Genomic DNA, 52530 nt, shown 5'->3' with positions numbered 1-52530 from the left:
CCGGGTCCGGCTCTGCCTTGTAGTTCCAGTTGACGTCAGGATCGAAGAAGGTCTTGCCGTAGCCGAGCGGCATCTGCACGTAGAAGCGGCGGTCGGTGCCGCCGGCCTCCAGCACCAGCACCGAGAAGCGCCCCGAGGCCGAGAGTTTTTCGGCTAGGACCGAGCCGGCCGAGCCGGAGCCGACGATGATGAAATCATAGGTCTGCATGATGATGCGGGCGGCTCCGGAAAATTGGCTGCAGCCTAGACGCGGCGGCGCTCCCAAGTCGCCGCGCCTTCCGGCATCAGTTGTGAAAAAAGCGACCGCCGAACCGGTCGGGTTTGCGGGGATTCCCGACAATCGCGCTTGATATCTACCTTCCCGACAGCCTATGCGATGACACTATCTCAGCGCATAATTTTTCGGAACTATGCTCTGGCCACTCTGCGGAAGGCAGGAAATCATATGCGGACTCTTCCTGACGCGTTCATTCCCGAACTGCCGGGCCACTACAGCGGCAAGGTTCGCGAAAACTACGATCTGGCGGATGGCCGGCGCATCATTATCGCCACCGACCGGCTCAGTGCCTTCGACACCATCCTGACCTCGATTCCCTACAAGGGCGAGATCCTCACCCAGACGGCGCGCTACTGGTTCGAGGAAACCGCCGACATCTGCCCGAACCATGTTCTCGAATATCCCGACCCGAACGTCGTCGTCGGCACAAGGCTCGACATCCTGCCGGTCGAGATTGTCGTGCGCGGCTATCTGGCGGGCACCACCAGCACCTCGATTCTGACCCGCTACAAGCGCGGTGACCGCGACATGTACGGCATCCGCCTGCCGGATGGCCTGCGCGACAATGAAAGACTGGCGGAGCCGATCATCACGCCGACCAGCAAGGCCGCGCATGGCGGCCATGACGAACCGCTGTCCAAAGCGGAGATTCTCGAGCAGGGCCTGCTTACGCCAGCGCAGTGGGACACCGTGTCGGACTACGCCTTGCGGCTGTTCGGCCGCGGCCAGCAGCGTGCCGCGGAACGCGGCCTGATCCTCGCCGACACGAAGTACGAATTCGGCACCGACAAGGATGGGACCATCATTCTTGCCGATGAAATCCACACCCCGGACAGCAGCCGATATTGGATCGCATCGAGTTACGAACAGGCGCTCGCCAGCGGCAGCCGGCCGGAGAGTTTCGACAAGGATTTCATCCGCTCGTGGGTCTCGGCGCGCTGCGATCCCTATAGCGACCCGATTCCAGAGATACCCGACGAGATCGTCGAACAGGCTTCCGGGGTCTACGCGCAGGCCTATGAGGCGATCACGGGCAAGGAATTCTCGCCGGATCTTTCCGGGGATAGCGTGCTCGATCGCATCCGCACGAACCTAAGGCGCTATTTCTGATCAACCTTCGCCGGGCGTTGGCTGACGGTGCATCAAACGAAAAACCCGCCGGTGCGGGCGGGTCACTGGCGCAAATCAGCACCATAGGCAAAAATGTACCATAGCTGAGGGCACCGAGTCAAGAAAAAATTCCTATCGCGAAAAGCTCTTTGGAGCCTCGTGCCCATGGCGTGGCGCGTTGACCTTCGGGCGCCGTGACGATACGGGATCGAGGGCAGCCGGTCTCGAAGGATTTCTCGCATGGTGCACTACGCTGAAGGACGGCCGCTTGGCGATCTGACGCTGCGCACCCTGGCCATGCCTTCGGATGCCAATGCGGCCGGCGACATTTTCGGCGGCTGGGTGATGGCGCAGATGGATCTGGCCTGCGGCATCCGCGCCGCCGAACGCGCCAAGGGCCGCGTGGTGACGGCTGCGGTGAAAGAGATGTCGTTCGCCAAGGCGATGAAGATCGGCGACACGCTGTGCATCTACACTCATGTCGAGCGCGTCGGCCGCACTTCGATGACGCTCAAGGTCGAGGCCTGGGCGCAACGCTACCTTTCCGACCTGATGGAGAAGGTCACCCATGCCGATTTCGTCATGGTGGCGCTGGATGGCGAGGGCAAGCCGAAAGCGGTTCCCGCCGAAGGCTGAGGCAAGCCGTTTCTCCCAGGCTTGGTCATTTGTAACAGCGCCCGTGCGGGAGGCGCTTTTCGCGACATCCAACGGTTGCCTCCATGCCCGATCCTGCTGCAATCGGAGGAGTGACAATGCGTCAACATCTGCTGAACGGTTGGCTCGTGGCAGCCTTGGTCGCGACGACCTGCCTGCTCGGCGTGACCGCTTACGCGGAGGTGAAGGAAGACATCTCGCGCGTCGCCTGCACGCATGATGACAAGGCTCCCGGCGAGCGGGGCGCACGGTGTGATACCTGTGCCGCCGCGCGATGCGATAGCAGCACATCAGGAGCCTGAGCGGCAGCCGTCAGAGGACCGCATGAGCGGCAATCCGCCAGCCAACACGGCGCGTGCGTCCGGGCAACGATCCGCGCAGCCAAGATGGACTTTCCGATCAGACAAGCCGGGTGTTGCGTGCGTGCTTAATCCCTTGCAGCGCAAGGGTTTCAGATGCGGGCGTCGTCGAATTTTTCGCGCGCCGCCTTGACGCGCATGGTGTTCGCGCGCGCCCATTCGCTCAATGCGCTGACGGGGATCAGCAGCTCGTGGCCGAGCTCGGTCAGCTCATAATCGACGCGCGGCGGAATGGTTGGAAACACGGTGCGGGTGACGAAGCCGTCACGCTCCAGCCCGCGCAAGGTGGTGGTCAGCATCTTCTGCGAGATGCCGCCGACGGCTGCGCGCAATTCGTTGAAACGCAGCGGTCCGTCGCCCAGCTTGCCGACGACCAGAACGGTCCATTTGTCGCCGACGCGCTGCAGGATTTCCGAGATGGCGCGGCAGTCTTCGGAGCGGTGTGGGTGCCTCGGTAACAAAAAAGTGCCTTCTTGTGCATCGCGTTTACAGTATCTCATATAGCGCAGGTATCCAAATGATACCAGTACTTCGTGCAAGGAGAGCCCCTTATGTCCAAACCCAAAATTGCCATCGTCGTCGGATCGACGCGCGCCGCTCGTTTCGCCGATGTGCCAACCCAGTGGATCGCCAAGATCGCCAAGTCGCATGCCGACATCGATGTCGAGATCGTCGACCTGCGCGACTTCCCGCTGCCGTTCTTCGACGAGGTCGCATCCTCCGCCTGGGCGCCGTCGCAGAACGAAGTGGCACAGCGCTGGCAGAAGAAGGTCGCCGAATTCGACGGCTTCATCTTCACCGCCGCCGAATACAATCACGGCCCGACGGCCGTGCTGAAGAACGCCATCGACTACGCCGCCAATGAATGGAACAAGAAGCCGGCCGGCTTCGTCGGTTATGGCAGCGTCGGCGGCTCGCGTGCCGTCGAACAGCTTAGACTGTATGCCGTCGAATTGCAGATGGCGCCGGTCAAGTCGGCCGTCCATATCGCCTGGGGCGATTTCCTCGCCGTCCGCCAGGGCGAAAAGAAGCTGGAAGACCTCGAGCATCTGAACCAGGCCGCCACGGCGCTGGTCAACGATGTTGCGTGGTGGGCCAAGGTGCTCAAGGCAGCGCGTCAGGCCGATGCCGTCGCCGAGGAAGTCAAGGCGGCCTGACCGCCGGTTCGAATTATCCTCCCAAGGATATGGGGCGGCGCTTGCGCCGCCCTTTTCAATTATAGCGGCTCGAATCGAAAGCTGGCGCCGGATCGGACGACGCGGCCGATGCCGGGCGAATCCAGATGCGCGCCGGCAACGAAACAATGTTCGTCGGCTGCAAGCGCCAGCAACCGCAACCGGCTTTCGCGCGCCTGGTCCTGATCGGCATCGAATTCCCACGTCACCTCAGGTCGATCGAACTGAAGCGATGGGACGTGAACGGTGTCGCCCCAAATCAAAAGGCGTTCGCCGCCGCCAGAAACACGAAAGCAGCTGTGTCCCGCTTCATGGCCATGAGCGTCGACAATGTCGACATGTGTCCCGATACGGTCTCCGGCTTCGAAGGGTTCCGCCATGCCGTGAAATCGTTCGAGCCGCGCTTCGGCGCGAAAAAAGCCGAGTTCTTCCGCGGGAACGAGCAAGCGCGTCAGGCGCGGGAAAGCGTCGCGGCCGTCGGCAAGCACAAGACCATGGATGTGGTCGAGATGCGTGTGGGTGAAGCAGACGGTACGGACTCGTCCGGCATCGATGTCAGCTTCGTCCAGTGCCTCGGGAAGTCGGCCCATGGTCGGATGCCAGGCGTTCGAGGCGCCGGTATCGATCAGGATGATCCCGTTTCCATCGTCGATCGCGAAGGCATTGACGGAAAGCCTGAGTTGACCATCAACCAACGTGACTTGTTGCGGCAATTCATCGCCAAATGGCTTGTCGCCGCGTTGCCGAAGCCGTCCGATCGGCATGTCGACATAGCCATCGCGCAAGGAGATGATGCGCAAGTCACCAAGATTGTAGGTCTGATAAAGGCCGCCTGAAGCTATGCGGTGCATTTTTTCCGATCCGTCTGTAAACAATCGACAACATGCGACGGGCCAGCCGCGTCGGCAACCTGCCCCGTCAATTCGGTCTATGCCACGTGTGCATGCGTCGCCTGCCGTGGCCGGATAATGCAGTCGGCGAGGCGGTCCGCCTCGTTCAACGCGTCGGCGTGGTGCTGATACCCTGATATCGCGATAGCCGCGGACACGACGCCAATCGGGGTTGGACTGCTACATCGACGGGACTGCCATCTGGTCGCGCCCATTGCCCTGATATATCCGGCTGCCATCCGTCATATGAGTGAAGCCGTGAAGACATCCAGCCTGACCGGCGCCGTTTCCCCGATGATCCCGGTGCTCGTATGCGCGCTTGCGATCTTCCTGCTGTCCGGGATGGATGCCGCGATGAAGATACTGGTCATCGCGGTCGGCGTCTACAACACCTTGCTGTGGCGCAGCATGGTCGCGGCCGTGGTCGCGGGTGCGGCCTGGTTGGCGGGACCACGCTTAAAGCCAACCATTCCGGTGCTGAGGCTGCATGCGCTGCGTGCCGCGGTTGTCGGCATCGTCCTGATATCCTTCTTCTGGGGCTTGGCCAGGCTGCCGCTCGCGGAGGCGATCGGGCTCAGCTTCGTGGCGCCCTTGTTTGCGCTCTTCCTCGCCGCGCTGCTGCTGGGCGAACGGATCCGGCGCCAGGCCGTCTGGGCATCGCTGGCCGGCATCGCCGGCGTCGCGATCATCATGGCCGGCCAGTTCGGGCAGGCAGACTATTCGCAAGACGCCATGCTCGGCACGGCAGCGGTGCTCGTATCGACGGTGTTCTACGGCTACAATCTGATCCTCGCCCGGCAACAGGCGCAGTTGGCCAAGCCGATCGAGATCATGCTGTTCCAGAACCTTTGCGTTGCCATCCTGCTCGGCCTCGCGGCACCCTGGCTCGCCGTCGCCCTGCCGAGCAATCTGTGGCTTCCTTTGGCCGGGGTGACGGTGCTGTCGCTCGCCGGGCAATTCCTGATGAGCTGGTCCTACGCCCGCGCTGAAGCGCAATATCTGATCCCGACGGAATACTCGGCCTTCATCTGGGCGGTCGCGCTCGGCTGGTTCTTCTTCGGCGAGGAGGCGACCTGGACCACCTTGACCGGAGCATGCCTGATCGTCGCCGGCTGCCTGATCGCCGCACGGGCCAATCCCAGGCTTGCCGAGCCCATCGAAGTGGCGGTTTGAGCGGCGACGTTCAGCGTCCTGCAGGATCGCGAAAGACCCCAGTCTCCACCTCGTGGATGAAGTGAGCGATGAGAGCCGCGCATTGGCGATGATGCGTTTCGAGAAGCATGTGTCCGCTCTCAAAGACATGGATTTCGACTGCGTCGAGGTCGCGGCTGTAGGCCATGATCTCGTCCAGCGCGAAGAAGGCGTCATGCCGTCCCCACAGCACGAGGCATGCTGGCTGTTGGTCGCGGAGATAGGCCTGGATGGCCGGGAAGCGGGCGATGTGCGAGCCATAATCGGTGAAGAGTTCGAACTGAATGTCGGTGTTGCCGGGCCTCGCCAGGCGCTCCGTATCGAGATACCAACCCTCGGGCGGAAACAACACCTTCAGACGCTCGGGGAGACCGCCGATATATTGATTTCGGGTCCCCTCGAAATTCATCCAGTCCGGCAGTTTGGCGCGGTTTTCTTCAGTCGGTTCGGCGAAGAACGCCTTCGGCGCGTCCCATTCCGGTCCCAGCCCCTCGTCATGAGCGTTGCTGTCCTGGGCGATCAGGCCGAGGATGCGATCCGGCCGCCGTGTGGCGAGATGATAGCCGACGGGCGTGCCGAAATCAGTGATGTAGAGGAAGAATCGCTGGATGCCGAGGGCCTCGACGAAGGCTTCGATCGTGTTGGCCAGGTTCTCGAACGTGTAGTCATAGGCATCGATGGAAGGGGCGGACGAAAAGCCGAAACCGGGCAGGTCCGGCGCCACCACATAGGCTGTTTCCGCCAGCGGTTCGATGACATTGCGATAGACGTGCGACGAAGTCGGATATCCGTGCAGCAGCAGGATTGCCGGTCTGCCCAGGTCGCCGGCATGGCGGTAGAAGATGTCGAGGCCGTCGACATTGATGGTTTCGTGGCGGGTCTTGTAACGATTGCTGCACATCCTCTCTCTCCCAGTGGTCCGCGCCGACCTGACGGTGCTATGGGTTTGACACCACATATCCCTGTGATAGTGGTTACATCGTGTAACCGTATAATGCGGTTAATGAGGTTATGTTCCATGGGCGATGCATACACCGAATGGGTGCCGGATCACTTCATAGGCGGGCATCCCGCCTTGGACCTGTCGAATGCCGTGTTCGACCGGCGGGCGCCGGCAGCAGACAATGAACTCTTCAAGTCCGTCCGGGATGTTGCGAACTGGTTCAGCGCCTCAGGGCTTGCCGACGATCGCCAGGCGCAGGCAGTCGCCGAGATAGCGGATGGACGGTTCGTGGAAGGGGTCCGCGAAATGCGGGAGGCGTCATTTCAGGTTTTCGAGCCAATCGCCGCGGGCAAACCGTCTGCGGCCGAACCGCTCGGCGTATTGTTCTCGCGCACGGCAAGCTCGCTTGCCGCCGGGTCTATCGAGCTGGATCGCACCAGGCCGGAGCTTGCCCTTGCCCGGTGGCGGGACCCGGACGCCGTCACCGCGTTGCTGGCCATGCTGTCCATCGAAGCGTTCTTCACCCTGCCGCGCGACAGGCTGCATTCCTGCCCTCGCTGTGGCTGGCTTTTCCTCGATACGTCGCGAGGCGGGAAGCGGCGCTGGTGCAGCATGCGCACTTGCGGCAACCGCGAGAAGGTCTCGCGCCACCGGGATCATGCCGACGCCTAGACGTTGGTTAGTGCACCACGTCGCCTTTGCTGCGGGCAGGCCGGATGCCGGCACGTCACTCCGGAAGACCGGCCTTGCGAAAACCATCGACGAAATGCTCGAGCGTAGCGGCGTCGCGGAATGGCTCGGTCGTCGCCCAGTGATGGGTTGTGAAATGCGGGTTGCCGACGAGGAACAGCTCAGCCTCCGCGCGCGCCTCGTCCAGCCGGCCGAGTTGGGCCAAGCTGGCGGCCAGGAAACGGCGTGAGCTTGTGCGATAGGTCTCGTCACGGCGCAACGTCTCGATAGCGGCTTGGTAGTCGCGCGCCGCATATTGCGCCTGGCCGAGCGTCAGATAGTACCAGCTCGCCGGAAACGGGTTCAGCCGGAACGCCTTGCCGATGTGCTCGAGGCCCTCTTCGACCCGCCCGGCCAGGACCGCGATGTCGGACAATGCCGCCCAGGTGTCGGCCTCGTTCGGGTCGAGTTCGATCGCCTTGGCGAATTCCGCATCCGCTTCAGTGAAGCTGCGCTCATAGGCAAGCAGGTAAGCCAGGATCCAGCGACAGCCGGCATCGTTGGGATCGATCGCCACGGCCTTACGCGCCAGTTCCAGGGCAACGCTGCGGGCAGCCTCGGTTGGTCCGCCCCAATGCACCTGTCCCATCCAGTGGTTCATGGCAAGCCAGCGATAGGGCTCGGCGTATCCGGGATCGAGCGACACCGCGCGCGTCAGCATCAGATGCGCTTCCTGCGCCATCTGCGGCGAATCATCGATCAGCTTGCGCGCCCGCACGCAGAGGTCATAGGCCTCCAGATTTCGCGGCCGATTGCGCGGTGGCGGCGCGCGCAGCCGGCCAAGCAGCGCTTCCACGATCTTGGCCGTCACCTCGTCTTGAACGGCAAAGATATCCTCCAGGCCGCGATCGAAGCGTTCCGCCCACAGATGATCGCCGCTCACCGCATCGACCAGCTGTGCGTTGATGCGCACGCGCCCCGCGGCGCGTCTTGCGCTGCCCTCCAACAGGTAGCGCACGCCAAGATCGCCAGCGATCTCGCGCACGTCCATCGCTTTTCCCTTGTAGGCAAAGGTCGAGTTGCGGGCGATGACGAACAGGCCGGAGATTCTGGACAGGTCGGTGATCAGGTCTTCCGTCAACCCATCCACGAAGGAATCCTGCTCGGGATCGTTGCTGAAATTGACGAAGGGCAACACGGCTATCGATGGTTTGTCGGGCAGCGGCAAGGGTTTTCGCCTGGCCTCGCCGAGCTGTTCGACGGCGCCCGCGAAACGGTAGCCGACGCGCGGAACGGTGGATATCCATTCGCCGTTCTCGCCGACAGGACCAAGCAGCTTGCGCAACTGCGCGATCTGGACGGTGAGGTTGCCTTCCTCCACGGCCGTGCCCGGCCATGCAGCGTCCATCAACTCGGCCTTCCCCAAGATTTCACCGGGCCGCCCGACGAGTGCTGCAAGCAGGCTCAGCCCGCGATAGCCAACGGCAACGGGGACGTCGTTCCGAAGCAGCGTTCCCGCACCCGGATCAAGCACGAACGGACCAAAGGCAAAACGCGATCCCTGCATAGGCGCATCTATAGAGCAATTTCAGGAAAAGTGTGAAGCGGTTTTCTGTTCGGAATTGCGTCAAAACAAAGGGTTAGAGTAGTTTGCCGGTTCCGTGAGCCGGTGAACTGCTCTGGCTCGTTTGGAAGTTTTGAGAACTATTTGGGAGGGCTTAATTACGGCGCCGTCCGTATCGCGCAGAATTCAACCTCATCGAGAGCCCTAGGCCCTCAAACCATATGGAGGTTGCCATGACCAATACACTTGCATCAGCCCAGCGTTGTGCAGCGCGACGGGGAACGCCCGTGCGGCCGGCATCGCGCCGGCTCCTGAAGACCCTGCGAAGCATCATAGCGAGCTGGCACGATCGGACCTGGCGCGAACGGATACGCTTTCGCTGGCAACTCAGGCAGATATCGAAGGACAATCCGCATCTGATCGACGATATCGGCCTGACGATACAGCAGGTCGAGGGAGAGATCGCCAAGCCCTTCTGGGAACGATAGAGCGAATGCTGCAACTCGCGTCAGCGCACCGCCTCACGGTGGACGCCGGGCAGGCGGGTGGCGATCAGCTTGTCGATGCGGCGGCCGTCGAGATCGACCACCTCGAAGCGCCAGCCCTGCGCGTCGACGCATTCGCCAGTCGCCGGCAGATGGTGCATGTGCGACAGCACATAACCGGCGACGGTTTCGTAATCGCGGTTTTCCGGCAGGTCGATGCCGAGAATGTCGGCCATCTCGTCGGCCTGCATGTAGCCGGCGAGCAGCCACGAGCCGTCCTCGCGCTTGACCGCGTTCTCCTCGTCGCCGGCGTCTGTGTCCGCGCGGAACACGCCGGTGATGGCTTCCAGAATGTCGGCCGGGGTGACGATGCCTTCGAAATGGCCGTATTCGTCATGCACCAGCGCCATCGGCACGTCGGATTCCTTCAGCTTCTGCAGCACATCGAGCGCGTCGGCCTGGTCGTAGACGATGGGGGCTGCGCGCACATGCCTGCGCGGGTCGAGCACGCGGCCGGCAAGCAGTGCGGCCAGCACGTCACGCGTCTGGACGACGCCGACCATGACGTCGACGCCGCCGTCACCTGCCGGCAGGCGCGAATGCTGGGTTTCCATGAGCAGCTTGCGGATGGCCGCCTCGTCGGATTGCAGATTGATCCAGTCGACTTCGGTGCGCGGCGTCATCACCGCGCGCACGGCGCGGTCGCCAAGCCGCATGACGCCGGCGATCATGCGCCGCTCGTCGGATTCGATGGTGCCGTGATGCTCGGCCTCGGCGACCAGCATCTTAATCTCCTCATCGGTGACCTTCTCCTCGCTTTCGCCGCGCTGGCCGAGAAGCCACAGGATGGTGCGGCCGGAGAAGTCGAGCAGGAAGACCAGCGGCGCCGAGACGGTGGCGAGGATGGTCATTGCAGGAGCGACCCTGGCGGCGACCCGCTCGGGGTCACGCAAGGCGATCTGCTTGGGCACCAGCTCGCCGACGATCAGCGAGAAATAGGTGATGATGGCGACGACGATGCCGACGCCGAGCGGATCGGCGACGGTCTCGCGGATGCCGGTCGAGGCCAGGAACTGCGCCAGCCGTTCGCCGAGCGTGGCGCCGGAAAAGGCGCCGGAGAGGACGCCGACCAGGGTGATGCCGATCTGCACCGAGGACAGGAACTTGCCGGGATTGGATCCCAGCTCGAGCGCGCGACCGGCGCCATTGATGCCGCGGTCGATCATCGCTTTCAGGCGGGCCGGTCGCGACGAGACGATGGCAAGTTCGGACATCGACAGAAGGCCGTTCACACAGATGAGGACGACCACGATAGCGATTTCTACGTATAACATGAGCGGTCAATAGCATTGCGGCGCGGTCTTCGAAAATAGTCCGGCGTGATTTTTGAGAAATGACTGGTATTTCGGTCATGCGGCATCCCAGGGCGGTGAGGAACCGTCAGGGATTTGGCATTGCTCTGAAGGGTCCGAAAAAGCCGACGACCAGCGACAGTTTTCCCTCCTTGGAAACGCGGCACATATCCATGCTGTCGGTGCCCCGAAATCCGTTTTCGCCTCTCTGCACCCAGCCAAAACGCAAGAAGTCATGATGAACATCGACCAAGGTCGTCCGTTCGAGCCAGAAGCCCGGACGGGCTTTCAGCACCTGATCAATGTGTTGGAGCAGCGCCTCGGCTCCGGAGATATGCACCGTCGGATCAATGTATGTGCCTTGCGGTTCGAATGAGGTGAACAACAGCCGGCGACGCTCCTCAGCTTCCGGGTCGAACCAGGCCCTGCAGTAGCTAGTCACCACACTTTCCGCGTCAAACATCAAAACCTCCTTTTGAAACCGCCGGACTGTTTCAGCCTGCAAGGCCCGTACGACCTACTGTTTAAGTACGCCGACAATTGCCTCGCCGTCCGTGAAATAGGGATCGCCGCCGCCATTGCGACCCGTACTGGTGGCGCCGACGCCCGATATGTCGCTGGTCGAGATCAGCGTGCCGGCGGTGGCCAAGTCGCGCATCAGGAAATCGCGCTCGGCGTCGATGTCGGGGCCGATATGGTGGGTGACAGCGCCGGTGTCGTGGCTGAGGCCGACGCCGCGATCGAAGCTGGCCGAGCCCAGCCACAGCGGCCGGCCGTCATCGTCGGCAGCATCGGTCTGCCAGAAGCGGACATGATGCCGGCGGTCGGCGCTGAGGCCCTCCGGCTTTTCGAAGGCGAGATCCTGGGCGCGGCCATCGAACAGCAGCCTGCTGACCGGCGCATCGGGATAGGGGTGGTCGAACAGCACGCTTTCACCGATCTCGATAGCGGTCTTCAGGGTGACGGCGTCGGCGGTGTCCCAGCCGGCGACGGCGAAGGCATGGACCACCTCCTTCTGCGTGCCGACAAGGCCGACATTGATCGGGTCGCCCGGAATGCCTTGCGGCGTGTGCGTCAGCATCTCGAAGCGCTGCGTGCGAAAACCGCGATCGCGGAACGTCCAGAATTCCGGTGCGGCGAAATAGGCGAGCACCAGATAGGCAGCCAGCAAGGTCGCCACCCAGATTGCAACGCGTCGCCGAAAACTTCGCTGGCTCATGAACGCCGCCCGATCCGTGCGATATCTGTTGCCTGACGGACCCTGGAAATCAATGGCCAGCGGCGCGCTGCCGGTCTATCGTGGGCCATCGTTTCTTCGCGGGGGCAGCAATGGAGCGGAAGCTGGCAGGCCGCAAGCCCATGGCGTTGACCGCCGAGCTTGTCGCGCAAGTTGAGCGTGTCGAGCCTGATCCCGGGCCAGAGCCCGGAACCAGCGAGCACACCGATGCGGAGTTCGATGGCCTGGTGGAGCAACTGCTTTCGCAGTATCGGCCCGACACGCTTTGGGTCTTCGCCTATGGGTCGTTGATCTGGAATCCCGAATTCGCCCATGTCGAGCAGCGTCCCGCAACGGCGACGGGATGGCACCGCTCGTTCTGCCTGAAGCTGACGCGCTGGCGCGGAACACGCGAATTGCCGGCCTTGATGCTGGCCCTCGACCGTGGTGGCAGTTGCAACGGGATCGTCTACCGATTGCCCGCGGAAGACCATTTCGGGCAACTCGGCCAGCTCATGCGCCGCGAGATCGACGCCAACCCGCCCACCAACGTGCCATGCTGGATCAAGGTCAAGACCAGGGACGGGCCGCTTCGTGCCTTGGCCTTCGTCGCCGCGCCGAACGGCAGCGCCTATGCCGGCCGGTTGCCATTGGAGCAGGTTGCCGACACGCTGGCGCGGGCTGCCGGTCATTGGGGCTCTTCGGCGCAGTATTTGTTCAGGACCGTGAGCAAGCTTGAAGAGAGCGGCATCCGCGACCGCAATCTCTGGCGCATCCAGGACTTGGTCGCACGGCAAATCGCCGCTTCAACCGGTGGCGCCGATTAGGCTGATCTCTTCCTAACGGCAGGCGCGATAACCGTTCTTGCGGTTCTTGATGTCGAAATGGAAATGGTTGCGGTGGTCGTAATTGTAGCCGGGGCCGAGCACGGTGGTGAAATACTGGCAGCCGTCGGCGCGCACATTGTTGAGGAAGCCGCGGGTGCGGAAAGCGAACAGGCCGGGCTTGCGCACGTCGATGTCGTCGCCATTGTTGAGCTCGATGCTCATGACGTCGAGCGCATTGCCCTTGCCGTGCTCTGACAGCACACCTTCGCCGGCAATCCTGCGGCAGGAATAGCTGGAGCCTTGGTGGATGGTCTTAACGCCTGAGAAATAACGCCAGCGGGCGGAGGGGACGAGCTCGTTCTTGGTCCAGCCGGCGAAGGTAGCGGCCATGTCGCAGGTCAGGGTCGCTGCGGGCTTCATCTGGATGTTGCCGATGGCCGAAACCTTGACCGGATAATCGATGCCGCACTGGCCTTCATGGATCGGCGCCAGGTCGGTGTAGGCGACACCGAGGCGCTTCAATTGCTGCCGGCAGTCGGTTTCGCTGGCCGGCATCTGCTCGACGGGCGACATCGGCTCGTCCATGCGCGGATAAGCGGCCTGCGTCATATATGGATTGGAAGGGACAAGCTTCTGCATGCCGGCATATTGCGGCACCGCAGCTGTCTGCGCGCCGACGTCGACGGCCGGCTGCAGCGACAGCACACTGCCGGTGTTGCAGGCGGAGAGCGCCGCCAGCGCCAGGCCGGCGGTCAGCATTGCTGCATATTTTGACAGGCGCGCGGTGGAAAACACGGCCCGAAATTTGCCGGCCATTGGCGGAATCCCGTTGATGGATATCCGGCATTTTAACGATCAAGGGTAAAGGAAAACTCAGCGCCCGCGTTCATGCCTGCGGCCGAATTGCGGCACGCGGCCTGGATCAGCCATGCTCACTGGCAGAACGTGCCGCCATGCCGGCGCGGTTCGAGATCGAGATGGAAATGCAGGGAGTGATCGGCATCGGCGCCCGGACCGAGCACTGTCTTGAAGGGACCACAGGCCGCCTTGCGCACGGCGTTGAGGAATTTGGCGTCCTTCTCGGGCGGCGCCGGGCCGACCTCGATCTTCTTGCCGTCCGACAGCGTGAAGCTGGCGATGTCGAGCGCGTTGCCGAACGCATGCTCCGACAGTTTTCGGGTGCCGTTGCGTGGCCGGCAGACAAAGGCCGATGCCTGGCCGATTGATTTCAGGTCGGCGCCGAATTCGGCCTTCGCCGCCGGCTGGATCACATCGGTGGCAAAACGCGCTGCCGCCTCGGCCATCTTGCAATTGAGTTCGGTTCCGGGGGCAATCGCGATCGACTTTCCAAGCGTCTTCAGCACCAGGGGATAGGGGATCGAGCAGCCGATTTCGGGGTTGCTTTCCGCTTTGTGCTCCTCGAATTCGACGCCGAGCGTCTTCAGCCGCTCGCGGCAGGCGACCTCTTCGGTGGGCATCTTCCCCTCGGGCTGGTCGGCCGAGCGCGGGTCGGGCAGCATTTTTTTGTCGCTTGTATCGGCCGGCTTTTGCGGCGGCTGAGGTGCGACGACCGGCGGCCCAGCCTCGGGCTCCGCGATGTCGGGTTTTGGCGTCGGCGTCGGTGCAATGGCCGGCGGCTCCGGCTCGCTTTCCCCGGCTGACGGCTCCTGAGCGGACGGCTCGGGACGTGTCTGCTTTTCCTGGTGGGATTTTTCTTGCTTGAACCGGTCGGGCGCTCCGGCGCTCTTCGGAGCTTCCGGCTTTTGCTCCTCGGTCTTTGCAGCGTCAGCCTTTGGAGCGTCCGCCGGGCGTGGCTCGGGCACTGGAATGCCGGGCTTGGGTGCTGGAATACCGGCCTCGGGCATGGGAACATCGGCGGGCGAGGGCAGCGGAGCCTGCGTTTTCTGCTGTGTCCGGTTCGGTGTGACCTGCCGGTGGCGCCGTGGTTTCAGGCTTTTTCCGCGCCGGTGTTTCAGGGGTTGGTCGGCCCGCTGTGTCAGCGGCTGCTCCATTCGCGGCGTCAGCGGCTGGTGATGGCGGTGGCGATGTTTGGCGTCAGCCGGTGTCACCAGCAGAGCCGTGACGGCCATGACCAATGCGATCCTGAATGTTCGGGAAAAGACAAGCGACCCCATCGCCGTCAACGGCGCCGACGCAAGGTGGTTGCCTCGGCCGCATCACGAACGGTAACCGCTCCGTTACGCACCGATCGCTTCCAGCCCTTCCTCCAGCCAGTCGGCGAGCAACGGCATGCCGAGCAGGTATTTCGCGGTGCGCTTGTTGGCGCGTTCGCGCGCGGCCGCCAGCGCGTCCGCCCATTCGGTGGCGTCGTAGTCGCCGCGACCGACCCAGGCCAGCGCGATCAGCTCGGCTGCTTCATCGACATTGAGGTCGTTGATCAGCTCGCGCAGCTCTTCTTCGGTCAGATTCTCCGAGCTTTCCTCGGCAAGGCCGTCATGGTGATGGTTGACATGGGACTCGCCGTCGAGCTCGACCTCGTGCTCGGCGCCATCGGCATAGTCTTCATTGACGGCCGCACTCAGCGCCTTGGCCTTGAGGATGAACAGGCGCACCGTGTCGGGGCCGATCGAAAGCTCCCAGTCCTTTTCAAGCCGCCGCTGCAAGGGCCGTCTCCCTCAGGTCGTTTGCAGGATGATAGCGGATTTGCGGCATCCGTCACCTGATGTTCTCCCGCACGCAATTTTCCGGGATGAAACGCAAGCCGACCGGCGTTAGTGTTGCATTCTCACCCTCCAGGAGGTTTCGATGCATAAGAGAGTGCTGATCCAGGCTGCGACCGCGCTACTCGCGCTGCAGTTCCTCGCCGTTCCCGTATACGCCGCCGGCAGCGATGGCGGCGGCGGTGACGAAACCGTCACCCAATGCAAGAAGGGCGAGGTCTGGGACAAGAAGAAGAAAAAGTGCGTCGCACCTCAGGAAGGCATGCTCGACGACGACAGCATCTATGATGCTGGCCACGCGCTGGCGCTGGCCGGGCGCTATGACGAGGCGATCGCCGTGCTCAGCCTCGCCGCCAACAAGCAGGATCCGCGCATCCTCAACTATCTCGGCTATTCGCACCGCCATTCTGGCCGCGTCACCGTCGGCCTCGGCTATTACGCGGAAGCGCTGCGCATCGATCCGAACTACACGCTGGTGCGCGAATATCTCGGCGAAGCGCATCTGCAGATCGGCGATCTGGCCGGCGCCCAGCAGCAGTTGATGGAAATCGAGAAGCGGACCGGCAAGGGTTCGCGTGAATATGGCATGCTGGCCGAGCAGATCGACCATTTCATGAGAAGCTGAAAGATCCCAGGCTCTTTCAAGCGGCCGCGAGCGATCGCGGCCGCTTTTTTGTTGCCCCCAGTCTCATTCACCGCCCGCGGCTGATGAAAACGGGGATGATTTTAGCAAAACCGATTTTTAGGCGTGAAAAACCCGCTGACATTGCTATATTCAGGGAAATTGCGGTGAAACGGTTCCGTTAGCCCGAGGCTGCCGGACCCGTTTTCTTTTTGTACCCATCGACAAGGCTTTCCCCGAAACGCGGGGGTGGCAGCAGGAAAGGTCAGGCATCATGAACAAGGTCCCGATGACAGGCGAGGGGTTCGCGTCATTGAAGGAAGAACTGCGCTGGCGCCAGCAGGAAGAGCGGCCGCGCATCATCGAGGCGATCTCCGAGGCGCGCTCGCATGGCGACCTTTCCGAAAATGCCGAGTATCATGCCGCCAAGGAGTCGCAGAGCCTCAACGAGGGCCGCGTCAACGAGCTTGAGGATTATATCGCGCGCGCCGAGGTGATCGACGTCAGCAAGCTCAGCGGCGACAAGATCAAGTTCGGCGCCACCGTGGTGCTGGTTGACGAGGACACCGAGGAAAAGAAGACCTACCGGATCGTCGGCGACCAGGAGGCGGACGTGAAGTCCGGCCGCATCTCGATCTCCTCGCCGATCGCGCGTGCGCTCATCGGCAAGGAAGTCGGCGACGCCATCGAGGTCAATGCGCCCGGCGGTGCCAGGGGGTATGAGATCGTCCAGGTGCAGTTCATCTAGGGAATTTGAGGGGGGCGCGGCTGCGATTTTTAAGCTGAGGTTTGCGCTGCCCCTCATTGCCCTGCCGGGCATTTCTCCCCGTATAGTGACGGGGAGAAAGATGCTCTCATCGACGATTTCGCCAATTTTCAACGTAGCAGAATAGGCGCTGGCCTTGCGTTCAGCTCTCTTCTCCCCGTCGTTATACGGGGAGAAGGTGCCGGCAGGCGGATGAGGGGCAGCGCCAGCCTTTCCGATTGACTTCAGTTCTTGCCAGCGTTGGCCTTGCCAAGGACCCGGAGTCCCGCCAGCCTCTCTGCCTCCGCCACCACCTCCGCCGGCATCACACGCTCCCCAGGCGCGGCCAAAAGCGTTGACGCATATTGCCCGCGCGGACCCGTCAACCCGGGCTCGGTCGCCAGGAACACCGCAACCGTTGGCAGGCCGAAGGCGCTGGCGAGATGGGTCAGCCCGGTGTCGGCGCCGATGACCAGTTCCGAGCAGCCGATGAACGCAGCGATGTCGGCCAGCGGTGACTTTGGCACCACAACTGTCGATGGCACTGCCTTGGCAATGGCTTCGGCCACGGCCTTCTCGCGCTCGTTCGACCATGTGGTGACCGGCGTCATCCCCCGTTCAGCCAGCAGGCGCGCGGTTCCGATCCAGGCTTCGGCCGGCCATTTCTTGTCTTCGCGGCTGGTGCCGTGCAGCAGGAAGGCGGTTTTTCCAGAAGTGCCCGCCAGTGTGCCGGTGGGCGGCACGATGCCGGAGTCCAAGGTCGAAAGATCGGGCTGATAGCCGAGCGCCAGCCCGAACAGCCGCCGTGTCCGTTCGATGGCGTGCAGGTCGCGCGACACGGGATAGGTGGCATCGTAGAACAGCGTCGCAGACGGTTCGCGCGCGCTGGAGCGGTCGAAGCCGGCAATGGGGGCGCCGGCCTGTCTTGCAACCAGAGCCGATTTCAAGAGGCCTTGCGCATCGATGACCAGGTCGTAGCGGCAATCTCGCAAGGTGCGGCGCAGGGCGGCCGCCTCGCGCCAGGTGGCGCCATCGAGCAGCGCCTTGCGCCAACGCCGGATCGCCACCGTGTGGATACCGTCGATCGCCGGGTGCAGCGCGGCGATGCCGGCGAATGCCTCTTCGACGCACCAGTCGAAGGTCAGGTCCGGGCGGTGGCGACGGGCATCCTCGACCGCCGGAAAGGTGTGGATGACATCGCCCATCGACGACGTCTTGACGATCAGCACCTTCATGCCGCGGCCGGGATTTCCAGCAGCCGGTCCGCAGCTGCCGCGACCTGGCCGACTTCAAGCGTCATCAGGCAGTTGAGGTGGCCGAGCGGGCAGACCTTCCGGTGGCAGGGCGAGCACGACAGGCCGAGCCAGACCAGTTCGCGGCGCTCCGCCAGCGGGGGCGTGTTCTCGGGCGAGGTCGAGCCGTAGACGGCAACGATCGGCGTGCCGACGGCGGCCGCGACATGCATCAGCCCGCTGTCGTTGGACACCGCCAGCCTTGCGGCGGATATCAGGTCGATGGCGTCCTCCAGCCGCGTCTGTCCGGCGAGATCGACGACGCCGGGGGCCAGGGCTGCGATCTCCGCCGTCACGTCGCGGTCGTTCTTCGAGCCGAACAGCGCAACCTTCAAGCCTTTACCCATGAAATTGCGGGCAAGCCCGGCATAGCTTTCGCTGGGCCAGCGCTTGGCCGGGCCAAATTCGGCGCCGGGCATCAGGGCCACGAATTTCCGAGGCGCCAGCCCGAAACGGCCGAGCAGGTCGACCTGGTTTTTCGTGTCCACGTCAAGCCGTGGCGCCCGGAAACTACCGCCCTGGGCAAGGCCGAAATAGGCCTGCGCGGTGCGTCGTTTGATGCTGTCGGGCAATGGCACGATGTCGGTCAACAGGCCATAGCGCATCTCGCGCAAATGACCGACACGGCGCGGAATACGGGCAAAGAACGGAATCAGCGCCGACTTCCAGCTGCCGGGCAGGATATAGGCCATGTCGTAGCGGCCGCGCAGCAGGCGGCCGAAGCGGCGGCGATGGGTGAACTCGAGCGCGCCGGGTTTGAGCGGAAAGTCGATCTGCTGGCGGATTTCGGGCATGCGCTTGACCAGGGGTGCTGCCCAGGCCGGCGCCAGCACATCGATGGCGGCGTTGGGATGCAACTCCTTCAGCGCCGAAAACAGGCACTGCGCCATCACCATGTCGCCCACCCAGCGTGGGCCGATCACGAGGATCGTTGGGCTTTCAGCCATTCGACATAGTCTCTGACACCGGTTTCCACTGTCCGGAATTGGCCATTGTAACCGGCCGCGCGCAAACGGGACATATCAGCTTGCGTAAAGCTCTGGTAGCTGCCCTTGAGATGGTCGGGAAAGGGGATGAATTCAATCTCCCCTTTACCCAACGTGTCGATCACCGTTTCGGCGATGGCGCGGAAGGGCTGGGCACGGCCGGTGCCGCAATTGAAGATGCCGCTTGAGCCCTGTTTCCACAGCCACAGATTGACGTCGGCTACATCGCCGACATGGATGAAGTCGCGGCTTTGTTCGCCGGGTCCGAACCCGTCATAGGCGCCGAACAGTTTCGGGTTCTCGCCTCGCTCGACCTGGTTGAACAGATGGAAGGCGACGGAGGCCATGGCGCCCTTGTGCGCTTCGCGCGGGCCGTAGACGTTGAAGTAGCGCAGGCCCACGACCTGTGAATGGTCGGCCTGCCCGGCGAACACGGTTCGCCTGACGTAGTCGTCGAACAGTTTTTTCGAATAGGCGTAGACATTGAGCGGCCGCTCCAGCGCGGGATCCTCGCGGAACTCCGAGCCGCCGCCATAGACGGAAGCCGAGGAGGCATAAAGGAAAGGCACGCGCAACGCCTGGCTTGCATGCAGCAGCCGTTTCGAGAAGGCGTAATTCACCTCCATCATGAATTTGCCGTTCCACTCGGTGGTGGTCGAGCAGGCGCCCTGGTGGAACACGGCCTCGATGCGGCCGAGCGAGCCGGCCTCCATGCGGGGCAGGAAATCGTCCTTGTCGAGATAGTCGGCGATCTTGAGATCGGCAAGATTGGCGATCTTGTGACCGTCGGTGAGGTCGTCGACGACGAGGATGTCGTCATGCCCTTCGGCATTCAGCGCGGCGACGATGTTGGAGCCGATCATGCCGGCGCCGCCCGTGACGATGATCATGAAGGGCCTCTGGTTGCTTGCGATTCCGGCCCTTATAGGGGAGGCTAGGCGGGCTGTCGATAAAGTCAGGTGCATGCGCCTGGCCTGCCATTTTTATGCGCTTGTCTGTTTTGTCTGTTTTGTCTATTATGGACAAAACGGGGCATCCCATGAAAAACTATCCATCGACCGATCTGAAACAGAATCTTGGAGATGTGCTTGCAGCTGCCAGCCAGCAGCCGGTCTCCATCACTCGCCACAACAAGCCGAGATACGTCCTGATGAGCATCGAGGCCTACGAAGCGCGCTTCGGCAACGATAGCCGCCGCGTCTACGCTGCGGAGGACGCCCCGTCCGAACATGTCGAGATGCTCGAGGAATACGCCGCGGAATTGGACCGTGATTAAACCCGCCGCTGCGGACGTCTGGCGATATCCGTATCTTTGGCATCGCCAGCACGGAGACGGCGAGACCGAAGGCCGGAAGTCACGGCCTGTGGCCTTTGTGGCTGTCCTTCCTGGGAAAGCCGGCGGCACGAACCTCTTCGTCCTTGCAATCACTTCCACGCAGCCGGGCCATGATCGCGTTGCCGTCAGCATCCCGGAAATTGAACGCCACCGTGCGGGCCTCGACCCTATGCCCCTTTGGGTCATGGTCGACGAGTACAATCATGATATTCTGGAAACGTCAGCCTATTTCGAGCCGGGTGCGCGAATCGGCGCGTTCAGCCCGTCATTTCACAAGAAAATTATGTTCGCTTTTACTGCGGTTGTCCGCACGGGTAAGTCCAAAGCCATCCCGCGCGCGGACTGAATCGACAGAACAGAGCACGATCATGAGGGACCAAAAATGCCATCGACCGAACTGCTCATCGCGTTTTTCGCCACCACGGCGATCTTCGCCTACATTCCCGGCCCGGCCATGCTCTATGCCGCCGCGCAGACGATGGCGCGCGGCCGCTGGTCCGGCCTGACGGCGGCACTTGGCATTCATCTGGGCGGCTACGTGCATGTTTTCGCAGCGGCTGCCGGGCTGTCGGTGCTGTTTCATGCCGTGCCGACGCTCTACCTGGCGGTCAAGCTGGTCGGCGCGCTCTATCTGATCTGGCTTGGCGTCTCGCTGTTTCGCAAGCGTGCGGACGGCGATGCGGCGCTGCCCGCGATCGAGCGCAAATCGGCGCGGCGCGCCTTTTTCGAGAGCATCACCGTCGAGGTGCTCAATCCGAAGACAGCGATCTTCTTCATGGCGTTCCTGCCGCAATTCATCGACGCCTCGGCGGCGTTTCCGGTCTGGCTGCAGTTCGTCGTGCTCGGCACGATTGTCAATCTGATGTTCTCCTCGGCCGATGTCGTCTGCGTGTTCCTGGCGGGCGCCGTGATCGGCCGTCTGCGGCGTTCGAGCCGCGCACAGCGGCTGATGCAGCGGGCCGGCGGCGCGGTGCTGGTCGGGCTGGGCGTCCATGTCGCCCTGCAGAAGAGCTGACCGCCCGAGCCTGCCGGGATCATGCCCTGCCGTTGCGCTGCGTGAATTTGCGGTATATCGGCTTTCGCCATGAACGATCCGACCAGTCGATTGATGAGCACTTATGAGATTGAAATCGGCCTTTTCCCTGTGTTGCCAGTGACATGATCAAGCACAATCCGCCCTCTCCCGAACCATTGCACCGCGCCATTGCGCGGTTCGGGCAGGCCACCGTGCTGGTGGTCGGCGACTTCATCCTCGATCGTTTCGTCAACGGCGTCATCGAGCGGATCTCGCCGGAGGCGCCGATCCCGGTGCTGCACGGGCGCGGCGAGACCTCGACCATGGGCGGCGCCGGCAACGTCGTGGCCAACATCGTTTCGCTCGGCGCTGCCGCTGTTCCCGTTTCCGTAATCGGCGCCGATCTGGCGGGCGACAGTCTGGTGCGGATGCTGCGGGAGCTTGGCGCCGATACGGCGGGCCTTGCGCAGGAGCGTGGTCGCATGACCTCGTCCAAAAGCCGCTTCAGCGCGCTCAACCAGCAGGTGCTGCGTTTCGACGAAGAGGAGATCAAGCCGCTCGGCGCCGCGGAGCGAGCCGGCCTGATCCGGCATTTCCGCGCCGCGCTGGCGCGCGCCGACATCGTCATCCTGTCCGATTACGGCAAGGGCATCCTGCTCGACGGCGTCGCCGGCGACTTGATCGCCATCTGCCGCGAGGCTGGAAAGCCGGTGCTGGTCGACCCGAAGGGCCGCGATTACGCGCGCTATGCCGGGGCGACTGCCATCACCCCCAACCGCAAGGAACTCGGCGAGGCCGTCGGCCATGCGGTGTTCGCCGATGACGAGATCGTGGCTGCCGCACGCGAGCTGATTTCGGCACATGGTTTCGATTTCGTCGTTGCGACGCGCAGCGAAAAGGGCATGAGCGTGGTCGGCCCAGACGAGGCGCGCCACATCGCCACCCAGGCGCGCGAAGTGTTCGATGTTTCGGGCGCCGGCGACACGGTGATCGCGAGCTTCGCGCTGGCGCTGGCCGTAGGCGCCGATACGGTCATGGCCGCTTCGATCGCCAATGCCGCTGGTGGCGTCGTGGTGGGAAAACGCGGCACCGCGCGGCTGACGGTCGAGGAACTCACCGGGGCGCTGTTCCGTTCGCATGGGCCGACGGCCCACAAGGACGCCATCCTCGACGCCACATCCGCCGCCCGCATGGTGGCGGCGTGGAAGGAAGAGGGCCTGAGCGTCGGCTTCACCAATGGCTGCTTCGACATCCTGCATGCTGGCCATGTCAGCCTCTTGCACGCGGCGCGCAGCCAGTGCGACCGGCTGGTGCTCGGCCTCAACAGCGATGCCTCGGTGCGGCGACTGAAGGGCGCCGGCCGGCCGGTCAACGACCAGCACGACCGCGCCTGTGTGCTCGCTGCGCTCGCCTCGGTCGACGCGGTCGTGGTGTTCGAGGAAGATACGCCGCTGGCGCTGATCGAAGCGCTGCTGCCCGACATACTGGTCAAGGGCGCCGATTACACCGTCGACACCGTGGTCGGCGCCGATGCCGTGCAGAAAGCCGGCGGCCGCGTCGTGCTGGTCGATCTCGTCGCCGGCAAAAGCACCACCAACACCATTGGCAAATTGCGCGCCGGCGGCACCACAAACTGAGGGTTTCATGTCCGACTTGAACGATTACCTTGTCCGCTCGGCGGCTGCCATATCAGCCATGGTCGAACGGGACCTGACCGGTGAGATGGAGCAGGCAGCGAGCGCGGTGGTGACGGCGCTTTCGTCGGGGAAGGCCTTGCTCATCGCCGGCAATGGCGGCTCGGCCAGCGACGCCATCCACATTGCCGGCGAACTGGTCGGCCGCTTTCTCAAGGAGCGCAAGGCCTACAATGTCATCGCGCTGCCGGCCAATGCAGCGGTGCTGACCGCCTGGGGCAACGACTATGGCTTCGACACGGTGTTTTCGCGCCAGGTCGAGGCGCATGGCGCGGCCGGCGGCGTGCTTCTGGCAATCTCTACCAGCGGCAATTCGCCGAGCATCCTCGCCGCCGCCGAACAGGCACGGAGGATGGACATGACGGTGATCGGCATGACCGGCGACACCGGCGGCAAGCTGAAGCCTCTGTCCGATATCCTGCTCAACGTGCCGTCGACTTCGACGCCGATCATCCAGCAGGGGCATCTGTGCCTTTATCATCATCTGTGCGAGGTGGTCGAAGCGCGCCTCAGCAATGGCTGATCCCACGACCTCTGGCCGCTATCCGCTGGCGGAGCCGGGCCTATGGGTCGAGCAGATCGGCTCAAGGGTGTTCGCCGCCGGCTCGCCGGCGCTGTTCCTCGATCGCGACGGCACCATCAATGTCGATACGGGCTATCCGGATAATCCTGCCGAAATGGTGCTGCGCGCGGACATAGCCGCGGTAATAGCCGCCGCCAATGGGGCCGGCATTCCCGTCATCATCGTCACCAACCAGTCCGGTATCGCGCGCGGCTATTTCGGCTGGAGCGATTTCGCCGCCGTCAACGGCCGCGTGCTCGAGCTGCTGCGCGCCGAGAATGCGTTTGTCGATATGGTCGTCGCCTGCGCCTATCACCAAGCTGGCTCCGGTGTGCTCGCGGTCGCAGATCATCCGATGCGCAAGCCCAATCCGGGCATGCTGCTGGAGGCGGCCAGGCGTCTCCGGCTCGATTTGCGGCGTTCGCTGATTGTCGGCGACAAGAAGGCCGACATGGAAGCGGGACAACGCGCCGGCCTGTCGCAGGGCTGGCTGGTGGACGGCGAACAGTCCAGTCAAGGAGGATTCGAGACTTGGCCGCTACGGGGCCGGGGCGATCTCGATGGCCTGCTCGCCGCAATAGCGGCACTGGGTGCCGTGCCGGGCGAGCGGTGATGGGCTAGAGCAATTCCAGGAAAAGTGTGAAGCGGTTTTCCGTCGAGAATTGCGTCAAAACAAAGAGTTAGAGCATTTCGCCGTTTCCGTGAAACGGTGAAATGCTCTAGGCCCGCTCCTTGTCTTGCGAAGCCTCGTACAGTTTGGCCTCGGTGGCATAGGAATAGATCATCACCGACATCGAGTAGATGAAGCCGTGCCGACCGCATAGGAAGTAGCGCTTGGCCAGGTAGAACTTCAAGAAGTTGCCGAACGGCGACAGCACCAGCCGTATCAGGCCGGGCTTCTTGCCTCGCTCGACCAGCGTGGCGACCTTGAGGCCGGAATAGGTATTGGCCCTGGCAAGGTCGTCATTGACGGATATTTCGCGGCGATGCAGCAACACGCCGCTTTCGATCGTGCGGGTCTCGCCCGGCACAACGAAGGATTCATGGACCCGCGAGGTGAGGTCCATGGTGGCGACTTCCCGGCGAAACAGGCGCAGAAGCCGGTTGTGCAGCACCCAGCGATGCGCATAGCCATAGCCTTTCAGCCAGTCGCGGCGGCGAATGTACCAGCCGTCGATGCCGTTGTTGGCGGTCCGCGTGGCCGCCACGATGGCCTGGCGCAGTGAATCGTCGACGCGCTCGTCTGGATCGATCGAAAGACACCATGGTTGCCTGGCATGGTCGAGCGCGAACAGCCGCTGGCGCGGGAAACCCGACCAGTCATTGTGAAACAGCCTTATCGGGTAGCCCTTGGCGATGAACTCCTGAACGACGTCCAGAGTGCGGTCCGTCGAGCCCGAATCGACGACGATGATCTCGGCGCAGAAGTCGACGCTTTCCAGGCACTGGCCGATCATGTCGGCCTCGTCCATACAGATGACCAGCGCCGAAACCGGGCTAGAAAATCGAGTCATCGTCCCACCCCACGGCACACAATTCTCGGAATTGGGCTGCCCTGCGCCACTTGTTTACGCAATCCCGAAAGCGCTATGCGCTTTCCCCGGGAAAACCGTTACACACTTTTTCTGGAATTGCTCTAGGAAACCAACAAGGCGGCTACGGCAGAACATCCGGCTTCACGGAAGAGTCTATCGAATGCCAAAGCGGCGCTGATATGGCGGGGCGCTCAAGCCGCATCGGCGAAAGCCTGCTGCGTTTCAACCGGCTCAAGGCTGTGCGAACGAGACCAGCCCTTCGTCCTTGACCCGGCGGATGGTGAGCGCGGTTCGCACCGTGTCGACATTCGGGGTCGAGGTCAGTTCCTCGATGACGAAGCTCTGGAAGGCGCCGAGGTCGCTCGCCACGCAATGCAGCAGGAAGTCGGATTCGCCCGACACCATCCAGGCGTCGCGTACGATAGGCCAGCCGCGGGTGCGCTCGGCAAAGATGCGCAGCTCGGCATCGGCCTGATGATGCAGGCCGACCAGGCAGAAGGCAACGACATCGAGGCCGAGCGCTGGTGCATTGAGCAAGGCGCGGTAGCCACGGATGATGCCGGCTTCCTCCAGGCGCTTGACGCGGCGCAGGCATGGCGGCGCCGAAATGCCGACGCGGTTCGACAGTTCGACATTGGTCATGCGGCCGTCGCCCTGCAGTTCGCGCAGGATCTTCCAGTCGATGGCGTCGAGGTCGGCCTTGAGCGGCATGTGGGCTCTCGATCATGAGGGGTAATACGCAAGAATCTTGCGTGATTTTGTAATTAAACGACTTCGCTGTCCATTCCATCCTTCGCCCGGAATATTTCGCGGGATCAGCGGCCGACAGGTGCGACAAAGCTTTCCGGGGACGAACACCAACTTGCCTTGCTGGCGTCGTGGGCAACACTTACATTACGCGCGACAATGATCGAGTTTTCCATGCCGCAATTGCCGGCAGCCCTCCGCAGAGGCTTTAGATGACCACCAAGCACGCGCCCGTTCTTATCATCGGTTCCGGCCCGGCCGGCTATACGGCGGCGGTCTATGCCGCCCGCGCCATGCTGAAGCCGATGCTGGTCGCTGGCCTGCAGCAGGGCGGGCAGTTGATGATCACCACCGATGTCGAGAACTATCCCGGCTTCGCCGACCCGATCCAGGGTCCGTGGCTGATGGAGCAGATGCTGAAACAGGCCGAGCATGTCGGCACCGACATCATCAACGACATCATCACCGAGGTCGACCTCAACGTGCGACCGTTCCGTGCCAAGGGCGATTCCGGCACCACCTACACCGCCGACGCGCTGATCATCGCCACCGGTGCGCAAGCGAAATGGCTGGGCATCCCGACCGAGCAGGACTTCATGGGTTTTGGAGTCTCGGCCTGCGCCACCTGCGACGGCTTCTTCTATCGGGGCAAGGATGTCGCGGTGATCGGCGGCGGCAATTCAGCGGTGGAAGAGGCGCTCTATCTGTCCAATCTCGCCAAGAGCGTGACGGTCATCCACAGGCGCAGCGATTTTCGCGCCGAACGTATCCTGCGCGAGCGGCTTCTGAAGAAGGACAATGTCCGCGTCATCTGGGACACGATCGTCGACGAGATCACCGGTCGGCCCGGCAAGACGCCGCTGCCGCCCTCGGTCGAGGGGCTGAAGCTCAAGCATGCGGTGACCGGCGAGGTGTCGCACCTCAAGATCGACGGTGTGTTCGTGGCTATCGGCCATGCGCCAGCGGTTGAACTGTTCGCCGGCAAGCTCAAGCAGAAGCCGAACGGCTATCTGTGGACGGCGCCGGATTCGACCCGCACCGATGTGCCGGGCGTGTTCGCGGCCGGGGATGTGACCGACGATATCTACCGCCAGGCGGTGACGGCGGCGGGGCTTGGCTGCATGGCCGCACTCGAGGCGGAGAAGTATCTGGCCGGCATCGAAGTGCATCGCGAAGCGGCCGAGTAGAGAGTTCAGAGAGCGGCTTAGAAACGCCGTGTAAAAGCCTGATTTTTCATTCAGACGCCAAAACAGAACGAGGGGAATCATGGCGTTGGACTGGGACAAGCTACGCGTGTTTCACGCTGCGGCGGAGGCGGGGTCGTTTACCCATGCGGCCGAGACATTGCATCTGTCGCAATCGGCGATCTCGCGGCAGGTCAGCGCGCTCGAGCATGATGTCGGCGTGCCGCTGTTCAACCGCCACGCCCGCGGGCTGGTGTTGACCGAGCAGGGTGAGATGCTGTTTCGCACGGCGCATGACGTGCTGATGAAGCTTGAGACCATAAAGTCCCGGCTGACCGAGACCAAGGATCGCCCCTCGGGCGTGCTGCGGGTGACGACGACGGTGGGGCTTGGCGCCGGCTGGCTGACCGAGCGGGTGCAGGAATTCATCGAGCTCTATCCCGAAATCAGCCTGCAGTTGATCCTCGCCAATGAGGAACTCGACCTCACCATGCGCCAGGCCGATTGTGCCATCCGGCTGCGCCAGCCGCAGCAGCCGGACCTGATCCAGCGCCGCCTGTTCACCGTGCATTTTCATCTCTACGCGGCGCCATCCTATGTCGCCAAGCACGGCAAGCCGTCTTCCGTCGCAGAGCTGAAGGCTCATCGCATCGTCACCTTCGGCGTGCCGGTGCCGTCGCATCTGTCGGAGCTGAACTGGCTGGAAACGGTCGGTGATTTCGAAGGCGGACAAAGGGTGCCGACGCTGCAGATCAACGACATATTATCGATCAAGCGCGCGGTGCAGGGCGGGGCCGGCATCGCCATGCTGCCCGACTATGTGATCAGCAAGGACTCCGATCTGGTGCAGTTGCTGCCGGAGACCGAGGTGCCGTCTTTCGACACCTATTTCGCCTATCCCGACGCGATGAAGAACCAGGCCAAGCTGCACGTGTTCCGCGATTTCATTATCGCGAAGGCCAGAAGCTGGTCCTTCTGATTTCGCGCTGTTCTGAAGTTATTCCCGCCAGGGCGACAGTCGAGGCAGCCAGCCCGGGACGTTGCGGCGGTAGGTGTCGTATTCGGCGCCGTAGCGGTGAGCCAAGGTCGGCTCCTCGTAGAACCGCACGAAGGAGCCCATGGCGATCGCGCCGATGACTGCATAGGCGGCCAGCGTCCAGCTCGAGAACAGCAATGCCTGGCCGAGGATGATCGACAGCACGGCGACATACATCGGGTTGCGGACATGACGGTAGATGCCGCCGATCACCAGTCTCTCGGTCGGCGCGACCGGAGCGGGCGTTCCGACGCCCTCAAGCGCGAATCGACCGAAGGCATGCAGCAGTGCTGCGATCGCGGCGGCGATCAGAAGCCCGCCGACAGGGACAAAGCCCGGCAGACCAGACCACGGCAAGCCCCAGCGATCGGTCAACAGCCAGGGCACCAGCCCGGCAACCACGCAGGGCGCCGCGATGAAGAAGGCCGCACTGCCGGCGATCGCCGAAAACCTCCGCATTGGCTGCTCCCTCCACGATTGCCTTAGAAATGCACGCCTGCTGCCTGCTTCCACATCATTGCCCAGTTTTGGCATTTTGAGCCGAAGGCCAGCCGAGATTGGGGATTCTGTAGTTGCATTTGCCCGATTCAGCGCCCCATTTCGACGATTCTGCTGGTCCTATTGGCTTCTGGAATGGGTTAGACCACAGCCTGCGTCTTTTTGCATGTGTGTGTTGCAAAATAGATGCTTGTTTCTTGGGCATGATGAGCACATATATAGATTATCTCCTGGGCGCGTTCTCCTCCCATTAGCGCCCTCGAGTGTTCCCCTCTGGAGGTTAGCCTTAACAGGCACTCCAATCAAACTCAGCCGGATCTTCATTGATCCGGCTTTTTTGTTGCCTGTGCCCTGTTTGGCCGGCCAAAAATTCCATCACAATTGCCACGTAACGGTGACATGTAACCTCTGGTAACATATCCCGGACGCCCGCGACCTGCTATGTAGATCATAGGACGCGGTGTGGTTCGAACGGGAGATGGGGGCATCACTCGTACGGCCCGGGCTCAGGCGGCTACCGCGTCCGAACCGTTTCTCCGCCTGATTTCGGCGGCATCAAATGCGGCGGACCTGCCGTTTTACCTCCCAAGGAAACGGTCCGCGAACAAAACGACGTCCGGTCCTCGCCGGACGTCGTTTTCTTTTGCTCCCCTCGAATCAGGTTCGAGAGGAACGCCACGCCATCAGGCAGCCTTGCCGTTGGCGTTCATGGCGTCGTCGGCCAGACGGCCGGTGAGTTCGGCCATGTGGTCGAAGACGGCACGATAGCTGGCAACGCCCGCGGTCGCCGAGCGCAACTCGATGATCAGGTCGCCGATCTCGGCTTGCGGCATGGTTGCCTCGACGACATCCCATCCCGGCCAGTCAGGCCGCGCGTCGTAGCCGAGGATCTGGCCGCGCCGCTGCGGGATGAGAGCGATGATCTTCGAGGTGGCGTCGGAGGGGGTGACGATCTCGACCTTCATCACGGGCTCCAGGAGCACCGGCAAGCACGCGGCCATGCCTTCCTTCATCGCCAGCCTGGCCGCCATCTGGAAGGCCATGTCGGAGGAATCGACCGCATGGTAGGAGCCGTCCGACAGGTTGACTGCAACGTCCACGACCGGAAAGCCCAACGGCCCGGATTTCAGATAGTCGCGGACCCCGGTCTCGACCGACTGGATGTAGGTCTTGGGCACGACGCCGCCGGTGATGGTGTCGGTGAACTGGAAGCCGGAACCACGCGGCAGCGGCTTGATTTCGATCACCACGTCACCGAACTGGCCATGTCCGCCAGACTGTTTCTTGTGACGGCCGCGCTGCTGCGCCGGTTTGCGGATCGTCTCGCGATAGGGCACCGCCGGCGGATGGCCTTCGACCGGTATCTGGTTCTTGCCTTCCAGCCGCTCGCGCACCACGCGCAGATGCATCTCGCCATGGCCCGACAGCACGGTCTCGGCCGAGTCCTGGTTGTGGCGCAGGCTGAGCGAGGGGTCCTCCTCGGCCAGCCGCTGGATGGCAGCCGACATCTTCACTTCGTCCTTGCGCTCCTTGGGGCGGAGGGCGAAGGCGAAGACCGGCTGCGGCGGCTCGAACTGGACGAGCGGCTTGATGCCGCCCTTGGCCGAACTCAGCGTCTGGCCGGTCTTGACCTCGTCCAGCTTGCCCAGCGCCACCGTGTCGCCGGCCTTGGCGATGGAGAGCTTGGACTGGTCCTTGCCGAGCATCCGGTAGATGCCGGAAACCTTGGCCGTGTCGCCGCCGGGCAGCCAGAGTTCGGAACCGTCGACGACCTGACCGGAGAGGATGCGCGACACCGACAGCTTGCCGCCATGCGAGGTGTGAATGGTCTTCATCACCTGGACCAGGGTAGCCGCGCCGTCGGGTGCACCGAGCCGTTTGCGGGTCGCCTCGATGTCGGGCGCGTCGTGGCGAATCGCCTTCAGGAGGCGCAGCACGCCATTGCCTTTCTCGGCGGTGCCGATCAGCACCGGGATCACCGCGCCGTCACGCAGGTCGGCGGCGAGGTCGTCGAAGATCGCGTCCTTGGGCGGCTCGATCTCCTCGAGCAGTTGTTCCATCAACTGGTCGTCATGGTCGGCCAGCGTCTCCAGCATCGAGAAACGCGCTTCGAGCTCGCGCGCCTTGTCGTCGCCGGGAATCTGCGCCACCTCGCTTTCGGCATATTCGCGATAGATGTAGGCGCGCTCCAGTGCCAGGTCGATCGAACCAATGACGACGCCGTCCTTGCGCAGCGGAATCTGGCGCAGCAGCAACGGCACGGCACTGGCCGGCTGCAGCATCTTCAGCGTGTCGCGCACGCCGGTGATTGCCTTGTCGACCTTGTTGAGGAACAGGATGCGCGGCACGCCGAGATCGTCGAGCTTGCGCATGATCAGCTGCAGGGCAGGGATCTTCTTTTCGTCGGCCTCGGCTACGACCACCGCGAGGTCGCAGGCGGCCAGCACCGGTTCGGCCTCGAAAGAGAATTCGATGGAACCGGGACAGTCGACGAAGGTGATCTGCTCGCCCATGAATTCGGTGGTGGCGATCGTCGCCTCGACGCTCATGGCGTGGGCGCGCGCCTCGGGCGAATGATCCGAAACGGTGTTACCTGATGAAACGGAATTTTGTCGGGGAATTGAGCCCGTACGGGCCAATATGGCTTCGAGAAGTGTCGTCTTACCGCTTGCGAAGGGACCGACTATGGCAATGCATTTCGGTCCCGTGCGTCGTCCTCCGGCGCGAGTACCCATGACTGACCTCCACTCAGGCGTTTCCCATAGGACCGACTGGCATGCATGGTTCAGGCGTGGTCAATCGGTCCTGAGCGGCGGCCGGCCTGTTCGACCGTCGCGGGCGGGGTTCTTTTCAAGTGCCACCTGCCCAAAGCCATCGTCCCACTTGTTTGCCGGCAGGGCAAGAAAAATAGAAATCCTTTGCTCGGCCGCGGACCCGCCGGTCATATGCTGGCTGACAGCCGGAAGCTGTTGCACATCGGCCGATATCGGCGGAAACTGAAAACAGGCGGCCCGTCGCCCGCTGTTTTGAAGGACCATCGACCCATGAAGATCATTGCCTGCGGCAGCGTGCCGACCGTCATCGCGCCAGACAAGTACTTCACCGGCCGGGTGCTGCAGACGCCGATCATCGAGAAAGAGGCGCCGGCGCGGCTGCGGGCCACGCTGGTCAGCTTCGAGCCGGGCGCGCGCACCCACTGGCATACGCATCCGCTTGGCCAGACGCTTTACGTGACGGTGGGCGCCGGGCTTGCCCAGACGTGGGGCGGCCCAGTCCAGGAGATCAGGGCCGGCGACGTCATCTCGTTTGCGCCTGGCGAAAAACACTGGCATGGCGCGGCGCCGAAATCGGCGATGACGCATATCGCCATGCAGGAGGCGCTTGACGATGTCCATGCCGATTGGCTGGAAGCGGTGACCGCGGAGCAATATGGCGGCTGAGTGCTCAGTCCGTAGGAAGCCGGGCTTCTATTCCAGCCGCGACATCTTCAGAAGAGGGTGGCTCGCGGCGAGTTCCGTACCATCGCGCAGGCTGCGCTCAATCGCGTGATCGACGGCGCCATGCAACTCGTGAGCTGACCGTCGGTCAGTGGTGTAGGTAACGGCAAACCTCGGGTCTGAATATATCATGTCAAAGCACCGTCTGCCCCTGGTCGCCGCTGTCTATCTTGGTTCGTTCGTGGCTCTGCTCGACGTCAGCATCGTCAATGTCGCGCTGCCGACCATCCAGCAGGCGTTGCAAACCGATTTCGGCGGCCTGCAATGGGTGGTCGACGCCTACACCCTGTGCCTGTCGGCCTTCATGCTGTCGTCCGGCCTGATCGGCGACCGCTATGGCCGCAAGCGCTCATGGCTGGCCGGCGTCGGCATCTTCGTGGCCGGCTCGCTGATCTGCGCCGTCGCGCCCAATCTGCCGGTGCTGTTGGCTGGCCGGGTCGTACAGGGCATCGCCGGCTCGCTGCTCATTCCAGGCGCGCTGTCGATCCTGACGCAAGCCTTTCCCGATGCGCGACAGCGCGCCGGCGTTATTGGCGGCTGGGCGTCGTTCGCCGCCATCTCTCTGCTCGTTGGTCCCGTCCTCGGTGGCATCCTGGTCGAGACCGTCGGCTGGCAAAGCATCTTCCTTATCAATCTGCCGCTTGGTCTGATCACGATCGCGCTCGGTGCTGCTTCGATCAACGAGACGGCGCATCCCGAACATGCCCATCTCGATCTCGTCGGCCTGGCTCTCAGCATCCTGTGGCTGGGGGCGCTGACCTTTGGCCTGATCTCGGCCGGCGAGAATGGTTGGGGCGAGCCAAGGACGGTCACGGCGCTCATCGCAGGTGTCGTCGGCCTGGCTGCTTTCCTCGGCTTCGAGGCGCGCACGGCACGGCCGATGCTGCCGCTTGGCCTGTTCCGTGACGTCCGCTTTGCCGTCGCCAATGTCGCTTCGTTCGCGCTCGGCTTCACCTCCTATTCCAGCGTCTTCTTCTTCTCGATGTTCCTGCAGCAGGTGCAGGGCTGGTCGCCGACGCAGACCGGCCTGCGCATGGCGCCGGCCTTCATCGTCCAGATCGTGGTGTCGCCGTGGATCGGCAGGCTGAGCGCCCGCTATGGCCACTCCGCGCTGATGACCATCGGCTATGTTGCTATCGGCCTGTCCATGCTCGGCATGTGCTGGGCCGGCCCTTCGACGACCTACGCGGTGCTCTGCCTTCTGTTCGCCATTGGCGGCCTCGGCAATGCGCTGGCGATTCCGACCGGCAGCGCCGCGGCCATGTCCTATGCGCCGCGCGAACGCTCGGGCATGGTGTCGGCGGTCATCAATGCCACCCGCCAGAGCGGTCTCGCCATCGGCATCGCCTTGCTCGGCGCCTTGATGAGCATGCGGGCAACCGACCTCCTGACCGGGTATCTCGGCGATGCCGGTGTCGCCAACGCGGAAGCGGTGGCTCGTGCTGCAATTTCAAGGCATGATTTCGCAACCGATGCGGCGATGGGCGAAAGCGGCGTGCATGAACTCTATGCTGCCGCCTATGCCGGCGGCTTCCACGCCGCGATGCTGACGGCGGCGATAGGCGCGTTCCTCACCGCCGCACTGCTGGTTGCCGTGCTGGCGCCGGCCGAGGCGCGCTCGGCCAAAGAGACGAAGCACGAGGCGTGAGGATGACGGCCCATTAAAAACCCGGCCGTGAAGCCGGGTCTTTGCGTTCATAGCGCGCCAGTCAGGTCAGCGAAGCCGTAAAGCGCTGGATGCGCGTGCAGGCTTCTTCCAGAAGCGTCTCCGAGGTGGCGTAGGAGATGCGGAAGTTGGGCCCGAGGCCGAAGGCCGAGCCGAACACCACCGCGACGCCCTCGGCTTCGAGCAGTTCCGAGCAGAAGGTCTCGTCGGTGTCGATCAGCCTGCCAGCCTTGGTCTTCTTGCCGATCAGCTGGGCGCAGGAAGGATAGACATAGAAGGCGCCTTCCGGCGACGGACAGGTGATGCCGCGCGCCTGGTTGAGCATCGACACGACAAGGTCGCGCCTGCCTTGAAAGATCGCCTTGTTTTTGGCGATGAAATCCTGCGGGCCATTCAGCGCCTCGACGGATGCCCATTGCGCGATGGTGCAGGCGCCCGATGTCTGCTGACCCTGGATCATGTCCATCGCCTTGATCAGTTGAACCGGACCCGCCGCATAACCGATGCGCCAGCCGGTCATTGCATAGGCTTTCGACACGCCGTTCATGGTCAGCGTGCGCTCGTAGAGCTTGGGCTCGACCTCGGCGATGGTCTTGAAGACGAAATCGCCATAGGTCAGGTGCTCGTACATGTCGTCGGTCAGCGTCCAGACATGTGGATGCTTCAACAGCACGTCGGCCAGCTCGCGCAGTTCGGCCTCGGTATAGGCGGCACCCGACGGGTTCGATGGCGAGTTCATCAGCAGCCATTTGGTCTTCGGCGTGATCGCCTTTTCCAGCACGGAAGCGGTCAGCTTGAAGCCATTGTCGATCGAGGTGTCGGCAAACACGGAGGTGCCGCCGCAGATCGCCACCATCTCGGGGTAGCTGACCCAGTATGGGCGAGGAATGATGACCTCGTCGCCGGGGTTCAGCGTCGCCATGAAGGCGTTGAACAGGATCTGCTTGCCGCCGGTGCCGACGATGGTCTGCTCGGGCTTGTAGTCGAGATTGTTCTCGCGCTTGAATTTTTTCGCGATCGCCTCGCGCAGCGGCACGATGCCCGAAACCGGCGGATACTTGGTTTCGCCACGGCGGATTGCCTCGATCGCCGCATTCTTGATGTTGTCTGGCGTGTCGAAATCCGGTTCGCCGGCGCCCAGGCCGATAATGTCACGGCCGGCATTTTTCAGCTCGCGCGCTTTCTGCGTGACCGCGATGGTGGCGGAAGGCTTCACGCGGGAAAGTGTGTCGGCAAGAAAGGCCATGAGCTTGACGTCTCCATGGAAGATCAGCGCGGCCAGGAGCGACCGCGGCGCTTCTCATGTCGCATGATTTCGCGCAACGCAAGCATTGTCGGCTGATCCAGGTCTCAAGGAGCTGTGATCGGACCCGGGGTCGGCAACAATAAATTCATTAACGAGCGGTAGAGGCTTGAGTGGCAGGATCGCAGACCAATTGCGGAGCGAGGAACCGTGTCGCGCAGCGTCGGGCTTGCCCACATCATCCGTCAGGACGACGGCACCTCCACCGGTGTCTGGGGTATCTACACGCTGCAAAGCGCCTTCCAGCCGATCTTCGCCTTCAACGAAGGCAAGCTGTCAGTGGCCGCGTTCGAGGGGCTGATCCGACCGTTCCGCGACGGCGAGCCGCAATCGCCGATGAATTTCTTCTCGACCTGCCCGGCTGCCGACCGGCTGCATATCGAGGCGCTGACCAGGACGCTGCATCTTCTCAACGCCGGTGCCTGCCTGCCGCGGGAAGCGTCGATCTTTGTCAATTTCGACCCGTCGGTGTTCACCGAACGCGCCGTTGCCGACGCTGCCTTGCGCGAAATGCGGCTCGTGCTGCACGAGGCCGGCATCGACCCGCGCCGCGTCGTCTGCGAGGTGACCGAGCAGCGGTCGGCGTCGCAGGAAGCCTTGCACGGTTTCGTCGCGGCACTGAGGGCCAACGGTTTTCGCATCGCCGTCGACGATTATGGCGCCGACGATTCCGACATCAATCGGGTCAAGGAGCTGAAGCCGGATATCGTCAAGTTCGATGCCTACTGGATCACGCAGCTGATGGAGTCCGGCGCCGGCTTCGCGTTGCTGACCACCATGGTGAAGAACTTCGAGGAGCAAGGCATCCATACGGTTTTCGAAGGCATCGAGGAGGGCTGGCAACTGGAGCTCGCCGAGAAATCGGGTGCGTCGATGGTGCAGGGTTTCGTGCTGGCGCGGCCCGAATTGGCGCCGACCAGCTTTGGCGTCTTCGACAAGGCCAGGCAGGCGCCTGTCGCTGCTGCCGTCGACACGTCGGCTCCTGCCGTGGCAACGCCTTCGGCGCGGCCGGTCAAGGCCTTCGGGCGCCGCGTGGCGACATGAGAGACGATCGGCGGCGCAATGTCGGCGATGCGATCCGGGTCGACGAAGTCGGCATCGAATACGGCATCTATGGCGAGTTCCGGCTGCGCAGCGCCTATCAGCCGATTTTCGCGCCGCGCGGCCGTTTCCTTCACGCGGTCGCGGCCGAAGCCCTGATCGAGCCGCACCGTGCCGGCCGCCCCGGCGCGCCAAAGATGTTCTTCGAAAGCGTTGCCGTCTCGGACCGGCTGTTTGTGGAAACCATGTGCCGGGCGCTGCATCTCAGGAATTTCCGCAACATCGGCGTCGATGGGCTCGACCTGTTCTTCAACTACAACCCGTTGATCAACGACCATGCCGGGCGGGCACTGGCCGAAATTCGCCTGATGACCAGGCATCTCGGCGAGTTCGGCCTGGCGCCGGCCATGCTGGTCTGCGAAATCACCGAACAGGCGGCGGACGACGCGCTTCTCGCGCGGCTGGTGCGCGAAATGCGGCGCGACGGCATCCGCATCGCCATCGACGATTTCGGCACCGGGCACTCGACCGAGGAGCGGGTGAGCCTGCTCAAGCCCGACATCGTCAAGATCGACGGCACCTGGTTCGCGGAGTTCTGCCGCCACGCTGCCGCCGAACGGTTCTTCCGCCCGCTGGTTTCCAGCCTGCATGACCGCGGCGCCAAGGTGCTGGTCGAAGGCATCGAGCAGCCCACCCATCTGCGCGTCGCGCTCGAAGGTGGCGTCGACCTGCTGCAGGGTTTTCTCCTCGCCCGTCCCGCGCTTGCAGGCACGGTATTCGAGGAAAAGCCGCTGGTCATCGATGCGCTGCTGGGCCGGGACAGCAAGGTCGTTCCCCTCTTTGGCTAGGGCATGTCGATATTCAGGTGATGCCGGCCTGCAAACGGCGGCCTCCTGCGTTTCCCTAGTTCTACTGCCACGCAGTAGAACTGTGCTCACGTACTTAAGTACGCTCCGCTCCGGTTCTCGGAACCCACCGTTTTCGGCTCGGCCTGACCTGAATCTCAACATGCCCTTCAACGGCCTCAGACTTTCGGCGATTCAAACATCAGCGGCGCTGATCGTCGTACCAAAACAAATCATTGGTTGAGACCGCCGCCGCTGCGATAATCGCGCGGAGACAGTGCTCCGGGGAACAGCCATGATACTTTACGGCATGATCGACAGCGGCAATTGTTACAAGCCGCGCCTGCTGATGGCCAAGCTTGGCCTTGGCTTTACCAATGTCGAAGTGAGTTCGCACACCGGCGATACGCGCAAAGCCGATTTTGTCGCCAAGAACCCGAACGCCATGGTGCCGCTGCTCGAGCTCGAGGACGGCCGGCGGCTGGCCGAATCCAACGCCATCCTGCTCTATCTCGCCGAAGGCACCCGCTTCCTGCCGGTCGACAGATATGAGCGCGGGCTCGTCTATCAATGGCTGTTCTTCGAGCAATACAGCCACGAGCCCTACATCGCCGTGCGCAAGGCGCTGCTGACCTTCCCCGAACGTGCTGGGGATGCGACCCCGGAGCGGCTGGCGGTGACGCTGGAGCGCGGCAACAAGGCGCTCGGCGTGATGAACAGGCATCTGGAAAACAATGCTTTCTTTTCCGGCAGCACGCTCAGCGTCGCCGACATCGCGCTCTATGCCTATACGCATACGGCAGAGCAGGGCGGCTTCCAGCTCGACGCCTATCCGGCGGTGGCGGCCTGGCTTGGCCGAGTGGAAGCGGATCCGGGGCATGTGCCGATCGGGTGGATGGGGTAGTTTGTCCCCGTGCCAGGTGGGCGGATGGGTGGCTACTTCAAGAGATGATCATAGTCCGCATGGGTGCCGATCCAGAACCAGATCACATCATCGTTGGTGCGGGTGGCAACAGCCCGGTAATTGTCGTCAACTCGCGCAGACCAATAGCGTCCGACCTGTTTGAAATGCAGCGAGGGATCAAAAGGTGGGAGCGGAGTCTTTCAAAACGCCTGTCCGCTTTTCCTCTGATCGCCGATGGCAGTTTTTCGTAAGCCTCCCAGAACGATGGGGAGGCGACGTGATTCACAGAGGCCGCGTCCGACCAGCGCGATGGTCCGTCAGCGCCTGTTCGGCAAGCTTATCCAATCGGCCGGCCTTCGCATCGGCCTCGATCTGCCGATCCCACATATCCTCCCGAAGCGCTTCGAACCAGGCAGCAAACGCCTTCAGTTCTTCAGGGCTCAGTTCCGCAACGGATTTTTCAATTTGCTCAAGCTTGGTCATGGCCGAATGATACCACTACTAGGCTAAAAGTACCACCGGTGGGACTATAGCGCCGGTTGCAGCACCTAACCCCGGACAGCAAAAAGGCGGGATAAATCCCGCCTTCCATGCTTGGTAGCCTGATCGGGAGCGTCCGGTCCGGGCTGGCAGCTATCTGCTGATCCAGCTTGTCGGGTCTTTCCGCTCCAGCGCGCTTCTCGCGCGACTGTCAGTACATCCGTGACTTGCCGCGCGCCCCGAACTCTCGCCCGGCGCGCGCTATCGCAAAATCAGGCTGCCTTGCTCAGAGATCCAGCGGACGACTTGCCAGTGCGACGGTCCTGCTCGATCTCGAAGTTGATCTTCTGGCCTTCGACCAGGGTCGACAGTCCAGCACGCTCGACAGCGGAGATGTGGACGAAAACGTCCGCGCCGCCCGCGTCAGGCTGAATGAAGCCGAAGCCCTTGGTGGCGTTGAACCACTTGACCGTTCCAGTTGCCATTTAGATAGTCCTTCACATTTGCTTTAGATTGACCGGACCGAGGTCCAGCCGGTGTGCATCGAGATTTTGGAGATAGACGTCAGCAAACGCGATTATCGCGAGGCCCGGATCGATCGGCCGAAATATCAATGGAAGGCATATAGGCTGGTTTCGCACAAAAAACAAGACTGTGTGAGAAAGCCGTGATCAGTGCGCTGCCCAATGGCCGCCCCAATCGCGTGAGAGCGTCGCGATGATCGGAGCCTGTGGGTGTTCGATCCACATCCGCTTGGGAGGGGATCTTGGGGGAGAGGACCATGAAAACCATTCTGCTTGCCGCCTGCCTGACGCTTGGCGCCGCTCAGGCTCAGGCGATCTCGCGCCACGACCCGACGCGTATGAGCTGCGGCAAGGTTCAGGCGACGATCGCCCGGCAGGGAGCGGTCATCCTGCGCTACCAGTCGAAGCGGGTGCCGGGACTGCCGCTCTACGACCGCTATGTGCAGAGCCAGCGATTCTGCAGCATGGGCGAGGTGAGGACACGGGCCTACGTGCCGAGCGCCGACACAAAGTCCTGCCCGGTCTACAACTGCAAGCGGCCGGACAATGACCGGCATTTCCGCCGGCGGTTCTTCCATAACAACTAGCCCGCCTCAAAACCCGAACGACACCTGCGCCGGCGGCGGCGGGCCGACGCGCACGCCTTCCATGGCCAGCATCTTTTCCTTGGTGACCGAGCCGCCCGGCGCCGAGAAGCCGCCGATCTTGCCGCCGGCGGCAAGGATGCGATGGCAAGGGATGACCAGCGGCACCGGATTGGCGCCAAGCGCCGCCCCGGTCTCGCGGGCGAGCCCGGCATGGCCGGCGGTCTTGGCCAGCTCGCCATAGGTGGTGGTTTCGCCGAAGGAGAGTTTTCGCGCCGCGTCGTAAATGGCGAGGCGGAAACCGTCGACGCCGTCGAGATCGACCGGCACGGCGGAGAAATCGACGTCCTCGCCCCCCGCATAGGCCTTGATCGACGCGATCAGCTCGACCACCCATGGCGGCTGCGCCGTGGCGCTGGAAACGCCGCCATGGCGCAGCAGGCGCCGTTCCACCGCTTCGCGGCTGCGTTCGGGCAGGCAGAGCCGGATCAGGCCCTTTTCGCTCCAGGCAATGCCCATGAAACCGATCACTGTTTCTAACACTGCGTGGCCGGCCGTGATCGAAGCTGTCGTGACCATGATGCGTTCCTTCCCGCAAAGTGGCGAAAACCGGGATTCGTCCCAGTACATATCCGGAACAATATGGCATCACGCCTCAAGTCTCGCCACCCGAAAACCACCTGATCGCCCCGATTGCCCGGCCTGAATCGCTGGTGTAAGGGATTTCTTAACAACCCGACAAACCGGACCCGAGCGCGGCTTGCCAGCAAAACTCAACCTTATCGCGATCGGCGTGATCCTCGCTGCCGCCGGCATCAGCGGCTGCACGTCGACCTCGCAGATGAAATCCGCGCCCGCTCTAACCGAAACAGCGACCGCCGCCGGCGCTGATGCCGGCTTCACAGTGCCTCTGCCGGAGACGGTTTCGGTGCTGCCGGAATCATCAGGGATCCTCCCCGTTCAAACGGCCGAGCTGCCGCTCGATCCCGCCGCACAGCCGGCTGCCGCGACCGCCGCTTTCGCCGGATCGACACCGGCGGCACCCGCCGTGCCCGCGGTGATGACCGCCAATGCCTGGCAGGCGCCGCCGCCGGCAAATGCAAGCGAGCCGGTCAAGGCCGCCGAGACCTATACGACCGCAGGGCTCATCGTGCCGGCGACCGCCAAGGGCGACCGCATGCCCGGCGTCCAGCAGATCGCCTATGTCGTGCCGCAGAACCCGGCTGCCCTGGTGCAGGGTCCCGTCGGGCCGATCGAAGAACGCGCGACGGGAGTGCGCGGCGATGTCGAGCGGCTGATCGAAAAATATGCCGTGATCTATCAGGTGCCGGTGGATCTGGTGCGCCATGTCGTCAACCGCGAGAGCACCTTCAACCCGAAAGCCTACAACAACGGCCATTGGGGGCTGATGCAGATCAAACACGCGACGGCGCGCGGCATGGGCTATGACGGGCCGGCCAAGGGCCTGTTCGACGCCGAGACCAATCTGAAATACGCGGTCAAATATCTGCGCGGCGCCTGGCTGGTGGCCGGCGGCAACGCCAAGAAGGCCGACTGGCTCTACCAGACCGGCTATTATTACGACGCCAAGCGCAAGGGCCTGCTCGAGGCGACCGGCCTTGGCCGCGACCGCCAGCGCCGCCGCCTGCAGCCCGACGCCTGAGCGCGATGCCTGAACCGCGCCCGCCGGCTTTAGACGACATCCGGCTGCGCAAGATCCTCGACGAGACGCTGGTTCCGCCGCACTGGCCCGACGGCTTTGTCATGCGCAGCTTCGAGCCCGGTGATGCGCTACCCCTTCATGCGCTTTTGACCGAGGTGTTCGACGACGGCGCCGATGGTCCGTTCGACGAGTGGTGGCCGCGCATCGCCGACGATCCCGAATTCGACCCGGCGCTGTGCTTCCTCGTCATCGACGCCAAGGGCCGGCTGGCGGCGGCGGCGCTGTGCTGGACCCGCGCCTTCGTCAAGGATCTTGCCGTTCATCCCGAGGCGCGCGGCAAGGGTGTTGCCGAAGCGCTGATGTGGCACGCCTTCGCCGTTTTTCGCGAACGCGGCGCCGATCATGTCGACCTCAAGACCAACACGGTCGAGAATCCCGCCGCCGTCCGGCTCTATGAGCGGCTGGGGATGATGCCTGTCGCCTGGGAAGGCTAAGAGACTGTTGGAAATTCTACTCTGGCGGCCATCTGATGGCGTTTTCTGCGCTTCCCTAGTTCTACTGCGACGCAGTAGAACTGAGCTCACCTACCCAAAAGTACGCTGCGCTCCGAGTCTCCAAACCACCACCATATGGCTCGCCAGAGCGAATTTCGAAACAGTCTCCAGGGCGGCAGTACATCCGCGCGATTTGGGAACCCAAAGCGCCGCTTCGCATTCAATGGGAGGTGAGGGTCTGACAAGCTGCCGGCGGGTGGGAGGGTTTTCCGTTCCGGCCGCGGAGGGACATCCACCACCATGAAGTTTTCTCACGCATTCCTGGCGCTTGGCGTCGCCGCCATGCTGGTTGGCACGCCGGCGCGGGGAGTCGAGCTGTCGATGGTGTCGGGCGATACAGGCGACGGCATCAAGGTGCTGCGCGAGATCCTCGACCGTTACGAGAAAGACAGCGGCAACAAGGTCGGCATCGTCGTCATGCCGACGTCCGGGACCGACCAGTTCGGCCAGTACCGGCTTTGGCTCGCCGCGGGAAACAGCGACATCGACGTCTACCAGACTGATGTGATCTGGGCGCCGCAGCTTGCCAGGCAACTCGTCGATTTGACCGCGGCGACCAAGGACATCGTGGCTGAGCATTTCCCGTCGATCATCCAGTCGCAGACCGTCAACGGCAAGCTCGTCGCCTTGCCGATCTTCACCGATGCGCCGGCGCTCTACTACCGCAAGGATCTCCTCGACAAATATGGCGCCAAGGTGCCGGCCACCTGGAAGGAACTGGCGGACACCGCCAGGCTGGTCATGGACAAGGAGCGCGCGGCCGGCAATCGGGATATCTGGGGCTTCGTCTTTCAGGGCAATGCCTATGAGGGGCTGACCTGCGACGCGCTCGAATGGGTGATGTCGAATGGCGGCGGCCAGATCATCGAGCCGGACGGCTCCATCTCCATCAACAATCCAAAAGCGGCGGCGGTGCTCGACATGGTCAAGGGCTGGGTCGGGACCATCGCGCCGCCCGGCGTGCTTGCCTACCAGGAAGAGGAATCGCGCGGCGTCTGGCAGACAGGCAACGCCGTGTTCATGCGCAACTGGCCCTATGCCTACGCGCTCGGCAACGGCGAGGGCTCGCCGATCAAGGGCAAGTTCGACGTGGCGCCACTGCCGGCCGGCACGGGCGAGGGCGCCCGGCCGGTAGCAACCCTGGGCGGCTGGAACCTCGCCGTCTCCAAATATTCGAAGCATCCGGATGCCGCGATCGGGCTGGTCAAGTTCATCGCCTCGCCTGCGATGCAGAAATACCGCGCGCTGAAGACGTCCAACCTGCCGACCATCCAGGCGCTGTATGACGATGCCGACATTGCCAGGGAGCACCCGATTATTCCGCGCTGGAAGCAGATATTTCTCGATGCGGTGCCGCGCCCCTCGGCCGCGACCAGGATCAAATACAACGAGGCGTCGAGCCAGTTCTGGAACGCCGTTCACAACACGCTCTCGGGCGACGGCACTGCCGCCGACAATCTGGCCGACCTCGAAGCGACACTGACTAGGCTGAAGGGCCGAGGCTGGTGACGATACTGGGACAGCCGGCCGGCGCGATCGCAACGAGCGGAGCGAGATGACAAGGACAGAACCGGAAACAGCCAGGGCCGCGCACTCGTTGAGGGCACAGCGCGTTCGCTCGGCGTGGCTTTTCCTGGCGCCAATGCTGCTGGTGCTCGCCGCGGCGGCCGGCTGGCCGCTTGCCCGCACGGTCTATTTCAGCTTCACCGACGCCTCGCTGGCCGACCTCGACGCGCGCCAATGGGTCGGCTTCGCCAATTATTTCTCGGTGCTGCACATGCCGAGCGGCCGGACCCTCCATGACGGGCTGCTCGTCGATCCGGTCTGGTGGCGTGCCGTCTGGAACACGGTGCGTTTCACCGTGATTTCGGTGACCTGCGAGACCATCCTCGGCACGATCATTGCCCTGGTTCTCAACGCGGAATTCGCTGGCCGCGGCATCGTCAGGGCAGCGATCCTGATCCCCTGGGCGATCCCGACGATCGTCTCGGCGAAGATGTGGCAATGGATGCTCAACGACCAGTTCGGCATCATCAATGTCGTGCTGCTCAACCTCGGCCTGATCAGCACCAAGATCGCCTGGACGGCCAACGCCGACACGGCGATGGCGGCCGTCCTCATCGTCGATATCTGGAAGGCGACGCCGTTCATGACGCTGCTCATCCTGGCCGCGCTGCAGATGCTGCCGAGGGAGATCATAGAGGTCGCCAAGCTCGACGGCGCCAACCCCTGGCAGATCTTCTGGCGGGTGACCTTGCCGCTCATCCGCCCGGCGCTGATGGTGGCCGTGATCTTCCGCGCGCTCGACGCGCTGCGCATCTTCGACCTGATCTATGTGCTGACGCCCAACAATGTGCACACCAAGTCGATGTCGGTGTTCGCCCGCGAGAACCTGTTCGAGTTCGACAAGTTCGCCTATGGCTCCGCCGCCTCGACCTTGCTCTTCCTGATCCTCGCTCTGCTCACCATCGTCACCATCCGGATCGGCCGGATAAGCCTGGACGGAGGCCGCTGACATGTGGATCGTGAAGCGCACGGCCTTTTATCTGCTGGTCGGGGCAATCGTCTTCGTCGCCGTGTTTCCGTTCTATTACGCCATCGTCACCAGCCTGAAATCGGGGACTGAGCTGTTCCGGGCCGATCTGTGGCCGACAACGATCAGTCTCGCCAACTACCGGAATGTGCTGACCGAAGGCAGCTTCGTGCGCAATTTGCTGAACTCGCTCTTCGTCTCGGGCGGGGTGGTTGCCCTTTCGCTGTTGCTCGGCGTCACATCAGCCTACGCTCTGGCGCGTATTCGATTCCGCGGCCGCTCGGCCCTGCTGTTCATCATCCTGTCGGTGTCGATGTTCCCGCAGGTGGCGCTGCTGGCCGGGCTGTTCGAACTGGTCCGCATGTTCGGCCTCTACAATTCGCTGTTCGCGCTGATCTTCTCCTACATGATCTTCACCTTGCCGTTCACCGTCTGGGTGCTCACCACCTTCGTCCGCGACCTGCCTGTCGAAGTCGAGGAGGCGGCGATCCTCGACGGCGCGACGCCGTGGATCATCATCACCCGGGTCTTCCTGCCGCTGATGTGGCCGGCGCTGGCGACCACCGGGCTGCTGGCCTTCATCGGCGCGTGGAACGAGTTCCTGTTCGCGCTGACCTTCACCTCCAACAACGCACAGCGGACCGTGCCGGTGGCGATCGCGCTGCTCTCCGGCAATTCGCAGTTCGAGATCCCATGGGGCAACATCATGGCCGCCTCGGTGATCGTCACGGTGCCGCTGGTGGTGCTGGTGCTGATCTTCCAGCGCAAGATCGTCTCCGGCCTAACCGCCGGCGGGGTCAAGGGGTGAGAGGCGAAACGCTCAGATGTCCGGCGCGTTGCCGATCTTCTGCTTGAGTTCCAGCGCCCAGGCGCGGCCTTCGTCGCCGCCCCACAGCAGCCAGGCGATGTAACCGGCCGACGGGTTTTGCTCGTTGCCGTAATTCCTGCCGCGCTTGTCGACCTCGTGGCGGGCGAAATAGCTGACCATGCGGCGGATGGTGGAGGGCGCAAGCTTTTCCCGGTTCTTCAGCTCGGTGGCGCGGGCGACGCCGATCTCGGTGCCGCCACGGCCGAACTCGCCGCGCAGCCTGAGGCCCTTGGCGGCGTTGTCGGCCACCACTTGCGGGCAGCGCAGATCGATCTCGTCGTCGTGCATGTTGTTCCCCGGATCACGCTGCCCGAACAGGTATTACGACATCTCATCATGCGCAAATAAATGTCGGGGGCGATCGCCGGCAAACGTCCTTGGGTCGCAGAACAACCGCGCCGGGACGCCGGCGCCGCGACTTGAAGGAGCCGATCATGATCACCTTTCCCAATGAATCCGCGAAATACCGCACCGCGCGTGAAAAACTGCTGCGCAAGGAAATCGAACTGCGCCGGGTCATGGAAGAGGTCGCCGAGGCCCGGCGCGCGCTGCCGCCGGGCGGGCTGATCCGCCAGGATTATGAGTTCGACGGGCTGGACGGCGATGGGAGGCCTGCAAAGATAAAGCTGTCGGATCTGTTCGCGCCCGGCAAGGACTCGCTCATCCTTTACAACATGATGTTCCCGCGCCATCCGCAGGAAAAGCGCGAGGTGGCGACCAGTGGCGGCACGGCGAAGCTCGCCCGGCAGGACCAGCCATGCCCCTCCTGCACGGCGCTGCTCGACCAGTTCGACGGCGCGGTCGGCCATCTCGAGGCGGCCGGCTTCAATTTCGCGGTGGTGGGCAAGACCGCGCTCGAAAACCTGGTCACGCTCGGCCGTGATCGGGGCTGGCGCAACATGCGGCTGGTGTCTTCGGCCTCCAACAGCTTCAAGCGCGATTACAATGCGGAGGCGGCCGACGGCTCACAGATCCCGCTGCTGTCGGTGTTCCACCGCGACGGCGACGGCATACGCCATTTCTGGAGTTCGGAACTGGATTTCGCGCCGACGGAGCCGGGTCAGGACCCGCGCGGCCTCGGCACCTGCGAAACGCTGTGGAACCTGATGGATTTCACGCCGGAAGGGCGACCGAGCTGGAGCGAGCAGCTGCAATATGGCGAGGCTTGTTGCCACTGAAAGGATGGATGTCAGTCGCCACCCTTCAGCTCGGAATGGCTCTTGAGGACATGACCGCCATCCGCCTGCTCGATCAGGTAGGCGGGTTCGTCCTCGCTTGCCTTGCGCGCGACCTCCGCGCCCTCGATCGTGCGCTTCACATCGCGGGTGAAGCTCTCGGTGACCTTGCCCTCCGCGGTGTGTGCGCCCCAGGCCCAGGTGACGCGTGTTCCCTTGCGCAGCTTTCGCATCTGGGTTCCTCCTCGCGGTCAATGATTGGCGCCGCCAACAGTTCCTGAGAACCAAAGCCGAGATCGGACGTTGGCATAGCCAACACCTGCCAAAGGAGCACGCCATGACCGACAAAAGCCTTGCCGAGATTGCCGAAAGGATGCGCGACATCGATGTCGCCATGCTGTCGACCCACGCCGAGAACGGCACGATTGCCGGGCGGCCGATGAGCAACAACCAGGACGTCGAGTATGACGGCTCCTCCTACTACTTCACCTGGGACAAATCGAAGGTGGTGGAAGACATCGAACGCGACGCCAACGTGTCGCTGGCCTTCCAGGGCGAGGACGGCTTCTGGGTTGCCGTCGAAGGCAAAGCGGAGATCATCCGCGACAAGGCGGCCTTCGAGGAGCACTGGAACGAGGACATCGACCAGTGGTTCGAGCAGGGCACCGACACGCCGGGGCTGGCGATGATCAAGATCGATGCGACGCGCGCGCATTATTGGGACGGCGAGGACGAAGGCGAGGTGACGCTGGCCTAATCTCCTTGCAACCGGAGTGCCCAAGCGACGTTGGATTGTCCGAGGGACAATTCCAACCGGAGACATGCCATGAAAACGCTTACCATTATGACCGCAGCAGCATTGCTTGCCGGCGCGCCGGCCTTTGCCCAGTCGAACACGACCGCCACGACCACGCCGCTCGCTACGACGACGAAGGTCGACACTTCGACCTTCATCAAGACGGTGCCGAGCGCCAATGAGTTCGAGATCGAGTCCAGCAAGCTCGCCGAGCAGAAGGCGACCGATGCCGACGTCAAGGCGTTCGCCAAACAGATGATCGCCGATCACACCAAGGCCGGCGAGGAATTCAAGGCGGCGCTTGCCCAGGGCCAGACAACCTCGGCCACCGCGCCGTCCGGTCCGGCCCTGCAGCCCAAGGAGCAGAAGATGCTCGATGAGCTGAAGGGCGCCAGCGGCGATCAGTTCCAGGCCAAATACATCGAGATGCAGACCAACGCCCACAAGGAAGCCGTGGCGCTGTTCAGCGGCTATGCGCAATCCGGCGACGACCCGGCGATGAAGGAATTCGCCAAGAAAACCCTGCCGACGCTGCAGATGCACGAAAAACACGTGAAGGAACTGGCGGCCGCGCATCAGGGGTGAGGGCGGTTCAAAGTCGGCGATCTGTGGCGCCCCCCTCTGTCCTGCCGGACATCTCCCCCTCAAGTGGGGAGATTGGCCGTCACCACGGCTTTCGCCAATTCTGAACATTGCAAGAAGAAAGCTGGCACCGAAGCTGCCAATCTCCCCACCTGTGGGGGAGATGTCCGGCAGGACAGAGGGGGGGCGCCGTAGAGCGCTACGGCGGATGCCTCGGACGATGTATCGGCATCGGTGACGGCAAGATGTGTTCTGGTTGTTCCCTAAAATTTTAGTTTCTCCAAAAACGAGAAATACTATTTTCCCGTGTATTCGACAGATGCGGCTTTCTGGGTTGTTGATCCGGGGGAAGATATGAAGCTCGTGATGGCATTCACGCTGGCAGCGCTCTGTTCGATGTTCTTCGCCAGTGACGCCGAGGCTCGAAAAATGCGGTTTCGAGTGCTCCCGATCCCCGGAGTGCACGGCTCGTCGTCAACCGAAAAAGCGCATCCTGTTCCAATCGGTGTCGAAGACGTGCGTTTCGTTCACGATCTGCCGGCGGCTTTTGCGGAAGAAGGCGAGCATTTCGATCTTGGCTATAAATTCGGCATGTTCGGCGGCGGCGAATGGGTCGGCTACTTCAAGACATCCCAACGCTACGTGGACTTGAAACAGGACAAGGTGCGGGAGCTGTTGCCGCTTCTCGGTATTTCGGAAGCCGACGCACCAAAGCGGTCTTTCGGCAGCCAGTTGATGGTCATCGGATCATGGTGCCTGGTCGGGTTGTTCTGCCTGGGGGCTGTGCTCCTGAAATACCCTGGCCTGAGGGCGGCGCTCTTTCGCGGTTCGGCCAGACGCGACCCGGGCGGGGAATTCGACGTGCAGGCGGCCGATCAAATGATCAGCCGGGCGGTCGCACGAACTCAACAGCGCGAGGCAAGACAACCCGGTGTCGCGCCGGCAGGCTCCTTCGCGAGGTCGAATGGAACTCCAACTTTCGGTCGTAGATCGCGCTGAGGCGGCCTCTGCGCCAGCCCGAGCTCCGACGTGCGCTTCCTGCACAGGACGGCACGCCGTATCCGGGGCCGGACTGAGCGGCGCTCAGGTCGACCTGATCTGCTCCACCGCGGTCACCAGCAGGGTTTCCATGGCGGTGCGTATCTGGGCATCCGACTGGGCGATGCCTGCCGCGTCGAAATCGGCGCGCACCTTGCGGAACACATCGTTGTCGCCTGCCTCTTCGAAATCCGAGTGCACCACTTCCTTCGCATAGGCGTCGGCGTCCGCGCCGGATTTGCCGAGCTGTTCGGCGGCCCACAGGCCGAGCAGCTTGTTGCGGCGCGCCATGGCCCGGAACTTCGTTTCCTCGTCCATCGCGAACTTCTTTTCGAAGCCTTCCTGACGGTCTCTCATGCTGCTCATGGTTTGCCTCGTTTTCGCGTTTGTGTCCGGTCTTCAGCCCGGAGAAGAGCGGGCAGGGAAGGCGAGAGTGGCGTGCATGGATGTCATTAGCAAGGCCGGATCGTTCACGCCGGTGATCGAGCGGGGCGCTTGGCGGTTCCGATCTTTTGGCCGATGTGATTTGACGTTGCCGCGCCGTGTCCTACTCTCGAATGCATGGTGGACGAACCGAGGAGACGAGCGATGCAGTCGCCTTTCAATGGAATTCGCAGCGTCGCGCTGACGGCGGCCGTGATGCTTGCCGCCGGCACCGCGGCCTATGCCCATCATGGCTGGTCGTGGACGCAGGACGGGTTTTTCGAGCTCAAAGGCAAGATCACGGCCATCTATATCGGCAATCCGCACGCCACGCTGGATGTGGACGCCGAGGGCGAGGCCTGGCGGGTGGAGATGGCGCCGCCGTCCCGCACCATCGCCGCCGGCTTCACGGAGGAGGTGGCCAAGATCGGCGACGAGGTGACCGCGATCGGCAACCGCTCGGTCGAGGCGAGCGAAAAGCGCATGAAAGCGGTGCGCGTCATCGTCGGCGGCAAGACCTATGATGTCTATCCCGACCGCGTGCCGCCGGCCTAGATGACGGAGTTTTTCGCCGGCATCGAGCAACTCGCTTTGGCGCGGTGGCTGAAGGGCTCCTTCATTGCCTATCCCATCGTCAATGCGCTCCACATCATGTCGATCGGCGCGCTGCTGACCAGCGTCATGCTCATGGACCTCAGGATCTGGGGCGCCTTCCGTTCGCTGCCGCAGGCGGCGTTCGTCACGCTGCTGCGCCGTGTTGCTTTGGGTGCGTTCGCGGGTGCGCTTGTCACGGGCTCGCTGCTGTTTTCCGTCAAGGCGGGCACCTATGCGGCAATGCCGATTTTCCTCGCCAAGATGACACTCATCTTTCTCGCCGGCATCAATTTCCTCGCCTTCATGCGCTTTCGCCGCGCAAAAGGCGGCGACGCGCCGGCAGGCGGGATCGCCCTGGCCGTGCTCTCGATGCTGTTGTGGACTTCCGTGCTTTTCGCCGGACGGTTCATCGGTTTTCTCTAGCGCCGCATCTTCCTTCTCCCCCTGTGGGAGAAGGTGTCGCCGAAGGCGACGGATGAGGGGTGTTCCAGGGAACGCTAACGCCTCACTCCGCTGGAACACCCCTCATCCGTCTCGGCGCTATCGCGCCGATCCACCTTCTCCCACAAGGGGAGAAGGGAAGAACGGCGCTGGCGTTCGGCTAGCGCCGGGATAAGCTCTCCGTCAACCACAGGGTTGTCACCTATAGTTTTTGCGAAGAGGACCCCCACCCCTAACCCCTCCCCACAAGGGGGAGGGGGACTTCCGTTGGCGCTGACCTACGCAAATCGCTTGTCTTTTCGGTGCCAAAGAAGAATTAAAGGCACGCGGCAGCGTTCCCTCCCCCTTGTGGGGAGGGTTAGGGTGGGGGTCCTTCTTCGCAAGAATCCATATGCGATAGCCCTGCCCTTGAGGGGAGGGGTTAGGGGCCTCTTCATTAGAACTAACGCGGCAGCCTGCTACATACTCAGGGAGCTTTGCCATGAAGAAAGAAATCATCGAAGTGCCCGTCATGTCGGCCAAGGTGCGGGCGCTCGGCCTTCCCTGTTCGACAGCGGTGAAGGCCAACGGCTTCGTGTTCATCTCGGCGACGCCGCCGGTGGACATGGTGACCGGCGAGATGGTGCGCGGCGACATCGAGGTGCAGACCGAGGCATCGCTGAAGGCGTTGAAACATTGCCTGGAAGCGGCCGGCACCTCGCTGGACAATGTGGTGATGGTGCGCATCTACGCCGTCAATTCCGGCTTCTACAACGCCATCAACCGGGTTTATGCCCGGTATTTTAGCGTGAACCCGCCCGCGCGGAGTTTTGTGCCGGTGGCGTCATGGCCGATGGAGTTCGATATCGAGATCGAGTGTGTGGCGGTGGCTTGAGGATCAGTAGAGCCTTGTCTTGCCATCCCGGTCGATGATGTCCTGCATCTCGGCGACGCCAAGCGCCAGCTTGCCGTGCGCCACCATGGCCTGGGCCAGCGAGGGAACGCGTGACGAGTCCGGCCATGTCTCCTGGCGCCACAGGCCGGCCCGCACGGTGCTCTTGGCGCAATGCAGGAAGGCCTGGCGCACGGTGACCAGAAGAACGAAGCGAGGCTCCTTTCCATTCACCGGGTAGCGGGCGAGAAGTTGGGGGGCGCGGCTGATGCGGCCTTCGCCGGCGATACGAAGCGTGTCGGTGTGGCCCGGAATGAGGAAGATCAGGGCAAGCGAGGGGTCGGCGATCAGGTTCTCATAGCTGTCGAAGCGGCCATTGCCGAGACGGTCGGGAATGGCAAGTGTCCTGTCATCCAGCACATCGACAAAACCGGCGGGATCGCCCTTGGGCGAGAGGTCGAGCAGCCCGTCGCGGCCGCGAGTCGCCAGGACCAGATAGGGCGACATCGAAATGAAGGTCGCGCAAATCGCGTCGATATGGTCGATGGTCTTGTTCGCCACCTTCTCGCCCACCGGGCCGACGATCTCGCGAAGCTGAGCTACATCAGTCAGAAAATCGGGGTCAGCCTTTGCCATGGTTCGAACCCTCTCCCGGTTGCGCGACAGGGGTTGTCGCGAGGGTGATGCTTGCACCGCATCCGGCCGTCCGACTAGTCCAGAAGCTGGACTGGTCGCGGCGCGCGCGCAGGCCTATACAGGGCAGGCAGTCTGTTTTCCGACGCAGCGGACCGGTGCAAAATGCAGGAACGCAACGGCTACGGTCAGTATTGTCCGCTCTCGATGGCGGCGGAGATCCTGTGCACCCGCTGGACTGTGCTGATCCTGCGGCAATTGCTCGAAGGGGCGAGCGGTTTCAACGAGATCCGACGCGGCGTGCCGCTGGTCTCGCGCACGCTGCTGGCGCAGAGGCTGAGGGAGTTCGAAACCTTCGGGCTGGTCTCGCGCGGCAGCGAAGGCCCCGGCAAGCCGGCCGCCTACCGGCTGACGGAAGCCGGCAAGGCGCTCGGCGAGGTGGTGCGCGCCATCGCGGTCTGGGGGCAGGAATGGATCGATGTCGAGCCGTCGCTCGCCGATGTCGATACCGATTTCCTGATGTGGGACATCAGGCGCCACGTCCGCCGGCTGTCCAGCCTTCCCGACCGTTTCGTCGTGCGCTTTCATTTCCCCGATGCGCCGGAAGGCAAGCGGCTGCACTGGCTGGTGTTCGCGCGCGACGAGGTGGACCTCTGCTATGTCGATCCGGGCTTCGAGATCGACGTGCAGATCGAAGCCGCGCTGAAGACCATGGTGCGCATATGGATAGGCTCGCAGGGCCTCTCCGGCGCCCTTGCCAACGGTGACATCCAGATCGACGGCCCGCGCAAATTTACGTCCAATGCGGCTGATTGGCTGGGGCTCGGTTCACTGGCCGAGATACAAAAGCGGCCGGCGGAGCTNNGNNTG

Annotated in this window: 63 protein-coding genes and 2 pseudogenes (2 of these 65 running past the window's edge); 37 read left to right on the top strand and 28 right to left on the bottom strand. The window is 63.0% G+C overall.

Annotation, left to right across the window (positions count from 1 at the left end; genetic code table 11):
- Positions 1-208 carry the beginning of a GMC family oxidoreductase gene (locus MESCI2_RS0127920; RefSeq protein ID WP_027039348.1) on the bottom strand. Its footprint begins 1409 nt before the window's first position, so only the first 208 of its 1617 coding nucleotides appear in the window; its start codon is at positions 206-208; the stop codon falls past the left edge of the window.
- Positions 209-445: 237 nt separating this feature from the next.
- On the opposite strand from MESCI2_RS0127920, the gene MESCI2_RS0127915 reads away from it, so the two are divergent.
- The 3 genes from MESCI2_RS0127915 to MESCI2_RS01000000135815 all read left to right on the top strand — a co-directional run bounded on the left by MESCI2_RS0127915 (position 446) and on the right by MESCI2_RS01000000135815 (position 2343).
- Entirely contained in the window at positions 446-1387 is a 942-nt protein-coding gene (locus MESCI2_RS0127915; RefSeq protein WP_027039347.1) for a phosphoribosylaminoimidazolesuccinocarboxamide synthase, read from the top strand.
- A 240-nt stretch (positions 1388-1627) separates the two neighbouring features.
- Entirely contained in the window at positions 1628-2023 is a 396-nt protein-coding gene (locus MESCI2_RS0127910; RefSeq protein ID WP_024504171.1) for an acyl-CoA thioesterase, read from the top strand.
- A 116-nt stretch (positions 2024-2139) separates the two neighbouring features.
- Entirely contained in the window at positions 2140-2343 is a 204-nt protein-coding gene (locus MESCI2_RS01000000135815; RefSeq protein WP_032901406.1) for a hypothetical protein, read from the top strand.
- 149 nt (positions 2344-2492) lie between these two features.
- On the opposite strand, the gene MESCI2_RS0127905 is transcribed toward MESCI2_RS01000000135815, so the two are convergent.
- A complete protein-coding gene (locus MESCI2_RS0127905; RefSeq protein ID WP_027039346.1) occupies positions 2493-2861 on the bottom strand; it encodes a winged helix-turn-helix transcriptional regulator in 369 nt (122 codons plus the stop codon).
- A gap of 90 nt (positions 2862-2951) precedes the next feature.
- Here MESCI2_RS0127905 and MESCI2_RS0127900 point away from each other — a divergent pair, with 90 nt between their 5' ends.
- Positions 2952-3557 (top strand): NADPH-dependent FMN reductase, encoded by a 606-nt coding sequence (locus tag MESCI2_RS0127900; protein ID WP_023809763.1) that lies wholly within the window; start codon positions 2952-2954, stop codon positions 3555-3557.
- 59 nt (positions 3558-3616) lie between these two features.
- Here the strand turns inward: MESCI2_RS0127900 and MESCI2_RS0127895 are convergent, their stop codons facing one another.
- Complete coding sequence (locus MESCI2_RS0127895; protein ID WP_245270507.1) at positions 3617-4339, bottom strand: MBL fold metallo-hydrolase; 723 nt, start codon at positions 4337-4339, stop codon at positions 3617-3619.
- A 372-nt stretch (positions 4340-4711) separates the two neighbouring features.
- Between MESCI2_RS0127895 and MESCI2_RS0127890 the strand changes: the two genes are divergently transcribed.
- Positions 4712-5638 carry a DMT family transporter gene (locus tag MESCI2_RS0127890; RefSeq protein ID WP_027039344.1) on the top strand — a complete coding sequence of 309 codons (927 nt, stop codon included), beginning with the start codon at positions 4712-4714 and terminating at the stop codon, positions 5636-5638.
- 10 nt (positions 5639-5648) lie between these two features.
- On the opposite strand, the gene MESCI2_RS01000000135810 is transcribed toward MESCI2_RS0127890, so the two are convergent.
- Positions 5649-6557: an alpha/beta fold hydrolase gene (locus tag MESCI2_RS01000000135810; protein WP_032901405.1), complete on the bottom strand. Its 909-nt coding sequence runs from the start codon at positions 6555-6557 to the stop codon at positions 5649-5651.
- 117 nt (positions 6558-6674) lie between these two features.
- Between MESCI2_RS01000000135810 and MESCI2_RS0127880 the strand changes: the two genes are divergently transcribed.
- Positions 6675-7271 (top strand): CGNR zinc finger domain-containing protein, encoded by a 597-nt coding sequence (locus tag MESCI2_RS0127880; protein ID WP_027039343.1) that lies wholly within the window; start codon positions 6675-6677, stop codon positions 7269-7271.
- A 55-nt stretch (positions 7272-7326) separates the two neighbouring features.
- Here the strand turns inward: MESCI2_RS0127880 and MESCI2_RS0127875 are convergent, their stop codons facing one another.
- Positions 7327-8835 carry a winged helix-turn-helix domain-containing tetratricopeptide repeat protein gene (locus tag MESCI2_RS0127875; protein WP_027039342.1) on the bottom strand — a complete coding sequence of 503 codons (1509 nt, stop codon included), beginning with the start codon at positions 8833-8835 and terminating at the stop codon, positions 7327-7329.
- 230 nt (positions 8836-9065) lie between these two features.
- Between MESCI2_RS0127875 and MESCI2_RS0127870 the strand changes: the two genes are divergently transcribed.
- Positions 9066-9320 carry a DUF1127 domain-containing protein gene (locus tag MESCI2_RS0127870; protein WP_027039341.1) on the top strand — a complete coding sequence of 85 codons (255 nt, stop codon included), beginning with the start codon at positions 9066-9068 and terminating at the stop codon, positions 9318-9320.
- A 20-nt stretch (positions 9321-9340) separates the two neighbouring features.
- Here MESCI2_RS0127870 and MESCI2_RS0127865 read toward each other — a convergent pair whose 3' ends face one another.
- The 3 genes from MESCI2_RS0127865 to MESCI2_RS0127855 form a co-directional block, all read right to left on the bottom strand.
- A complete protein-coding gene (locus MESCI2_RS0127865; protein ID WP_027039340.1) occupies positions 9341-10651 on the bottom strand; it encodes a hemolysin family protein in 1311 nt (436 codons plus the stop codon).
- A 106-nt stretch (positions 10652-10757) separates the two neighbouring features.
- Positions 10758-11132, bottom strand: a complete 375-nt coding sequence (locus MESCI2_RS0127860; protein WP_027039339.1) for a hypothetical protein — start codon at positions 11130-11132, stop codon at positions 10758-10760.
- Between the two features lie 54 nt (positions 11133-11186).
- Complete coding sequence (locus MESCI2_RS0127855; protein ID WP_027039338.1) at positions 11187-11888, bottom strand: LssY C-terminal domain-containing protein; 702 nt, start codon at positions 11886-11888, stop codon at positions 11187-11189.
- Between the two features lie 110 nt (positions 11889-11998).
- On the opposite strand from MESCI2_RS0127855, the gene MESCI2_RS0127850 reads away from it, so the two are divergent.
- Positions 11999-12712, top strand: coding sequence for a gamma-glutamylcyclotransferase (locus tag MESCI2_RS0127850; RefSeq protein ID WP_027039337.1), 714 nt, complete (start codon positions 11999-12001; stop codon positions 12710-12712).
- 12 nt (positions 12713-12724) lie between these two features.
- Here the strand turns inward: MESCI2_RS0127850 and MESCI2_RS0127845 are convergent, their stop codons facing one another.
- The 3 genes from MESCI2_RS0127845 to MESCI2_RS0127835 all read right to left on the bottom strand — a co-directional run bounded on the left by MESCI2_RS0127845 (position 12725) and on the right by MESCI2_RS0127835 (position 15336).
- A complete protein-coding gene (locus tag MESCI2_RS0127845) occupies positions 12725-13528 on the bottom strand; it encodes an extensin family protein (protein ID WP_027039336.1) in 804 nt (267 codons plus the stop codon).
- A gap of 116 nt (positions 13529-13644) precedes the next feature.
- Positions 13645-14724, bottom strand: coding sequence for an extensin family protein (locus MESCI2_RS0127840; protein ID WP_027039335.1), 1080 nt, complete (start codon positions 14722-14724; stop codon positions 13645-13647).
- 186 nt (positions 14725-14910) lie between these two features.
- The gene (locus tag MESCI2_RS0127835) at positions 14911-15336 is read right to left on the bottom strand and encodes a DUF3775 domain-containing protein (RefSeq protein ID WP_013530064.1); all 426 of its coding nucleotides are present in this window, start codon (positions 15334-15336) and stop codon (positions 14911-14913) included.
- A gap of 142 nt (positions 15337-15478) precedes the next feature.
- On the opposite strand from MESCI2_RS0127835, the gene MESCI2_RS0127830 reads away from it, so the two are divergent.
- Entirely contained in the window at positions 15479-16018 is a 540-nt protein-coding gene (locus tag MESCI2_RS0127830; protein WP_027039334.1) for a tetratricopeptide repeat protein, read from the top strand.
- Positions 16019-16289: 271 nt separating this feature from the next.
- Positions 16290-16763 (top strand): transcription elongation factor GreA, encoded by a 474-nt coding sequence (greA, locus tag MESCI2_RS0127825; RefSeq protein ID WP_027039333.1) that lies wholly within the window; start codon positions 16290-16292, stop codon positions 16761-16763.
- A 242-nt stretch (positions 16764-17005) separates the two neighbouring features.
- Here greA and waaC read toward each other — a convergent pair whose 3' ends face one another.
- Genes waaC through rfaD form a run of 3 tightly spaced genes read right to left on the bottom strand, consistent with a single transcriptional unit; the run spans position 17006 to position 19928 of the window.
- Positions 17006-17995 (bottom strand): lipopolysaccharide heptosyltransferase I, encoded by a 990-nt coding sequence (gene waaC / locus MESCI2_RS0127820; RefSeq protein WP_027039332.1) that lies wholly within the window; start codon positions 17993-17995, stop codon positions 17006-17008.
- Complete coding sequence (gene waaF, locus MESCI2_RS0127815; RefSeq protein WP_027039331.1) at positions 17992-18999, bottom strand: lipopolysaccharide heptosyltransferase II; 1008 nt, start codon at positions 18997-18999, stop codon at positions 17992-17994. Before waaF ends, waaC begins: the two co-directional genes overlap by 4 nt.
- Positions 18972-19928 (bottom strand): ADP-glyceromanno-heptose 6-epimerase, encoded by a 957-nt coding sequence (gene rfaD, locus MESCI2_RS0127810; RefSeq protein WP_027040350.1) that lies wholly within the window; start codon positions 19926-19928, stop codon positions 18972-18974. The genes waaF and rfaD overlap by 28 nt, the downstream gene beginning before the upstream one ends.
- A gap of 149 nt (positions 19929-20077) precedes the next feature.
- On the opposite strand from rfaD, the gene MESCI2_RS0127805 reads away from it, so the two are divergent.
- The 6 genes from MESCI2_RS0127805 to MESCI2_RS0127780 all read left to right on the top strand — a co-directional run bounded on the left by MESCI2_RS0127805 (position 20078) and on the right by MESCI2_RS0127780 (position 24258).
- The gene (locus MESCI2_RS0127805; RefSeq protein WP_013530070.1) at positions 20078-20314 is read left to right on the top strand and encodes a type II toxin-antitoxin system Phd/YefM family antitoxin; all 237 of its coding nucleotides are present in this window, start codon (positions 20078-20080) and stop codon (positions 20312-20314) included.
- On the top strand, positions 20307-20720 hold the full coding sequence (locus tag MESCI2_RS0127800; RefSeq protein ID WP_027039330.1) for a hypothetical protein: 414 nt from the start codon (positions 20307-20309) through the stop codon (positions 20718-20720). Before MESCI2_RS0127805 ends, MESCI2_RS0127800 begins: the two co-directional genes overlap by 8 nt.
- 36 nt (positions 20721-20756) lie before the next feature.
- Entirely contained in the window at positions 20757-21389 is a 633-nt protein-coding gene (locus MESCI2_RS0127795) for a LysE family translocator (RefSeq protein ID WP_027039329.1), read from the top strand.
- 143 nt (positions 21390-21532) lie between these two features.
- Positions 21533-23026 (top strand): D-glycero-beta-D-manno-heptose-7-phosphate kinase, encoded by a 1494-nt coding sequence (gene rfaE1 / locus MESCI2_RS0127790; RefSeq protein ID WP_027039328.1) that lies wholly within the window; start codon positions 21533-21535, stop codon positions 23024-23026.
- Between the two features lie 7 nt (positions 23027-23033).
- Positions 23034-23606 (top strand): D-sedoheptulose-7-phosphate isomerase, encoded by a 573-nt coding sequence (locus MESCI2_RS0127785; RefSeq protein WP_013530074.1) that lies wholly within the window; start codon positions 23034-23036, stop codon positions 23604-23606.
- A complete protein-coding gene (locus tag MESCI2_RS0127780) occupies positions 23599-24258 on the top strand; it encodes an HAD-IIIA family hydrolase (RefSeq protein WP_027039327.1) in 660 nt (219 codons plus the stop codon). The genes MESCI2_RS0127785 and MESCI2_RS0127780 overlap by 8 nt, the downstream gene beginning before the upstream one ends.
- A gap of 106 nt (positions 24259-24364) precedes the next feature.
- Here the strand turns inward: MESCI2_RS0127780 and MESCI2_RS0127775 are convergent, their stop codons facing one another.
- Both MESCI2_RS0127775 and MESCI2_RS0127770 read right to left on the bottom strand, forming a co-directional pair.
- Complete coding sequence (locus MESCI2_RS0127775; protein WP_027039326.1) at positions 24365-25159, bottom strand: glycosyltransferase family 2 protein; 795 nt, start codon at positions 25157-25159, stop codon at positions 24365-24367.
- 252 nt (positions 25160-25411) lie between these two features.
- Positions 25412-25891: an Lrp/AsnC family transcriptional regulator gene (locus MESCI2_RS0127770; protein WP_013530077.1), complete on the bottom strand. Its 480-nt coding sequence runs from the start codon at positions 25889-25891 to the stop codon at positions 25412-25414.
- 248 nt (positions 25892-26139) lie between these two features.
- Here MESCI2_RS0127770 and trxB point away from each other — a divergent pair, with 248 nt between their 5' ends.
- Together trxB and MESCI2_RS0127760 are read left to right on the top strand one after the other, a co-directional pair.
- Positions 26140-27114: a thioredoxin-disulfide reductase gene (trxB, locus tag MESCI2_RS0127765; protein WP_013530078.1), complete on the top strand. Its 975-nt coding sequence runs from the start codon at positions 26140-26142 to the stop codon at positions 27112-27114.
- Between the two features lie 79 nt (positions 27115-27193).
- On the top strand, positions 27194-28090 hold the full coding sequence (locus MESCI2_RS0127760) for a LysR family transcriptional regulator (protein WP_023809733.1): 897 nt from the start codon (positions 27194-27196) through the stop codon (positions 28088-28090).
- An 18-nt stretch (positions 28091-28108) separates the two neighbouring features.
- Here the strand turns inward: MESCI2_RS0127760 and MESCI2_RS0127755 are convergent, their stop codons facing one another.
- From MESCI2_RS0127755 to MESCI2_RS1000000138265, 3 genes are all read right to left on the bottom strand, one after another.
- Positions 28109-28606: a methyltransferase family protein gene (locus MESCI2_RS0127755; protein WP_027039325.1), complete on the bottom strand. Its 498-nt coding sequence runs from the start codon at positions 28604-28606 to the stop codon at positions 28109-28111.
- 722 nt (positions 28607-29328) lie between these two features.
- On the bottom strand, positions 29329-31380 hold the full coding sequence (locus MESCI2_RS0127750) for an elongation factor G (RefSeq protein WP_027039324.1): 2052 nt from the start codon (positions 31378-31380) through the stop codon (positions 29329-29331).
- Between the two features lie 60 nt (positions 31381-31440).
- Positions 31441-31683, bottom strand: coding sequence for a hypothetical protein (locus MESCI2_RS1000000138265; RefSeq protein ID WP_155936702.1), 243 nt, complete (start codon positions 31681-31683; stop codon positions 31441-31443).
- Between the two features lie 6 nt (positions 31684-31689).
- Here MESCI2_RS1000000138265 and MESCI2_RS0127740 point away from each other — a divergent pair, with 6 nt between their 5' ends.
- Together MESCI2_RS0127740 and MESCI2_RS0127730 are read left to right on the top strand one after the other, a co-directional pair.
- Positions 31690-32085: a (R)-mandelonitrile lyase gene (locus MESCI2_RS0127740; RefSeq protein WP_027039323.1), complete on the top strand. Its 396-nt coding sequence runs from the start codon at positions 31690-31692 to the stop codon at positions 32083-32085.
- 187 nt (positions 32086-32272) lie between these two features.
- Positions 32273-33790 (top strand): MFS transporter, encoded by a 1518-nt coding sequence (locus MESCI2_RS0127730; protein ID WP_027039322.1) that lies wholly within the window; start codon positions 32273-32275, stop codon positions 33788-33790.
- A 61-nt stretch (positions 33791-33851) separates the two neighbouring features.
- Here MESCI2_RS0127730 and MESCI2_RS0127725 read toward each other — a convergent pair whose 3' ends face one another.
- Positions 33852-35054, bottom strand: coding sequence for a pyridoxal phosphate-dependent aminotransferase (locus tag MESCI2_RS0127725; protein WP_027039321.1), 1203 nt, complete (start codon positions 35052-35054; stop codon positions 33852-33854).
- 207 nt (positions 35055-35261) lie between these two features.
- On the opposite strand from MESCI2_RS0127725, the gene MESCI2_RS0127720 reads away from it, so the two are divergent.
- The 3 genes from MESCI2_RS0127720 (at position 35262) to MESCI2_RS0127710 (ending at position 37901) form a co-directional block, all read left to right on the top strand.
- The gene (locus tag MESCI2_RS0127720; RefSeq protein WP_027039320.1) at positions 35262-36155 is read left to right on the top strand and encodes an EAL domain-containing protein; all 894 of its coding nucleotides are present in this window, start codon (positions 35262-35264) and stop codon (positions 36153-36155) included.
- Positions 36152-37000 carry an EAL domain-containing protein gene (locus MESCI2_RS0127715; RefSeq protein WP_027039319.1) on the top strand — a complete coding sequence of 283 codons (849 nt, stop codon included), beginning with the start codon at positions 36152-36154 and terminating at the stop codon, positions 36998-37000. The genes MESCI2_RS0127720 and MESCI2_RS0127715 overlap by 4 nt, the downstream gene beginning before the upstream one ends.
- Before the next feature lie 292 nt (positions 37001-37292).
- On the top strand, positions 37293-37901 hold the full coding sequence (locus tag MESCI2_RS0127710; RefSeq protein ID WP_027039318.1) for a glutathione S-transferase family protein: 609 nt from the start codon (positions 37293-37295) through the stop codon (positions 37899-37901).
- Between the two features lie 32 nt (positions 37902-37933).
- Here the strand turns inward: MESCI2_RS0127710 and MESCI2_RS1000000139085 are convergent.
- From MESCI2_RS1000000139085 to MESCI2_RS0127700, 3 genes and pseudogenes are all read right to left on the bottom strand, one after another.
- A pseudogene (locus MESCI2_RS1000000139085) lies at positions 37934-38187 on the bottom strand (hypothetical protein).
- Positions 38184-38384 (bottom strand): hypothetical protein, encoded by a 201-nt coding sequence (locus MESCI2_RS0127705; protein WP_027039317.1) that lies wholly within the window; start codon positions 38382-38384, stop codon positions 38184-38186. Before MESCI2_RS0127705 ends, MESCI2_RS1000000139085 begins: the two are co-directional and overlap by 4 nt.
- Positions 38385-38653: 269 nt before the next feature.
- The gene (locus tag MESCI2_RS0127700) at positions 38654-38866 is read right to left on the bottom strand and encodes a cold-shock protein (protein ID WP_010910991.1); all 213 of its coding nucleotides are present in this window, start codon (positions 38864-38866) and stop codon (positions 38654-38656) included.
- Positions 38867-39162: 296 nt separating this feature from the next.
- Here MESCI2_RS0127700 and MESCI2_RS0127690 point away from each other — a divergent pair, with 296 nt between their 5' ends.
- Positions 39163-39492 carry a hypothetical protein gene (locus MESCI2_RS0127690; RefSeq protein ID WP_027039316.1) on the top strand — a complete coding sequence of 110 codons (330 nt, stop codon included), beginning with the start codon at positions 39163-39165 and terminating at the stop codon, positions 39490-39492.
- Positions 39493-39498: 6 nt separating this feature from the next.
- Here the strand turns inward: MESCI2_RS0127690 and MESCI2_RS0127685 are convergent, their stop codons facing one another.
- Positions 39499-40068 (bottom strand): methylated-DNA--[protein]-cysteine S-methyltransferase, encoded by a 570-nt coding sequence (locus tag MESCI2_RS0127685; protein ID WP_027039315.1) that lies wholly within the window; start codon positions 40066-40068, stop codon positions 39499-39501.
- A gap of 181 nt (positions 40069-40249) precedes the next feature.
- On the opposite strand from MESCI2_RS0127685, the gene MESCI2_RS0127680 reads away from it, so the two are divergent.
- From MESCI2_RS0127680 to MESCI2_RS0127660, 5 genes are all read left to right on the top strand, one after another.
- The gene (locus MESCI2_RS0127680; protein WP_027039314.1) at positions 40250-41152 is read left to right on the top strand and encodes a lytic transglycosylase domain-containing protein; all 903 of its coding nucleotides are present in this window, start codon (positions 40250-40252) and stop codon (positions 41150-41152) included.
- A gap of 5 nt (positions 41153-41157) precedes the next feature.
- Positions 41158-41646 carry a GNAT family N-acetyltransferase gene (locus MESCI2_RS0127675; RefSeq protein WP_027039313.1) on the top strand — a complete coding sequence of 163 codons (489 nt, stop codon included), beginning with the start codon at positions 41158-41160 and terminating at the stop codon, positions 41644-41646.
- 300 nt (positions 41647-41946) lie between these two features.
- Positions 41947-43215: an ABC transporter substrate-binding protein gene (locus tag MESCI2_RS0127670; RefSeq protein ID WP_027039312.1), complete on the top strand. Its 1269-nt coding sequence runs from the start codon at positions 41947-41949 to the stop codon at positions 43213-43215.
- Positions 43216-43261: 46 nt separating this feature from the next.
- Entirely contained in the window at positions 43262-44221 is a 960-nt protein-coding gene (locus MESCI2_RS0127665; protein WP_027039311.1) for a carbohydrate ABC transporter permease, read from the top strand.
- Between the two features lies 1 nt (position 44222).
- Complete coding sequence (locus MESCI2_RS0127660; RefSeq protein WP_027039310.1) at positions 44223-45047, top strand: carbohydrate ABC transporter permease; 825 nt, start codon at positions 44223-44225, stop codon at positions 45045-45047.
- 12 nt (positions 45048-45059) lie between these two features.
- Here the strand turns inward: MESCI2_RS0127660 and MESCI2_RS0127655 are convergent, their stop codons facing one another.
- On the bottom strand, positions 45060-45395 hold the full coding sequence (locus tag MESCI2_RS0127655; RefSeq protein ID WP_027039309.1) for a hypothetical protein: 336 nt from the start codon (positions 45393-45395) through the stop codon (positions 45060-45062).
- A gap of 146 nt (positions 45396-45541) precedes the next feature.
- Here MESCI2_RS0127655 and MESCI2_RS0127650 point away from each other — a divergent pair, with 146 nt between their 5' ends.
- A complete protein-coding gene (locus MESCI2_RS0127650) occupies positions 45542-46285 on the top strand; it encodes a DUF899 family protein (protein WP_032901404.1) in 744 nt (247 codons plus the stop codon).
- A gap of 11 nt (positions 46286-46296) precedes the next feature.
- On the opposite strand, the gene MESCI2_RS0127645 is transcribed toward MESCI2_RS0127650, so the two are convergent.
- Positions 46297-46515, bottom strand: a complete 219-nt coding sequence (locus tag MESCI2_RS0127645; protein ID WP_027039307.1) for a DUF2945 domain-containing protein — start codon at positions 46513-46515, stop codon at positions 46297-46299.
- A 104-nt stretch (positions 46516-46619) separates the two neighbouring features.
- Between MESCI2_RS0127645 and MESCI2_RS0127640 the strand changes: the two genes are divergently transcribed.
- From MESCI2_RS0127640 to MESCI2_RS0127630, 3 genes are all read left to right on the top strand, one after another.
- Positions 46620-47039 (top strand): pyridoxamine 5'-phosphate oxidase family protein, encoded by a 420-nt coding sequence (locus MESCI2_RS0127640; protein ID WP_027039306.1) that lies wholly within the window; start codon positions 46620-46622, stop codon positions 47037-47039.
- 69 nt (positions 47040-47108) lie between these two features.
- On the top strand, positions 47109-47663 hold the full coding sequence (locus tag MESCI2_RS0127635; protein WP_027039305.1) for a DUF4142 domain-containing protein: 555 nt from the start codon (positions 47109-47111) through the stop codon (positions 47661-47663).
- Between the two features lie 351 nt (positions 47664-48014).
- Positions 48015-48659, top strand: a complete 645-nt coding sequence (locus MESCI2_RS0127630; RefSeq protein ID WP_032901403.1) for a hypothetical protein — start codon at positions 48015-48017, stop codon at positions 48657-48659.
- Positions 48660-48743: 84 nt separating this feature from the next.
- Here MESCI2_RS0127630 and MESCI2_RS0127625 read toward each other — a convergent pair whose 3' ends face one another.
- A complete protein-coding gene (locus MESCI2_RS0127625; protein ID WP_027039303.1) occupies positions 48744-49064 on the bottom strand; it encodes a DUF1476 domain-containing protein in 321 nt (106 codons plus the stop codon).
- Between the two features lie 222 nt (positions 49065-49286).
- Here MESCI2_RS0127625 and MESCI2_RS0127620 point away from each other — a divergent pair, with 222 nt between their 5' ends.
- The 3 genes from MESCI2_RS0127620 (at position 49287) to MESCI2_RS0127610 (ending at position 51030) form a co-directional block, all read left to right on the top strand.
- Positions 49287-49676: a DUF6152 family protein gene (locus tag MESCI2_RS0127620; RefSeq protein ID WP_027039302.1), complete on the top strand. Its 390-nt coding sequence runs from the start codon at positions 49287-49289 to the stop codon at positions 49674-49676.
- Entirely contained in the window at positions 49677-50138 is a 462-nt protein-coding gene (locus MESCI2_RS0127615) for a hypothetical protein (protein WP_027039301.1), read from the top strand.
- A 499-nt stretch (positions 50139-50637) separates the two neighbouring features.
- Complete coding sequence (locus MESCI2_RS0127610) at positions 50638-51030, top strand: Rid family hydrolase (RefSeq protein WP_027039300.1); 393 nt, start codon at positions 50638-50640, stop codon at positions 51028-51030.
- A 3-nt stretch (positions 51031-51033) separates the two neighbouring features.
- Here MESCI2_RS0127610 and MESCI2_RS0127605 read toward each other — a convergent pair whose 3' ends face one another.
- Entirely contained in the window at positions 51034-51663 is a 630-nt protein-coding gene (locus MESCI2_RS0127605) for an MSMEG_1061 family FMN-dependent PPOX-type flavoprotein (RefSeq protein ID WP_027039299.1), read from the bottom strand.
- 162 nt (positions 51664-51825) lie between these two features.
- Here MESCI2_RS0127605 and MESCI2_RS01000000135805 point away from each other — a divergent pair.
- Positions 51826-52530, top strand: a pseudogene (locus tag MESCI2_RS01000000135805) (winged helix-turn-helix transcriptional regulator) (its annotated part continues 29 nt past the right edge of the window); the annotation flags it as partial.

Source organism: Mesorhizobium ciceri WSM4083 (assembly GCF_000519305.1).
Taxonomy (GTDB): Bacteria; Pseudomonadota; Alphaproteobacteria; order Rhizobiales; family Rhizobiaceae; genus Mesorhizobium; species Mesorhizobium ciceri_B.
Note: the sequence above shows the minus strand (reverse complement) of the source record. Positions and strands in the feature narration are given on the sequence as shown.

Bases quoted from the DNA above. Each gene is read 5' to 3' on its own strand.
- MESCI2_RS0127780 (WP_027039327.1), top strand. From the start codon at position 23,599: ATGGCTGATCCCACGACCTCTGGCCGCTATCCGCTGGCGGAGCCGGGC.
- MESCI2_RS0127675 (WP_027039313.1), top strand. From the start codon at position 41,158: ATGCCTGAACCGCGCCCGCCGGCTTTAGACGACATCCGGCTGCGCAAG.
- MESCI2_RS0127870 (WP_027039341.1), top strand. From the start codon at position 9,066: ATGACCAATACACTTGCATCAGCCCAGCGTTGTGCAGCGCGACGGGGA.
- rfaD (WP_027040350.1), bottom strand. From the start codon at position 19,928: ATGATCATCGTCACGGGCGGCGCCGGCATGATCGGCTCCAACATCGTC.
- MESCI2_RS0127650 (WP_032901404.1), top strand. From the start codon at position 45,542: ATGATCACCTTTCCCAATGAATCCGCGAAATACCGCACCGCGCGTGAA.
- MESCI2_RS0127715 (WP_027039319.1), top strand. From the start codon at position 36,152: ATGAGAGACGATCGGCGGCGCAATGTCGGCGATGCGATCCGGGTCGAC.
- MESCI2_RS0127685 (WP_027039315.1), bottom strand. From the start codon at position 40,068: ATGGTCACGACAGCTTCGATCACGGCCGGCCACGCAGTGTTAGAAACA.
- MESCI2_RS0127900 (WP_023809763.1), top strand. From the start codon at position 2,952: ATGTCCAAACCCAAAATTGCCATCGTCGTCGGATCGACGCGCGCCGCT.
- MESCI2_RS0127705 (WP_027039317.1), bottom strand. From the start codon at position 38,384: ATGACCAAGCTTGAGCAAATTGAAAAATCCGTTGCGGAACTGAGCCCT.
- MESCI2_RS0127635 (WP_027039305.1), top strand. From the start codon at position 47,109: ATGAAAACGCTTACCATTATGACCGCAGCAGCATTGCTTGCCGGCGCG.
- MESCI2_RS0127690 (WP_027039316.1), top strand. From the start codon at position 39,163: ATGAAAACCATTCTGCTTGCCGCCTGCCTGACGCTTGGCGCCGCTCAG.
- MESCI2_RS0127910 (WP_024504171.1), top strand. From the start codon at position 1,628: ATGGTGCACTACGCTGAAGGACGGCCGCTTGGCGATCTGACGCTGCGC.
- MESCI2_RS0127710 (WP_027039318.1), top strand. From the start codon at position 37,293: ATGATACTTTACGGCATGATCGACAGCGGCAATTGTTACAAGCCGCGC.
- MESCI2_RS0127630 (WP_032901403.1), top strand. From the start codon at position 48,015: ATGAAGCTCGTGATGGCATTCACGCTGGCAGCGCTCTGTTCGATGTTC.
- MESCI2_RS0127660 (WP_027039310.1), top strand. From the start codon at position 44,223: ATGTGGATCGTGAAGCGCACGGCCTTTTATCTGCTGGTCGGGGCAATC.
- MESCI2_RS0127605 (WP_027039299.1), bottom strand. From the start codon at position 51,663: ATGGCAAAGGCTGACCCCGATTTTCTGACTGATGTAGCTCAGCTTCGC.
- MESCI2_RS0127915 (WP_027039347.1), top strand. From the start codon at position 446: ATGCGGACTCTTCCTGACGCGTTCATTCCCGAACTGCCGGGCCACTAC.
- MESCI2_RS01000000135815 (WP_032901406.1), top strand. From the start codon at position 2,140: ATGCGTCAACATCTGCTGAACGGTTGGCTCGTGGCAGCCTTGGTCGCG.
- MESCI2_RS0127860 (WP_027039339.1), bottom strand. From the start codon at position 11,132: ATGTTTGACGCGGAAAGTGTGGTGACTAGCTACTGCAGGGCCTGGTTC.
- MESCI2_RS0127615 (WP_027039301.1), top strand. From the start codon at position 49,677: ATGACGGAGTTTTTCGCCGGCATCGAGCAACTCGCTTTGGCGCGGTGG.
- MESCI2_RS0127840 (WP_027039335.1), bottom strand. From the start codon at position 14,724: ATGGAGCAGCCGCTGACACAGCGGGCCGACCAACCCCTGAAACACCGG.
- trxB (WP_013530078.1), top strand. From the start codon at position 26,140: ATGACCACCAAGCACGCGCCCGTTCTTATCATCGGTTCCGGCCCGGCC.
- MESCI2_RS0127610 (WP_027039300.1), top strand. From the start codon at position 50,638: ATGAAGAAAGAAATCATCGAAGTGCCCGTCATGTCGGCCAAGGTGCGG.
- rfaE1 (WP_027039328.1), top strand. From the start codon at position 21,533: ATGATCAAGCACAATCCGCCCTCTCCCGAACCATTGCACCGCGCCATT.
- MESCI2_RS0127640 (WP_027039306.1), top strand. From the start codon at position 46,620: ATGACCGACAAAAGCCTTGCCGAGATTGCCGAAAGGATGCGCGACATC.
- MESCI2_RS0127830 (WP_027039334.1), top strand. From the start codon at position 15,479: ATGCATAAGAGAGTGCTGATCCAGGCTGCGACCGCGCTACTCGCGCTG.
- MESCI2_RS0127895 (WP_245270507.1), bottom strand. From the start codon at position 4,339: ATGCCGATCGGACGGCTTCGGCAACGCGGCGACAAGCCATTTGGCGAT.
- MESCI2_RS0127890 (WP_027039344.1), top strand. From the start codon at position 4,712: ATGAGTGAAGCCGTGAAGACATCCAGCCTGACCGGCGCCGTTTCCCCG.
- MESCI2_RS0127625 (WP_027039303.1), bottom strand. From the start codon at position 49,064: ATGAGCAGCATGAGAGACCGTCAGGAAGGCTTCGAAAAGAAGTTCGCG.
- waaC (WP_027039332.1), bottom strand. From the start codon at position 17,995: ATGAAGGTGCTGATCGTCAAGACGTCGTCGATGGGCGATGTCATCCAC.
- MESCI2_RS0127770 (WP_013530077.1), bottom strand. From the start codon at position 25,891: ATGCCGCTCAAGGCCGACCTCGACGCCATCGACTGGAAGATCCTGCGC.
- MESCI2_RS0127755 (WP_027039325.1), bottom strand. From the start codon at position 28,606: ATGCGGAGGTTTTCGGCGATCGCCGGCAGTGCGGCCTTCTTCATCGCG.
- MESCI2_RS01000000135810 (WP_032901405.1), bottom strand. From the start codon at position 6,557: ATGTGCAGCAATCGTTACAAGACCCGCCACGAAACCATCAATGTCGAC.
- MESCI2_RS0127865 (WP_027039340.1), bottom strand. From the start codon at position 10,651: ATGTTATACGTAGAAATCGCTATCGTGGTCGTCCTCATCTGTGTGAAC.
- waaF (WP_027039331.1), bottom strand. From the start codon at position 18,999: ATGGCTGAAAGCCCAACGATCCTCGTGATCGGCCCACGCTGGGTGGGC.
- MESCI2_RS1000000138265 (WP_155936702.1), bottom strand. From the start codon at position 31,683: ATGGTCCTTCAAAACAGCGGGCGACGGGCCGCCTGTTTTCAGTTTCCG.
- MESCI2_RS0127850 (WP_027039337.1), top strand. From the start codon at position 11,999: ATGGAGCGGAAGCTGGCAGGCCGCAAGCCCATGGCGTTGACCGCCGAG.
- MESCI2_RS0127665 (WP_027039311.1), top strand. From the start codon at position 43,262: ATGACAAGGACAGAACCGGAAACAGCCAGGGCCGCGCACTCGTTGAGG.
- MESCI2_RS0127645 (WP_027039307.1), bottom strand. From the start codon at position 46,515: ATGCGAAAGCTGCGCAAGGGAACACGCGTCACCTGGGCCTGGGGCGCA.
- MESCI2_RS0127655 (WP_027039309.1), bottom strand. From the start codon at position 45,395: ATGCACGACGACGAGATCGATCTGCGCTGCCCGCAAGTGGTGGCCGAC.
- MESCI2_RS0127725 (WP_027039321.1), bottom strand. From the start codon at position 35,054: ATGGCCTTTCTTGCCGACACACTTTCCCGCGTGAAGCCTTCCGCCACC.
- MESCI2_RS0127760 (WP_023809733.1), top strand. From the start codon at position 27,194: ATGGCGTTGGACTGGGACAAGCTACGCGTGTTTCACGCTGCGGCGGAG.
- MESCI2_RS0127845 (WP_027039336.1), bottom strand. From the start codon at position 13,528: ATGGCCGGCAAATTTCGGGCCGTGTTTTCCACCGCGCGCCTGTCAAAA.
- MESCI2_RS0127670 (WP_027039312.1), top strand. From the start codon at position 41,947: ATGAAGTTTTCTCACGCATTCCTGGCGCTTGGCGTCGCCGCCATGCTG.
- MESCI2_RS0127785 (WP_013530074.1), top strand. From the start codon at position 23,034: ATGTCCGACTTGAACGATTACCTTGTCCGCTCGGCGGCTGCCATATCA.
- MESCI2_RS0127730 (WP_027039322.1), top strand. From the start codon at position 32,273: ATGTCAAAGCACCGTCTGCCCCTGGTCGCCGCTGTCTATCTTGGTTCG.
- MESCI2_RS0127805 (WP_013530070.1), top strand. From the start codon at position 20,078: ATGAAAAACTATCCATCGACCGATCTGAAACAGAATCTTGGAGATGTG.
- MESCI2_RS0127700 (WP_010910991.1), bottom strand. From the start codon at position 38,866: ATGGCAACTGGAACGGTCAAGTGGTTCAACGCCACCAAGGGCTTCGGC.
- MESCI2_RS0127875 (WP_027039342.1), bottom strand. From the start codon at position 8,835: ATGCAGGGATCGCGTTTTGCCTTTGGTCCGTTCGTGCTTGATCCGGGT.
- MESCI2_RS0127740 (WP_027039323.1), top strand. From the start codon at position 31,690: ATGAAGATCATTGCCTGCGGCAGCGTGCCGACCGTCATCGCGCCAGAC.
- MESCI2_RS0127775 (WP_027039326.1), bottom strand. From the start codon at position 25,159: ATGACTCGATTTTCTAGCCCGGTTTCGGCGCTGGTCATCTGTATGGAC.
- MESCI2_RS0127620 (WP_027039302.1), top strand. From the start codon at position 49,287: ATGCAGTCGCCTTTCAATGGAATTCGCAGCGTCGCGCTGACGGCGGCC.
- MESCI2_RS0127795 (WP_027039329.1), top strand. From the start codon at position 20,757: ATGCCATCGACCGAACTGCTCATCGCGTTTTTCGCCACCACGGCGATC.
- MESCI2_RS0127750 (WP_027039324.1), bottom strand. From the start codon at position 31,380: ATGGGTACTCGCGCCGGAGGACGACGCACGGGACCGAAATGCATTGCC.
- MESCI2_RS0127880 (WP_027039343.1), top strand. From the start codon at position 6,675: ATGGGCGATGCATACACCGAATGGGTGCCGGATCACTTCATAGGCGGG.
- greA (WP_027039333.1), top strand. From the start codon at position 16,290: ATGAACAAGGTCCCGATGACAGGCGAGGGGTTCGCGTCATTGAAGGAA.
- MESCI2_RS0127855 (WP_027039338.1), bottom strand. From the start codon at position 11,888: ATGAGCCAGCGAAGTTTTCGGCGACGCGTTGCAATCTGGGTGGCGACC.